Genomic DNA, 43,473 nt, shown 5'->3' with positions numbered 1-43,473 from the left:
CTGTAAATCTGCCGTCATCGACTTCGAAGGTTCGAATCCTTCCCCCACCACCATCACTTCCATGTCGTATTGAATTCACACTTCGCTCAGTGCCCCATATCCATCCCATGCGGGAAGGATGAGAAGCTTCGACTAAGGTTCGATTCGAGCGGAGCGAGAAAGCGTTGCCGCAGGCAACGACCCGAAGGGCGAGGCGCAACGCGCCGAGTAATCCTTCCCCCACCACCATCACTTCCTTGCAGTACCTCAGCAAAATCAAATTATCAAAACCGTCTTAGTTAGCTCTTTTATTTCTCCAGAACTGATTCTGTATTTCTGCCATATGTGCCCCGCCGGGAGCAGACCGCACAAATGAAAAACCCTGCCGCAGCAGGGTTTAGCTTTACTCGAAATAGAATTAGCGACGGGCGCGAACAATCTGGTATTTGCGCGTCAGGTACTCCACCGGCGCGCTCCAGATATGCACCAGACGGGAGAACGGGAACAGCACAAACAGCGTCATGCCCAGCACCAGGTGCACGCGGAAAATAAACGCCACGCCGTCCAGGTGCGAAGATGCTCCGCCGTGGAAGGTCACCACCGACTGCGCCCAGCCGACCAGCTTCATCATTTCGCTACCGTCCATATGCTGAGCGGAGAACGGAATAGTCAGCAGGCCCAGGGCGCACTGCACCATCAGCAGGGAGAGGATCAGAATATCCGCTCCGGTGGTGGTGGCGCGCACGCGCGGGCTCAGCAGACGACGTTTCAGCAGCAGCAGACCGCCCACCAGCGTCATCACGCCGCAGGCGCCGCCCGCAATCATCGCCATCTTCTGCTTCACGTCGACCGGCAGGAAGGATTCGTACATCCAGTGCGGCGTCAGCATACCGAGAAAGTGACCGGCAAAGATCCCCAGAATCCCGATATGAAACAGGTTCGAAGCCAGATTCATCCCTTTACGGTCCAGCATCTGGCTGGAGGCCGCACGCCAGGTATACTGCCCGTAGTCATAACGCAGCCAGCTTCCCACCAGGAACACCGTACCGGCGATATACGGATAGATGTCAAAGAAGAACATATTCAGGAAGTGCATTATTGCTGTCCTCCGTTAGAGATATTCAAATATTGCGGGGCAACGGCTCCGGCAAAACGACGCTGGTGAGCGGAGATCTCCGACTCGCCGCAGCCCTGATCGGCAAAGAATTTCACCTGTTCTTCTTCCCAGACGGCGTCCAGCGCCTGCGGCGTATCGTCGCGGGCTTCATCGGCGATTTTTTCCGCCACTTTCTGGCTATCGACCTGCGCGTTAGCCAGCTTGAGCAGCAGCTCAAACAGCGCCGCGTAGCCGCTCTCGCGCTGCTGCAGGCGAGCGCTGAGCAGGCCGAGAATCGGCGCGACGTCCTGCAATCCGCCGAGCGCTTCCGCTTCCGGCAGCTGCGCCAGATACTCCAGGTACAGCGGGAGATGATCCGGCAATTCGCGGCTATCCAGCTGCAGACCGTGGCGCTCATACTGCGCCATCAGGTCAACCATCGCCTGGCCGCGATCGCGGGATTCGCCGTGCACGTGCTCAAACAGCAGCAGCGAGGTCGCGCGGCCGCGATCGAACAGTTCGCTGTAGCGAGACTGCGCGTCCAGCACATCCTGAGCGGTCAGGTCACGCAGGAAAACGCTCAGCTTATGGGCATCCTCCGTCGCGAGCTTTTCCGAAGCGGCGATAGCGTCAAACAGCTCCTGCTGATGCTGCCATAAGGCAGCATCAGGGTACTCGAGAAGGCGCGACACAATGACGAGTTCAATCATGGGTGCGGCTCCGTTTTGCTGGTGACGTCGATAGCATCGATACGGCGGCTGTTAAACAGATTGAACTGGCTGTCAGAACCGTGGCAGCCGTCGCCGAAGGTAAAGCCGCAACCGTTTTTCTCCGGGAAGGCGTCGCGGGCCTGCTCGCGGTGGCTGCTCGGCACCACGAAACGGTCTTCGTAGTTAGCGATAGCCAGATAGCGATACATCTCCTGCGCCTGCGCCTCAGTGAGGCCTACCTCTTCCAGCGCCCGGGTATCCAGTACGCCGTCGACGGTTTCCGCGCGTTTGAAGTGGCGCATCGCCAGCATGCGTTTCAGCGCCAGCAGCACCGGCTGGGTATCGCCCGCGGTCAGCAGGTTGGCCAGATACTGAACCGGAATACGCAGGCTTTCCACGTCCGGCAGAATACCGTTGCTGCCCAGTTCCCCCGCGTCGGCGGCCGACTGAATCGGCGACAGAGGCGGCACATACCAGACCATCGGCAGGGTGCGATATTCCGGATGCAGCGGCAGCGCCAGCTTCCAGTCCATCGCCATTTTGTACACCGGCGACTGCTGGGCTGCGTCGATAACGCCCTGCGGCACGCCGTCTTTCAGCGCTTGCTCAATCACTTTCGGGTCGTTCGGGTTGAGGAACACGTCCAGCTGACGCTGATACAGGTCTTTCTCATTCTCCGTGCTGGCGGCATTTTCAATGGCGTCCGCGTCATACAGCAGCACGCCGAGGTAGCGAATACGCCCCACGCAGGTTTCCGAGCAAACGGTCGGCATCCCGGATTCGATACGCGGGTAGCAGAAGATGCACTTCTCCGATTTCCCGCTCTTCCAGTTGAAGTAGATTTTCTTGTACGGACAGCCGGTGATGCACATACGCCAGCCGCGGCACTTGTCCTGGTCGATCAGTACGATGCCGTCTTCTTCACGTTTGTAGATGGCGCCGCTCGGGCAGGTCGCCACGCACGCCGGGTTCAGGCAGTGCTCGCACAGACGCGGTAGATACATCATGAAGGTGTTTTCGAACTGGCCGTACATCGCCTTCTGCATGTTCTCAAAGTTCTGGTCTTTGGCGCGTTTCTCGAACTCGCCACCCAGAATTTCTTCCCAGTTTGGACCGCTGGTGATTTTATCCATCCGCTGGCCGGTGATCAGCGAGCGCGGGCGGGCGATCGGCTGGTGTTTGCTTTCCGGCGCGTTGTGCAGGTTCTGGTAGTCGTAGTCAAACGGCTCGTAGTAGTCGTCGATGCCCGGCAGATGCGGGTTAGCAAAGATTTTACCGAGCAGCATCGCGCGGTTGCCCATGCGCGGCTGTAGCTTGCCGTTGATCTTACGGATCCAGCCGCCCTTCCACTTCTCCTGATTCTCCCAGTCGTTCGGGAAACCGACGCCCGGTTTACTTTCAACGTTGTTGAACCACGCGTACTCCATACCCTCGCGGCTGGTCCAGACGTTTTTACAGGTGACCGAGCAGGTATGACAGCCGATGCACTTATCGAGATTCAGCACCATGCCGACTTGTGAACGAATTTTCATTTTACGCTCTCCTGTACCTGGTCGTTACCTTCGCCATCTAACCAGTTAATATTCTTCATCTTACGTACCACCACGAACTCATCGCGGTTAGACCCTACCGTGCCGTAGTAGTTAAAGCCGTAGGCCAGCTGGGCATAGCCGCCGATCATATGGGTCGGCTTCGGCGTAATACGGGTCACGGAGTTGTGGATCCCGCCGCGCTGCTCGGTGATCTCGGAACCCGGCAGGTTTACGATACGCTCCTGGGCGTGGTACATCATGGTCATCCCGGCCGGCACGCGCTGGCTGACCACCGCGCGGGCGGTCAGCGCGCCGTTGCTGTTGAACACCTCGATCCAGTCGTTATCCTCAATCCCCAGATCTTTGGCGTCCGCTTCGCTCATCCACACAATCGGCCCGCCGCGCGACAGCGTCAGCATCAGCAGGTTGTCGCTGTAGGTGGAGTGGATACCCCACTTCTGGTGCGGCGTCAGGAAGTTCAACGCCTTCTCCGGGTTACCGTTGGATTTCGCCCCCATCACCGTTTTCACCGAACGGGTATCAATTGGCGGACGATAGACCAGCAGGCTTTCGCCAAAATCGCGCATCCACTGGTGATCCTGATACAGCTGCTGGCGGCCGGAAAGCGTACGCCACGGGATCAGTTCGTGAACGTTGGTGTAGCCGGCGTTATAGGAAACGTGCTCATCTTCGAGTCCGGACCAGGTCGGGCTGGAGATAATTTTGCGCGGCTGGGCCTGAATATCGCGGAAGCGGATTTTTTCCTCTTCTTTATTCGTCGCCAGGTGCGTATGGTCGCGACCGGTAAATTCGCTGAGCGCCGCCCAGGCTTTCACCGCCACGTGGCCGTTGGTCTCCGGCGCCAGGGTCAGGATCATCTCTGCCGCATCAATTGCGGTGTTAAGCATCGGCTGGCCTTTCGCCGGGCCGTCCGCTTTGGTGTAGTTGAGCTTGCGCAGCAGATCCATTTCGCTCTGGGTATTCCAGGCGATGCCTTTCCCGCCGTTGCCGATTTTCTCCATCAGCGGGCCGATAGAAGTGAAGCGTTCGTATGTCGCCGGATAATCGCGCTCGACGGTCAGAATATGCGGCGCGGTTTTCCCAGGAATCAGGTCACATTCGCCTTTTTTCCAGTCCTTAACGTCCAGCGGCTGCGCCAGTTCGGCGGCGGAGTCGTGCTGGATAGGCAGCGTCACCACGTCGGTCTCTTTGCCGAGGTGCCCCACGCAGACTTCAGAGAATTTCTTCGCGATATCTTTGTAGATATCCCAGTCGCTTTTCGATTCCCAGGCCGGGTCGACGGCGGCTGATAGCGGATGAATAAACGGATGCATATCCGAGGTATTCATGTCGTCTTTTTCATACCAGGTGGCGGTCGGCAGCACGATGTCGGAATAGAGGCAGGTGCTCGACAGACGGAAATCGAGTGTCACCACCAGATCCAGCTTGCCGTCGAGACCGTTGTCTTTCCACTCCACTTCTTCCGGCTTCACGCCGCCCTGCTTACCGAGATCTTTGCCCTGAATACCGTTTTCCGTACCCAGCAGGTACTTCAGCATGTACTCGTGGCCCTTACCGGAGGAGCCCAGCAGGTTAGAACGCCAGATAAACAGGTTGCGCGGATGGTTTTTACCGTTTTCCGGCTGCTCTGCGGCAAAGCGAATGGAACCCTCTTTCAGGGATTTGACGGTGTAATCGACCGGCGTCATGCCCGCTTTCTTCGCCTCTTCCGCGATGCGCAGCGGGTTGGTGCCCAGCTGCGGCGCCGACGGCAGCCAGCCCATACGTTCAGCGCGCACGTTGAAGTCAATCAGGTGGCCGCTGTAGCGGGATTTATCCGCTAACGGCGACAGCAGCTCCTGCGCGGTCACGGTTTCGTAGCGCCACTGGCTGGAGTGGTTATAGAAGTACGACGTGCTGTTCATATGACGCGCCGGACGCTGCCAGTCGAGAGCAAACGCCAGCGGCTGCCATCCGGTCTGCGGACGCAGTTTTTCCTGGCCGACATAGTGCGCCCAGCCGCCGCCGCTCTGACCGACGCAGCCGCAGAAGATCAGCATATTGATAAGACCGCGATAGTTCATATCGAGGTGGAACCAGTGGTTCAGACCGGCGCCGACGATAATCATCGAACGGCCGTGGGTCTTATCGGCGTTATCGGCAAACTCCCGCGCGGTACGGATAATGTGCGCCCGGGAAACGCCGGTGATTTTCTCCGCCCACGCTGGGGTATACGCTTTGACGTCATCGTAGCTGCTGGCGCAGTTTTCATCGCCAAGACCGCGATCCAGACCGTAGTTCGCCATGGTCAGGTCGTAGACGGTGGTGACCAGCACGCTAGAGCCATCGGCCTTCTGCAGGCGTTTGACCGGCAGTTTGTGCAGCAGCACGTTTTCCAGCTCGACTTTATTAAAGTGCTCGGTGCCTTCGCCGCCAAAATACGGGAAGCCGACGTTGGCGATATCGTCGTGGCCGCCCAGCAGGCTCAGGCGCAGCTCAACGTCTTCGCCGGTTTTGCCGTCGCGCTGTTCCAGGTTCCACTTGCCTTTGTCGCCCCAGCGGAAGCCGATAGAGCCGTTCGGTACGGTGATTTCGCCCTTCTCATCAAAAGCGACGGTTTTCCATTCCGGGTTCGTTTCCTGACCTAATGCATCCACCAGGTCAGCCGCGCGCAGCATGCGGCCCGCCGCGTAATAGCCGTCGCGCTCTTCAAGCATCACCAGCATCGGCATGTCGGTGTAGCGGCGCACGTAATCGGTGAAATACTGGCTCGGTTTGTCGAGATGGAACTCGCGCAGCATGACGTGGCCCATCGCCAGCGCCATCGCCGCATCGGTACCCTGCTTCGGCGCCAGCCACAGATCGCAGAGCTTGGCGATTTCGGCGTAGTCAGGGGTGATGGCAACGGTTTTGGTACCTTTGTAGCGCACTTCGGTAAAGAAGTGGGCATCCGGGGTACGGGTCTGCGGAACGTTGGAACCCCAGGCGATAATATAGCTGGAGTTATACCAGTCGGCGGATTCCGGCACGTCGGTCTGCTCGCCCCAGGTCTGCGGTGACGCAGGCGGCAGGTCGCAGTACCAGTCGTAGAAGCTCAGGCAGGTGCCGCCGATCAGCGACAGATAGCGCGCGCCGGAGGCATAGGAGACCATTGACATCGCCGGAATAGGCGAGAAGCCGGCCACGCGGTCCGGGCCGTAGGTTTTGACGGTGTAGACGTTAGAGGCGGCAATCAGCTCGTTCACTTCCTGCCAGGACGAACGCACGAAACCGCCGCGGCCGCGCGCCTGCTTAAAGCTTTTCGCTTTGTCGGCGTCTTCAATAATAGAGGCCCAGGCATCCACCGGATCGCTGTGCTGAACTTTCGCTTCACGCCACATTTTCATCAGGCGTTTGCGCATCAGCGGATACTTCAGGCGGTTGGCGCTGTAAAGATACCAGGAGTAGCTGGCACCGCGCGGGCAGCCGCGCGGCTCGTGGTTTGGCATATCCGGACGGGTGCGCGGATAGTCTGTCTGCTGGGTTTCCCAGGTAACCAGGCCATTTTTGACATAAATCTTCCAGCTGCACGAACCGGTGCAGTTGACACCGTGGGTGGAGCGCACAACTTTATCGTGCTGCCAACGTTGACGGTATCCATCCTCCCAGTCCCGGTTGGTTTTTAGAAGCTGGCCGTGCCCATCGGCAAAGGTTTCACCCTTCTGTTTGAAGTAGCGAAACCGGTCCAGGAATTTACTCATCGGGTCTCTCCTGTGTGGAGCCTGACGGCTCTCTGATAAATCGACATTGCTGGATTTGCAGCGAAGGTAACGCTATGAAAGAGGGAGAGAATTGATAACGATCAAGACGATATGGCTTATAAAAACGGGTTAACACAGTAATTACCACCAAAGTAGTATTTATTTCTATTTTTTATTTTATTGATTAACAAAGATATTTTTCATAAAAGCCTGCAGAAAATAAGGATTAGCGATCCGCCATGGTATTAAGGGGTAGATACCCCTGAAGTCATTTTTTCTGTGACTTCAGGGGGCTTTTAAAATTACCCCATACCATTAGTATGTTGTAACTAAAAAATAAACGCTAAAAAGGGCGCAAATACCGTTGCGCCCTTTGCAGAAACTCAGAAAGAAATATTATTTCTGCTTGCGTCCGTAGACTGCCCAGGTAATCACCACGCAGGCGATATAGAACACCAGGAAGACCTTCATAGCGCCGGCCGGTGAGCCGGTTAAATCCAGCGAAATACCAAACGCTTTTGGAATAAAGAAGCCGCCAATCGCGCCAATCGCCGAAATAAAGCCCAGCGCCGCCGCCGTATCGGTCGCCGCTTCACGCATGGCCTGCGCTTCGCTGCCGCCCTGCGCCTTAACGCGATCCATGGTCATTTTGCGGAAGATAACCGAGATCATCTGGAAGGTAGACGCGCTGCCCAGACCGGCGGTCAGGAACAGCACCATAAATACCGCGAAGAAGGCAATAAAGTTGCCGCCCTCGCCGTGGGTCGGCAGCGTCAGGAACAGCAGGCCGCAGAAGATAGCCATAACCACGAAGTTCACCAGCGTCACGCGAGTCCCGCCGAGGCGGTCGGAGATCGCCCCGCCGGTCGAGCGCGCCAGGGCGCCGATAAACGGCCCGAAGAACGCGTAATGCAGAATCTGCACATCCGGAAACTGGGTCTTCGACAGCATGGCGAAGCCCGCCGAGAAGCCGATAAACGAGCCGAAGGTGGCAAGATAGAGCAGCGCCATAATCCACAGATGGGCGCGCTTCAGTACCGGTAGCTGCTCGCTCAGCGACGCCTTCGACGCCGACAGATCGTTCATAAAGAACCACGCCGCCAGGGTGAAGATAATCAGGAACGGCACCCAGATCCACGCCGCGTTTTCCAGATACAGCATGGAGCCGTCCGGCTGCTCGCTGCCGGTACCACCAAAGACGGCGAAGATCGACAGCGAAATCACCAGAGGGGCAACCAGCTGCATTACGCTGACGCCCATGTTCCCGAGGCCGCCGTTGATGCCCAGCGCGCCGCCCTGCTTCTGTTTCGGAAAGAAGAAGCTGATGTTAGCCATACTGGAAGCAAAGTTCGCCCCCGCAAAACCGCAGAGCAGAGAAATAATCACGAAAACGCTGAAGGGCGTAGAGGTATCCTGTACCGCGAAGCCTAACCAGACGCAGGGCACGATCATGATCCCGGTACTGAACGCGGTCCAGCGACGTCCGCCGAACAGCGGCACCATAAACGCGTAAGGCACGCGCAGCAGCGCGCCGGAGAGCGCCGGGAGCGCGGTCAGCATAAACAACTGGTCGGTGGTAAACTGAAAGCCGACTTTATTCAGGTTGACGGCAACGGCGCTGAACAACATCCAGACGCAGAATGCCAGCAAAAGACACGGGACGGAGATCCACAGATTGCGGCTGGCGACGCGATGACCGCGCTGCTGCCAGAATTCAGGATCTTCGGGACGCCAGTCGCTAATGACTGAACTGTTAGTCTTCTCCGGGATTGAAGAGTGACTCATAGACACCTCTAATAATTCATATTAACCCTGGCTACCTTATGGGTTACAGGCGGCGGTAAGTTGATATAAATCAAAGGAAAAGTTGGCGCTAATTTGGCTAAAAAAAACGCATCACCCGAAGTGAGTAGCTATTTCTGCGTAAAAAAGTGTGGTTTTTCACGCCAGTGCTGGCATTGTCCGAACGTCTGCCACCAGCCCATCACACCCTGACAATTAAGGGGTAATCCTTTGGGGGTATGGGTATACTCCAGGGGATGTCCGAGAATAAGCGCCACTCCCGGATGATTTGCCGGTCAGGAGCCTCATACCCCATGTTGAAACGTCTTTTTACGCCGCTAACGCTGGTTAATCAACTCGCGTTAATCGTTCTGTTAGCCACGGTCATCGGCGTCGCCGGAATGGCGATCTCTTCTCGCCTGGTGCACGGCGTTCAGGGCAGCGCGCATGCGATTAATAAAGCCGGCTCGCTGCGCATGCAGAGCTACCGCCTGCTGGCGGCAGTACCGCTGGGCGAGAGCGATCAAAAGCTGCTCGATGAAATGACGGCCACCGTTTTTAGCCCGGAACTGCAGTACGCCGCCCGCCATGACGATCAGCAGCGCCAGCTTCAGGCGTTACAGCACTACTGGCAGCTGGAGCTGGCGCCGGGAATGCGCAGGGCGCAAAATCAGGCCTCGGTCGCGACGGATGTCGCTGGCTTTGTCGATCGCATCGACCAACTGGTGACCGCTTTCGATCACACCACCGAGGAGCGGATTAAACACGTGGTCTGGATCCAGCGCATCATGGCCGTGGGGATGGCGCTGCTGCTGGTGTTTACCATCGTCTGGCTGCGCGCCCGCCTGCTACGCCCGTGGAAACAGCTGCTCGGCATGGCCCGAGCGGTGAGCCGACGCGATTTTACCCAGCGCGCGCAGATTAGCGGACGCAACGAGATGGCGACGCTCGGTATGGCGCTGAACAATATGTCTGAAGAGCTGGCGGAGAGCTATTCGGTGCTTGAACGCCGGGTGCAGGAAAAAACCGCCGGTCTGGAGCAGAAAAACGAGATCCTCGCCTTCCTGTGGCAGGCCAACCGCCGACTGCACTCGAACGCGCCGCTCTGCGAGCGCATTTCGCCCGTTCTTAACGGGTTACAGGGGCTAACCCTGCTGCGCGATATTGAAGTTCGCGTTTACGATATGGAAGATGAAGACAACCATCAGGAGTTTTCCTGCCACTCCGATATTCAGTGCGACGACAGAGGCTGCTATCTGTGTCCGCGCGATCTGCCGCCGCTGCCGGATACCGGCACCACCTTAAAATGGCGGCTGTCGGATGCCCATAATCAGTACGGTATTTTGCTGGCCACCCTGCCCGCCGGGCGGCATCTGAGCCACGATCAGCAGCAGCTGGTGGATACGCTGGTTGAACAACTCACCGGCACCCTCGCCCTCGATCGCCATCAGGAGCGCCAGCAGCAGCTTATCGTGATGGAGGAGCGCGCCACTATCGCCCGCGAGCTCCACGACTCCATCGCCCAGTCGCTCTCCTGTATGAAAATGCAGGTTAGCTGCCTGCAGATGCAGGGCGACGATCTGCCGGAAGCGAGCCGCCAGCTGCTGGGGCAAATCCGTAATGAACTCAATACCTCCTGGGCCCAGCTGCGCGAACTGCTGACGACCTTCCGGCTACAGCTCACCGAACCGGGGCTGCGCCCGGCGCTGGAGGCCAGCTGCCGGGAATACAGCGCCCACTTCGGTTTTACGGTACGCCTGGATTATCAGCTGCCGCCGCGTTTTGTTCCATCGCATCAGGCCATTCATCTGCTGCAAATCGCCCGGGAAGCGCTCAGCAACGCGCTGAAACACGCCAATGCCACCGACGTCAGCGTTACCGTGGCGTTGCGGGACAATCAGGTCCGGCTGACGGTGGCCGATAACGGTCGCGGCGTGCCGGATCACGCGGAGCGCAGCAACCACTACGGCCTGATTATCATGCGCGATCGCGCGCAGAGTCTGCGCGGGGACTGTCAGGTTCGGCGTCGAGAAACCGGCGGTACCGAAGTGGTGGTCACTTTTATCCCTGAAAAATCGTTTTCAATCCAATAAGGAGAACTTCATGAGTCAACAGGAACGGGCAACCATCCTTCTCATCGACGATCACCCGATGCTGCGCACCGGCGTCAAACAGCTGATCAGCATGGCCCCGGACATCCAGGTTATCGGCGAAGCCAGCAACGGCGAGCAAGGGATTGCGATGGCGGAATCATTAGATCCCGATTTGATTCTGCTGGATCTCAATATGCCGGGCATGAACGGTCTGGAAACCCTCGACAAGCTGCGCGAAAAGTCGCTTTCCGGCCGCGTGGTGGTATTTAGCGTTTCCAATCATGAAGAAGATGTGGTTACCGCCCTGAAACGCGGCGCCGACGGCTATCTGCTGAAGGATATGGAACCGGAAGATCTGCTGAAGGCGCTGCAGCAGGCCGCGGCAGGCGAAATGGTGCTCAGCGAAGCGTTAACCCCGGTGCTGGCTGCCAGCCTGCGCGCTAATCGCGCCACCTCGGACCGCGACATCAGCCAGCTGACCCCGCGCGAGCGCGATATTCTCAAGCTGATTGCCCAGGGCCTGCCGAACAAAATGATCGCCCGCCGTCTGGACATCACCGAAAGTACCGTCAAAGTCCACGTCAAGCATATGCTCAAGAAAATGAAGCTGAAATCGCGCGTGGAAGCGGCGGTTTGGGTCCATCAGGAGCGCGTATTCTAGGGCAGATGTTGCCACGAAACGCCCTCGGCCGGTACCCGTACCAACGGCTCAGTCAGCGCCAGTGCGATCTCATTGGATGAGACGCGCTGACCCGTTTTATCCTCCACCACCAGCGAAAGATGCCAGCGGTTGCTCGCCCCGGCTTCGCTGCTCCAGCGCGGCATAATCACGGTCCAGCCGTCCGTACTGTTCGCCTCAATTGGCGATGTCAGGCTTAGCGCCTGGGTGTCCCCCTGCCAGCTCAGCGACTTAATGCCGTGCAGGCTGCGAATCTGCAGTTTCAGCTGCACCGTCTCCCCCGGCTGAAGATCCCAGGGCGGCGTCGCCAGATAAACCGACAGCGTTTTACGCTGGCGATATTCAACGACCGGCAGGTTATCCCGTTCCGGGCTGTCGTAGCGGCTGCCGCGAAGCGATCGGCTAACGGCGACTTCATCGGCCGCCAGCTGCTGCTTCAGCGGGACGCCGAAGCGATAGTTCAGCTTCAGCCCAACATCATTTTGGCTGACGCCGCTCTCGCCCTGCTTATGCTTAGCCGTGACCGTGACCAGCGGAACGGGAGTGTAATTCAGCCCCACCGACACCGCGACCGGGTTATGGTAGCCGGTACCCGAATGGAACAGATCGACGCTATCGCCAAAATACTGCTCCACGCTGACGCTGGTATTAATGTGCTGATAAAACGGCAGCCGCGCCTGGGCGGTCACATCGTAGCCGCTCGCCATACGCTGCTGCTGGGTCAGGCTACTCCCCTGCTGCCAGCCGCCGAGCGGCTGGTAGTAGTTCGCCGACAGGCGCAGCGACTCGCCCCAGGCTTCGGCCCCAACGCTGCCGCGCGCCATCCGATCGTCCAGAGCTTTATCGTAGAAAGAGTTGTAGCCCAGCAGCCAGGAGCCCATCCGCCAGCGCTGGCCGAGACCAATATTGCCGACCAGACCCGTATCCCGCTGGGTGACCGAGTACTGATTCCAGGTAAGGTAGTCGCCGTTATCCTGCAGAGGGACAAACCAGCTCCCTTTGCTGCCGGTAAAATTGCCCTCTTTATCCACCAGCAGATCGACGTTGGCGTTGCCCCACGGCGAAAGCCAGTTCTCCAGCTGGTGGCTGACCTCGTTCCCCAGTTTACCGATGGCAAATACTCGCGCCTGTTCGCTGGTTGTCAGCCCGTTATCGCTCATACTGGCTTCGCCAAATTTCTTCGCCATCTCGGCAAAGTGCTTTGCGTCGTCGTCGACCTGCGGCGCCAGGCCGAGGTCGGGTAAGCTCTCAGGCGCGCCGGAGAACGCCTGATTGTCCTGCAGCGCGCGGGCGGGCGCGCCTGCCAGCAGCAGAAGAAGCGGTAAATACGGGGTTATGCGGAACGACAAGGAGCTCAAATCGGTTACGTCTACTCACGAAGTGGTGGCGGCAAAACCTAAGTTTATCGTTTTTTGCCCGCCCTCGCAGCCTCTGGCGCGATTCCAGGAATATGCTGAATCTCAGGCCTGAACCCGCTTCGCCGCCAGCAGCGCCTTAAGCTCCGGGAGACAGGAACCGCAGCTGGTGCCGCATTTGAGTTTCGCCCCCAGCGCGGCAGGCGTACGGCAGCCGCTGGCAATCGCTTCGCCTATCGCCCGTTCGCCCACGCTAAAGCAGCTGCAGATAATGCGCCCGCGCGGCATCTCATCGCCGCCTTTTCTGCCGCTCAATAGTGCATGGCGCCGGGCGGCGTTCTGCGGCGGGGTGCGAAACGCGGCGTGAATCCACTCGGCATCAATAGCCGGCTCGCTGGCGTCGCTCCACCAGCCGAGCATCAGCTCTCCCCCCTGCCACGCCAGCAGGTTCCAGACGTTGCCGCCTTCGGCTACCTGCATCTGCCATCCCTGCCGCTGACACCAGCCCACAAGCCAGTCGCGGGAGCGGGTATCCCCCGCCAGCGAAAGATGGATAACGCCCTGCGCCGCCCGCCGCCGCCAGTGCAGCGAGGCGGGGAGCGGAACCGGCTGGCGAGCAAAAAGCTCGCCTTTCCACGCCGGCAGCCAGGCGGCTATCGCTACCGCCGCCTGTTTACTTTCCGGCTGCCCGGAGTGCGGGTCGGTGACCGCCCTCAGCAGGTTATTCACCCGTCCCTGGCGAGCATACTGATCATTCCAGTGCATCGGCACAAACAGCGATCCGGGACGCTGGCCAGCGCTGATTGTCACTTTTGCTACCATCACCCCATTCGGTGAGCGGACCCGCGCCAGTTCACCTTCCAGCAGCTGATAGCGCGTCGCGTCCGCTGGCGCGACTTCCACCACCGGTTCGCTAATATGCTGCATCAGACGCGGCACCGCGCCAGTGCGGGTCATGGTGTGCCACTGATCGCGGATCCGCCCGCTGTTGAGGATCAGCGGATAGAACGCATCGGTGACCGCCCGAGTGGGCTGTGGTGTCACCGGGACCATGCGCAGTTTGCCGCTGCGGTGCCACCCCTTGAGCAAACCCCAGCTTGCATGGCTGCGGCTCACCGGCCAGCGCACCGGTTCCAGCGCATCCCACGCTTCGCGGCTGAGATCCGCCAGTCCGCCGATGTCAAACGCCCGCTGGCCATCGTTTTCATATCCTGAAAGCGCGGCGTGTTCGCTGAACACCTCGTGCGGATGCTGCCAGGCAAAGGCGGAGCCGAAGCCCAGCGCCTGGGCCACGCGGGCGACGATCCACCAGTCGGCTCTGGCCTCCCCCGGCGGCGGCATGAAAGCGCGCTGGCGTGAGATCCGCCGTTCGGAGTTGGTTACCGTGCCGCTCTTCTCTCCCCACGCCAGCGCGGGAAAGCGGATATGGGCAAAGCGTCCGGTATCGGTAGCGGCGGCGACGTCGGAAACGATGACCAGCGGACAGGCCGCCAGCGCTTCGCTTACCGCATGGCTGTCCGGCAGCGACACCACCGGATTGGTGCCCATAATCCACACCGCTTTCACCTCGCCGCGGCCAATGGCGGCGAACAGATCCACCGCCGTCAGCCCCGGCGTTTGCGCCAGACGTTCGGTCCCCCAGAAGCGCGCCAGACGCCGTAAATCATCGGTTTCAAAATTCATATGCGCCGCCAGCATGGTCGCCAGCCCGCCCACCTCGCGCCCGCCCATGGCGTTAGGTTGTCCGGTCAGCGAAAAAGGCCCGCAGCCCGGGCGGCCAAATTTCCCGCTCGCCAGGTGAACGTTGATGATAGCGTTGCATTTATCGCTGCCGCTGGCGGATTGGTTAATCCCCATGGTATAGAGCGTGATGGCGCGCGGAGCGGCGATAAACTCGCTGTAGAACTCGGCGACCTGCTGTCGCGGCAGGCCGCAGAACTGCGCTACTTTGTTGATGTTCCAGTTCCGGGCGATAGCCAGCGCCTGCGGCGCATCGCTGAAATCACCGCTGATGGCGCCGCTGGCGGCAATGGCGTTCAGCAGGCCGACAAACAGCCCGCCGTCGCTGCCGGGAGCCAGCGCCAGATGCCGGTCCGCGATATCGCAGGTGGCGGTCCGACGCGGATCAATGACCACCACCCGCATCTGCGGATTGTCGCGCTTCGCCTGCGCCAGCCGCTGATAGAGTACCGGATGCGCCCAGGCGGCGTTCGACCCGACCAGCACCACCAGATCGCTGTTTTCCACGTCCTCATAGCTGCACGGCACCACATCAGCGCCCAGCGCCCGTTTGTAGCCGGTAACCGCTGAAGACATGCACAGCCGCGAATTGGTATCGATATTTGCCGCGCCGATAAACCCCTTCATCAGCTTATTCGCCGCGTAGTAGTCTTCGGTCAGCAGCTGGCCGGAGGCATAAAACGCCACCGCCTGCGGCCCGTGACGGTCGATGACCTCCCGCAGGCGCGAACCCGCCGCCGCCAGCGCCTGGGTCCAGGTTGCGCGCTCGCCGTCGACTTCCGGGAAGAGCAATCTTCCCGCCAGGCCGACGGTTTCGCCCAGCGCCGCCCCCTTCACGCACAGGCGTCCAACGTTTGCCGGGTGCTGCTCATCCCCGCGTACGGTAACCTGGCCATCGGCATTCAGGCTGGCGATAACGCCGCAGCCGACTCCGCAATAGGGACACGTGGTCCTGGTTTCCGTCATCAGGAGGCCTCCGCGCGCGCCAGCAGCTGCTGGTTGCCAACCCACACTTTACCGTTCTCCACTTTGACCGGCCAGGCGCGTACCGCCAGTTCGCCGCCGTCGCACTGGCGGCCATCGCGCAGGCGGATGCGCTGCTTATACAGAGGCGAAATCACGATCGGTTCGCCGCCCGCATCGCCAAGCAGGCCGCGCGACAAAACGTTGGCCTCGCTGCCCGGTTCAAGGTTATCGAGGGCATACACCTGGTCGCCGAAGCGGAACAGCGCAATCTGCCGCTCGCCGAGCCGCGCGCCAATCCCCGCCTGCTGTGGAATGGCGTCGAGATCGCAAATGGCCTGCCACGGGCGGGACGGCAGCGCCGGTTCGGCCTGCGCCGCGAACGGGGCCAGCTGCGGCTGGCCGCGCAGGGTTTGCCGCTGTACGCTTTCGTCCGGCTCATCGCTGTTCACGTAGGAGCGGAACAGCGCCAGCCGCTGCGGATCGTTAAGGGTGGTTTGCCATTCGCACTGGTAGCTCTCGACCACCCGCGCCATCTCCTGCTCCAGCTCTTCGCCGATGCCGAGGCTGTCTTCGAGGATCACGTCGCGCAGATAGTCGACCCCGCCTTCAAGGTTGTCCATCCAGGTACTGGTGCGCTGCAGGCGATCCGCGGTACGAATGTAGAACATCAGCAGCCGATCAATACTGCGAATAAGGGTGGCCTCATCAAGATCGCTGGCGAACAGGTCGGCATGGCGCGGCTTCATGCCGCCGTTGCCGCAAACGTACAGGTTCCAGCCCTTCTCCGTGGCGATAACCCCAATATCTTTCCCTTGGGCTTCCGCGCATTCGCGGGTACAGCCGGAGACGGCCATTTTAATTTTGTGCGGCGCGCGCAGCCCCTTGTAGCGATGTTCGAGGGTGACCGCCAGGCCGGTGGAATCCTGGACGCCGTAGCGGCACCAGGTCGAACCGACGCAGGATTTCACCGTCCGCAGGGATTTGCCGTAGGCGTGGCCGGTTTCAAATCCCGCCTCGGCCAGCTCGCGCCAGATTGCCGGGAGCTGCTCCAGGCGCGCGCCGAACAGGTCGATACGCTGGCCGCCGGTCACTTTACTGTATAGCTGATAGCGTTTGGCGATCTGGCCGATCGCAATCAGCCCGTCCGGCGTCACCTCTCCCGCCGCCATGCGCGGCACCACCGAATAGGTGCCGTCTTTCTGAATATTGGCGAAGTAGCGATCGTTGGTGTCCTGAAGCGGCAGATGCGCCGGCTTCAGCAGATATTCATTCCAGCAGGAGGCCAGCACCGAGGCCACCAGAGGTTTACAGACTTCACAGCCGTGGCCGTGTCCATAGCGGGCAATCAGCTGTTCGAAGGTGCGGATATGGTTGACGCGTACCAGGTGATAGATCTCCTGCCGCGACCACGGAAAGTGCTCGCAGATATCCTTTTTAACTTCGACGCCCTGCCCGGCAAGCTGGTACTCCATCACCTGTTTCACCAGCGCGCTACAGCCGCCGCAGCCGGTCGCCGCTTTAGTGCAGCTTTTTATCGCCGCCATATCGCCCGCGCCGCCGCTCACCGCCTGGCAGATATCGCCTTTGCTGACGTTGTGACAGGAGCAAATCTGCGCGCTGTCCGGCAGCGCCGCTACCCCGAGCGCTTTTGGCGCGCTGCCCTCACGCGCCGGAAGGATCAGGCTTTCCGGGTGTTTGGGTAAAGCCATCCCGTTAAGCATCATCTGTAGCAGCGTGGCATAGTCGCTGGCATCCCCGACCAGCACCCCGCCGAGCAGTTTTTTGCCCTCCGCGCTGACCACGATTTTTTTGTAGATCTGCTGCGGCCCATCAGTCCACTGATAGCTCTGACAGCCCGGCGTGCGCCCCTGGGCGTCGCCGAACGAGGCGACATCGACGCCCAGCAGCTTTAGCTTAGTGCTCATATCCGCGCCGCTAAAGCAGCCCGCCTCGCCCGCAAGGGTGGCCGCCGCGGCGCGCGCCATCTGATAGCCGGGCGCCACCAGACCATAAATTTTGTTTTCCCACAGGGCGCATTCGCCGATCGCCAGTACGTCCGGGTCGGAGGTACGGCACTGGTTGTCGATGCATATGCCGCCACGTTCGCCTACGTTCAGTCCGCCGCTGCGCGCCAGCGCGTCCTGGGGGCGAATACCGGCGGAGAACACCAGCATATCGGTCGCCAGCGAGCTGCCGTCGGCGAAGTTCAGCTGCAGCCCCTGCTCATTGCGCACAATTTCCGTCGTCGCCTTGCTGGTATGCACCCCGACGCCCAGTTGGCTGATTTTTTCCCGCAGCATCGCCGCGCCGCCGTTGTCCAGCTGCACCGCCATCAGGTTCGGCGCAAACTCGACAACGTGAGTTTCCAGCCCCAGCTGCTTCAGCGCGTTGGCCGCTTCCAGCCCGAGCAGGCCGCCGCCGATAACCACACCCCGTCGGGCGGTTGCGGCGCGGGCGGCAATCTGGTCGAGGTCGTCTAGCGTACGATAAACAAAACAGCCCTCGAGATTATGACCCGGCACCGGCGGAACAAACGGGTAAGACCCCGTCGCCAGCACCAGCTTATCCCAGTGGGTTTCGTGGCCGAAGGCATCGCGCACCACCCGCGCTTCGCGGTCGATGCTAGCGACCGATTCGCTCAGGCGCAGCTCAATACCGTGCTGAGCGAAAAAATCGCCCTCAACCAGCGACAGCGATTCCGCGCTGCGTCCGGCGAAATATTCCGTCAGATGAACCCGGTCGTAAGCGGCATAGCGCTCCTCGCAGAACACCACAATCCGGTACTGTTGATGAAGGTGACGGTCGACGCATTGCTCAAGAAAATGGTGGCCGACCATACCGTGTCCGACCAGCACTAATACAGGTTTTGTCATCGTAGTTTGTCCCGCAGCGCGCGGCTGCATCGTTGAAGAGGGATCGAAGAGCCACTCTGCCGGCGCCGGCGCATGCGCCCCCAGCAGAGCGGTGAGGGGCGCGGCGCTGCTGCAATCGCCCAGCAGCAGTACGCCGCGCAGCTTGCCGTCGCGCAGCAGCAGGCGACGGTAGTGGCGGTCCAGCGGATCCCAGCTGGTATATACGTCATCCTGTTCGGCGGCCCGCAGCTCGCCGGCGCTGAAGAGCTCAATGCCGGTGACCTTCAGGCGGGTGCCGCTGTCCTGCCAGCTGAAATCCTCGCCAGGGGTCGCGCACAGGCGGTCCGCCAGCACCTCCGCCTGGCGCAGACACGGTGCCACCAGCCCCCAGGTCTGACCGTCGATTTCACAGCACTCGCCGATGGCGCTGACGCCCGGCTGCGCGGTTGCCAGCTGGCGGTCAACGAGGATTCCGCGGGCGCAGGCCAGCCCGCTGCGCTCGGCCAGCCGTTTGTTCGGCTGCACGCCGGTCGCCAGCACCACCCGCGAGGCGGCAAACGCGCGGCCGTCCTCCAGCCGCACCTGATGTTCATCAATAGCGGCGATACGGCTCTCCATCACGCAGCGAATCCCGCGCTCGGCAAGCAGCATTTGCAGCTGCTCGCCGGCAAAAGCATCGATTTGCTGCTCCATCAGCCCGCTTCCGCGATGGAGCAAAGTGACACTGTCACAATGACGCCGCAGCGCCGCGGCGGCCTCTACGCCGAGTACGCCGCCGCCAATGACCACCGCCGGGCCGTCGATGGCCAGGATGCCCTCAACGTCCGCCAGGGTGCGGAAAGCAAAAACGTGCGGCTGGGTGATACCCGGCAGCGGCGGCAGAAACGGCAGCGAGCCGGTGGCGAACACCAGCTCATCCCAGCCCAGTTCGCCTGCGGTGGTTTGCAGCGTACGGGCCGCAATATCCACCGCCGTAACCGTTTCACCGGCGCGTACCGTCACGTTATGCCGCGGATACCACGACGCGGGCAGCAGCAGCGTCTCGCTTGCCGCTTTTTCGGCGCCAAGCACCGGCGACAGATGAATGCGGTTATAGGCCTGGCACGGCTCATCGCCGATGAGGGTGATGCTAAACCGCTGCGCATCGCGCTCCACCAGCGCCTGCGCCAGGCGCGTGGCCGCCATACCGTTGCCAATAATCACCAGTTGCCGCCTCATCGCCGCCCCCTATGCCGCTTTCGGCTGTTTTTCATAGAGGAAGTGCAGGATCTGCTGGCGCAGATGGTGATAGCGGCTATCGTCCGCCAGCTGCACGCGATGGCGCGGTCGCGGCAGATTGACGTCGAGGATCTCCCCGACCGTCGCCGCCGGACCGTTGGTCATCATCAGCACCCGGTCGGAAAGCAGCACCGCTTCATCAACGTCATGGGTAATCATGACGATGGTAGTATTCAGCGACTGCTGGATCTGCATCACCGCGTCCTGTAAATGCGCCCTCGTCAGGGCATCAAGGGCGCCAAAGGGTTCATCCAGCAGCAGCACTTTCGGTTTCATCGCCAGCGCCCGGGCAATGCCAACGCGCTGCTTCATGCCGCCGGAGATTTCTCCCGGGCGCTTGTGCAGGGCGTGTCCCATCTGTACCCGCTCGAGGTTGTGCTCAATCCACTCTTTGCGCTCGCCTTTGCTCATGCTGCGGCGAAAGACCTGATCCACCGCCAGCGCCACGTTGTCAAAGCAGGTCAGCCACGGCAGCAGGGAGTGGTTCTGAAACACCACCGCGCGTTCCGGCCCCGGCCCGGCGATTTCACGGTTGTCGCACAGCAGGCCGCCTTCCGTCGGCAGGGCTATCCCGGCTATCAGATTCAGCAGGGTTGATTTACCGCAGCCGGAGTGGCCGATCAGGCTGATGGTTTCCCCTTCGTAGATGTCGAAGGAGACGTTCTGCAATGCCAGGAATTCGCCGCTGGCGGTGTTAAAACGCTGGCTGACGCCCTGGACCTGAATTAATGGTTTCATCTGCGACTCCCTATTTTTCCTGCCAGCTAAAACGACGGGCGAGCAGCATCAGCCCCTGTTCCAGCAGCAGCCCGACCACGCCGATAATGACGATGGCGATGATGATGTTTTCGACGTTGAGGTTGTTCCACTCGTTCCAGATCCAGAAGCCGATCCCTAAGCCGCCGGTGAGCATTTCGGCGGCGACAATCACCAGCCAGGCGATACCGATGGAGAGACGAACCCCGGTCAGCACCGCGGGCAATACCGCCGGAAAGAGGATCTTGCGCATCACCGTCCACTCCGACAGCTGCAGCACCCGGGCGACGTTGAGGTAATCTTCCGGAATGCGCCGCACGCCCTCGGCGGTGTTAATGACCATCGGCCAGATCGAGCAGATAAAAATGGTCCAGCTGGAGGCGGGTTCCGCTTTCTGGAACAGCAGCAGGCCGATGGGCAGCCAGGCCAGCGGGCTGACCGGGCGCAGCAGCGCGATCAGCGGGTTAAACATGCGGGCGAAAAACAGCGAGCGGCCAATCAGGAAGCCGAGCGGAATTCCCGCCAGCGCGGCAAGGCCAAATCCCACCGCCACCCGCTGCAGCGACGCCAGCACGTTCCAGCCGATGCCCATATCGTTCGGCCCGTCCTGATAAAACGGGTCGGCGAAAAGGGTTAGCGCGGAATCCAGCGTGCTGAGCGGCGTCGGAAAGCCTTTGCTGTTCATCGCCGCCAGCTGCCAGCCCAGCAGCAGCAATCCAAGCCCGAGCAGCGGCGGCAGAAGACGTTGGGTGACATCCCGCAGCCAGCGGCTGAGCGGAGGCGTGGTTTTGCGCACCTGCAGCGGCGGCAGGGTAATGACTTCGCCGGGCGCGCTGTCGGCGCCGGCCTGCGGTTGCGGTTTATATGCGTGTTTCATCTCATGCCCCCTTACGTTGAATCGCGAAACTGCGGGCGTAGCCTTCCGGATCGGCCCCATTCCAGACCTTGCCATCGATCAGCGTGCTGCTGCGCATCGCCTGCGTCGGCGCGCTGATGCCGCCGACCGCCTGCGCGGCCTCTTTCCAGACGTCAATCCGGTTAATGCGCTGGGCCACCGCCAGATAATCCGGCGCCGACTTCAGCAATCCCCAACGGCGGAACTGGGTCAAAAACCACATGCCGTCCGAGAGCCACGGAAAACTCACTTCTCCCCGTTCGTAGAAGCGCATCGGGTGCACGTCCTGCCAGCGGCGGCCGATACCGTTGTCGTATTCGCCGAGCATGCGCCCGCTGAGGTACTGCTCTTTGGTGTTCAGCCACGCGCGTCTGGCGAGAAGGCGCGCCGTTTCGCGGGTGTTCTCGGCGGATGCGTCAATCCAGCGCTGGGCCTCCATCAGCGCCGCCACCAGCGCGCGCGCGGTGTTGGGATGACGCTCAACCCATTCGCTGCGGGTGCCGAGAATTTTTTCCGGATGCTCCGGCCAGATATCCTGCGAAGTGGCGGCGGTGAAGCCGATACGATCGTTAATCGCGCGCGCGTTCCACGGTTCGCCAACGCAAAAGCCGCTCATATTGCCGATGCGCATGTTCATTACCATCTGCGGCGGCGGCACAACGACGGTGCGAATATCGTCAAAGGGATGAATTCCACCGCTCGCCAGCCAGTAGTAGAGCCACATCGCGTGGGTGCCGGTTGGAAAGGTGTGGGCGAAGGTGTAGCTACCCGGCGCCTGCTGGCCGATCAGTTTTTTCAGCCCGCCCAGGTCGGTGACGCCCTTCTCCTGCAGCTCGCTGGAGAGCGTTATCGCCTGACCGTTGCGGTTAAGGGTCATCAGATTGGCCATCGCCTGCGGTTTACTGGCGATCCCCAGCTCAAGGCCGTAGAGCATGCCGTACAGAATGTGCGCGGCGTCCAGCTCCCCGGCAACCAGCTTGTCGCGCACCGCCGCCCAGCTGGCCTCCTTGCTCGGGACGAGGGTGATGCCGTACTTTTTATCGAATCCCTTCAGGGAAGCGATAGCTAAGGGAGCGCAGTCGGTTAGCGGAATAAACCCCACCCGCACGGTGGTCTGTTCCGGCTTATCCGACCCAGCCGCCCACGCCGCCTGCATTATGCCGGGGAGCAGCATCGCGCCGCCCAGCGCCGCCCCCGCCTGTAATAAACGCCGCCGTGAAATTGAAAACGTATCGCCCATACCCGCTCCAGAAACGCGCAAAAAAAAGCGCCCGGCGGTGCTTACGCACCGCTGGACGCCTTTATCCTTAGACATACGTGCCGCCGTTGGCCCGCTGCCCTAAACCTTTATTCACTCGTTTTATTTAATGCAAAGCCAATGCCAGATTTGCGGAGGCCCGGTTCACGCGGGTTGGCTCACTTGCCGGGGGCGTTTGAGGCAAAAACTGCACCGTCGACTGGCAATATATGCCCGTTGATTGTGCATCTACTCCTTTGGAGGTACTTGCCATAGCGACTTCACCGTCAGCAGCGCGCGGGCTATCTCAACCATGCGCTGATTTTTGTCCATCGCCATTTTACGCAGCGCCTGCCATGCCTGCTCCTCCTGCATTCCCTGGTGGGTCATCAGCACGCTTTTGGCTTTTTCAATCAGCTTGCGCTCTTCAAGCGCATCTTTTAAGGACGCGAGCTGGGCGGAGAGCTGCTGTAGCTCATGGGCCTGCTGGCGCACCAGCGGCAACAGCTGCTTATCCAGCCGCAGGGCTATACCGTCCTCCTGCCAGTCGGCGGGCGGCACTTGGACCTCCCGATCGTCTCCCTCCAGCAGCGCATCGGCCGCGTTAAGCAGGTCTGCGATCAGCCGCTCTTCCACGCCGCGCAGCTGCTCAAGACGCTGGGTCTGAACGCAAAACCAGCGCAGCGCCGTTTCTCCCTCGTCCGGCGGCGGCTGGCGGGTGCAGGCGACCCGCCGCAGCTGTTCAATTTCCAGGCCGGCCTGGCACTGCTCAACAAACAGAACGGTTTGCGGCGAACTGGCTAAAGCCTGAAAAGTGTCAAAACAGGGCTGCTGGCCGTCAATGCGGTCCACCAGCTGCTGGCGCAGCTCATCGCTGAACTGTCCGCGAGCAAAGCCCAGCGCGCCCAGCGCGCGCTCCTGTCCGACCAGCTCTTTCCCCTGCATAAAGCTGTAAAGCGCGACCATCCGCCCGGCGATTTGCGGATCGTCGATACTGTCGTTGAGCTGCGGAACGATATTCAACAGGTGGCGGATAATGCGGCTAAACTGCCCGGTGGCCTCTTCTGCGGCAATCTCCAGGCCGCGCACGCGTTTACGCAACGCGACAAGCTGCGTCAGATACCACACCGCGCAGGCAATTCGCCAGCAGAGCGCGCTGCTGGCGGCATCGCGGGCAGGTTCCAGCGCCGCATAAAACCGCGTGAGCTGCTCATCAACCAGCGCCGCGCCCGCCCGGCACTCCGCCGCGTATAGTCTGCCGCCCGAGCATAGCCAGATATTTGACGCGCCGCGCTCGCACTGCAGCATATGCACCAGCGCGCTTATCTGGCCTGCCAGCGTCCCCTGCTGCGCCAGCTGGTGCAGCTGCCGCTTCTGTAAGCGACGCGCGCGCGCAAACCAGTCGACCACCTCAGGCGTATTACCCGCCACATTATTCATACCCTTCCCCCGGGTTAACGCTTTATACTTCAGCCAAGCAATAACCGTGCCTTATAGAAGGAGTCCTTATGCAACGTATTGTAATTATCGCTAACGGTGCCGCCTACGGCAGCGAATCCCTGTTCAATAGCCTGCGTCTGGCTATCGCCCTGCGCGAGCAGCAGTCTGACCTCGAACTGAAATTATTTTTAATGTCTGATGCGGTGACCGCCGGCCTGCGCGGACAGAAGCCAGCGGAAGGCTACAACATTCAGCAGATGCTGGAGATCCTCACCGCGCAAAACGTGCCGGTGAAGCTGTGTAAAACCTGCGCTGACGGCCGGGGGATCGGCGCGCTGCCGCTGATTGATGGCGTGGAGATTGGCACCCTCGTCGAGCTGGCGCAGTGGACGCTGGCGGCGGATAAAGTCCTGACCTTCTAAAAACCCGCCATTCAACGGGATTAAATATTAAGCTGGCGGCGTTTGTTAACCGAAAACAATGTCAGCTGAATGCTTTCAGGCACAACGTCATTTTTGTTTAATCTTTATTCCTTTTTTTGATCAAAATCAGCATCTGCCCCCCTCCCCTTTGGTGTTATGCACAGAGCAAAGTGTGAACAATATCACGCGGGTTAATGGGCTGGCAGGATGCTGTAGACAGAAACGGGGTCGAGATTAAATGGCAATGGTAAAAGCAAGTTTAACGTTGTTTGGCGGTGATACGTTGGTGGTGCGTTGTTCCGAACGCTGCCACATTCACCTGATGAGCGCCAAAGTGCCTGGCGATAGTCATGCGGATATTCTGAGTGTGCAGGACAGAGATAGCGCGTATCTGACCGTGCCTTACAGCGGCACCTGGAACGTTCTCATCGACAGCCACAGCCAGTCGCTGGAGCACTCCATCAGCTACGTTCCCGCCTGATAGCAAACGCCCGGGGAAACCCGGGCGATATACTCTTAAGCCAGCCCGGGCTGGCTGCTTTCCCCCAGCAGATGACGCACCTTGCCGACTAAATCGTCGAGGCAGGCATCGTACATCCCGAGTTTCCGCAGCTCCTGATCGAGCGAGAACAGATACTGAGCGTTGGTGCCAAGCGGGCCGCTGGCGCGGGCTATCAGCGGCGCAATCACCTGCGCGCTGGTATCCGCCTCAAACAGCGGATGACGCGGGTCCATAATAAAAACTAATGCATTGACGGTGCGGCCATCGTCCAGATCCAGCTTACACCAGGTCGGCAGGTAGCAGCCGGTGATCATCTCCCGCTTCCACAGCAGGGTCAGCTCTTCTTCGAGAGTGTCATCAGGCAGGCGGTAGGCAACCCCGGTGGTGCGCCCGCCCTCTTTCAACGCCAGCATTCGACCCGGCTGAGTGGCGCTACCGCGCCCGGCGGTGAGCCGCAGGCAAAACGCGCGGTGCCAGCCCGGTAGCGTACCGGTACAGGACTCGCGATACTCCAGCGCCGGATTCCACATCAGCGAACCGTAGCCAAAGATCCACACCGAGCCATCGTCCGGACGACAGGCCAGGGTCGCCGCCAAAGAGGCTGCCCGCTGCTCTGCCGACCAAAGAAGCGATTCCTCAATAGCGCCAAACGCCGTTTTACAATCCGCATTCAGTAAGAAATCACGCGTTAACACTTTCTACTACCTCCGCCGCTGCCCGCTTCCCGGCGATTATCTGGTGCCATCCGTGAAGTATTGCCGAATTATTATCCAGCTTTATTTGACAATAAGCAATGAACGAGCCGCGGGCAAGGGCTCAGGCAGCACATGAGGTAGCAAAAGCGATTACTTCTTCTTATGCCACTTATCATCATTGCCTTTTTGGTACTCATTTTTCACCGCCGCCCAGGCGACTTTGTGCGCCGTCTCTTCACGGCTGGCGTCATCGCGTCGGTCTTCTTTATGCTTATACTGGTCCCAGGCGCTGTTAAAGGCCTCTTTGTAAATCTCCTGGGCATGCGCAGGCAGAACGTGCTGAACGCTGTCGGGTAATTCACTTTTGTTGCTATAGGGCATGGCGACCTCCAGATTTAGGGTGAATAGTCAGTCTGTCAGGCGTTTTACCGGCTGGCAAGGCGATGGATAAATGAGAAAGATGTTTTAGTAATTATCTGAATAATAAATACAAAACGATAGTAACCGCAGTTTATGGCAATCTACCACTTTTCCATGGTCAGAGTGGTAAATTTAAGTAAAAAAACAAAGTAGTTCGATCAATGTCTGTTATTTTATTAACTTACAGTATCTATAATTATAACACCTGCACACCTGGAGATAATTCATGACCGATGCACATGAGGCGGTGAAAACCCGCCACAAGGAGACCACCCTCGCCTTTCCGGTTCTGGCGCTGGCGGTGCTGTTTTTCTGGGGAAGCAGCCAGTCACTGCCAGTGGTCGTTGCCATTAATATCCTGGCGCTTGTCGGGATTCTGAGCAGCGCGTTCAGCGTTGTTCGCCACGCCGACGTTCTGGCGCACCGCCTTGGCGAACCCTATGGTTCGTTAATTTTAAGCCTTTCAGTGGTTATTCTCGAAGTCAGCCTGATTTCCGCATTAATGGCCACCGGCGACGCCGCGCCGACCCTGATGCGAGATACGCTTTATTCAATCATCATGATTGTTACCGGCGGGCTGGTAGGTTTTTCTTTATTGTTGGGCGGGCGCAAATTCGCCACCCAGTATATGAATCTGTTCGGCCTTAAACAGTACCTCATTGCCCTCTTTCCGCTGGCGATCATCGTCCTGGTCTTTCCCATGGCGCTGCCCGGGGCTAATTTCACTACCGGCCAGGCGCTGCTGGTTGCGCTGATCTCCGCCGCCATGTACGGCGTGTTCCTGCTGATTCAAACGAAAACGCACCAGAGCCTGTTTGTTTACGAACACGAGGATGACGGCGACGACGATGACCCGCATCACGGCAAACCGTCGGCCCATAGCAGCAAGTGGCACACCGCCTGGCTGCTGGTACACCTGGTTGCGGTTATCGCCGTGACTAAAATGAACGCCAATCCGCTGGAGACGCTGCTGACCAGCATGAATGCCCCCGTCGCCTTTACCGGCTTCCTGGTCGCGCTGCTGATCCTCTCTCCGGAAGGCCTTGGCGCGCTGAAAGCGGTCCTGAACAATCAGGTCCAGCGGGCGATGAACCTGTTCTTCGGCTCCGTGCTGGCCACCATTTCCCTGACGGTGCCGGTGGTGACGCTTATCGCCTTCCTCACCGGCAACGAACTGCGCTTTGGCCTTGGCGCGCCGGAAATGGTGGTGATGGTCGCCTCGCTGCTGCTGTGCCAGATATCGTTCTCTACCGGGCGTACCAACGTGCTGAACGGCGCGGCGCACCTGGCACTGTTCGCCGCCTACCTGATGACCATTTTTGCCTGAACCTCCCCCGGCGGCGTCCGCCTGTCGGGGAGATAAAAAAGCCTGCCGGTTTTGCAACGGGCAGGCTTTTGTCATTTCAGCGACGGTTACTTGCTGGTATCGAGCTCATCGAAGCCTTTAACCAGATCGTCGATGGCTTTCATCTGCTTGAGGAACGGCTCCAGTTTATCCAGCGGCAGCGCGGACGGACCGTCGCATTTCGCGTGCTCCGGATCCGGATGCGCTTCAATAAACAGGCCGGCGATACCCACCGCCATCCCGGCGCGCGCCAGTTCGGCAACCTGCGCGCGGCGTCCGCCGGAAGCGGCGCCAAACGGGTCGCGGCACTGCAGAGCGTGAGTAACGTCGAAGATAACCGGTGAGTTATTGGAGGCTTTCTTCATCACGCCAAAGCCCAGCATGTCGACGACCAGGTTATCGTAGCCGAAGTTCGCGCCGCGATCGCAAAGGATCACTTTGTCGTTGCCGCCTTCGATAAACTTATCGACGATATTGCCCATCTGGCCCGGGCTCACGAACTGCGGTTTTTTCACGTTGATCACCGCGCCGGTTTTCGCCATCGCTTCAACCAGATCGGTCTGACGGGCGAGGAACGCAGGCAGCTGAATAACGTCCACCACGTCAGCGACCGGCTGAGCCTGGCTGGCTTCGTGAACGTCGGTGATGATTTTCACGCCGAACGTTTGTTTCAGCTCCTGGAAAATCTTCATCCCTTCTTCCAGCCCCGGCCCACGATAGGAGTGGATGGAAGAACGGTTAGCTTTATCAAAAGAGGCTTTAAACACATAAGGAATGCCCAGCTTCTGCGTGACGGTCACGTAGTGTTCGCAGATACGCATCGCCAGATCGCGGGATTCCAGCACGTTCATGCCACCAAACAGCACGAATGGCAGGTCGTTTGCTACGTTGATATCACCAATGCTAACCACTTTTTGTTTCATAAGTTCGCCTTATCAGGGTGTAACCGGAATGGTTTCAGACTAATGCAATGTAATTTGTTTGTGCGAAATGGTGTTGATCTGCGCGCGGATCATCTCGCTGATAGGATCCTCCGGGCACTGTTCAACGAAGTAACTGAGGTCCTGCAGCGCCACGTGATCGCAATCCAGCTGGGCGTATATCAGTCCCCGGTCGCGAATTTCGTACGGGTCTTCCGGATTGAACTGCAGCAGCGCTTCGCTGGTCCGTAACGCCAGCTCCATCTGCCGCTCTTCCATCAGCGCCGATTTGAGCGTGTCGAGCAGCTTGCGGATCACTTCCGCGTTGTCGGCTTCATCGAGGTCTTCGTTAAACAGCTCGGCGACCGGACTAATATTGCCCTTCAGCCACACTTCCAGCGTATGCTCGTTAAGCGTTTCGCCGTTAAATGGATTAATGAGCCACATCTCTTCGCTCTCTTCAGGGTCGGCGCGCAGCAGCATCTGGGTCGGAAAAATCACCGGCACCACCGGCAGCGCCAGACGCTGAGCAATCCACAGCAGGATTGCGCCTAGCGATACCGCGCTACCCTGACGATTGTTCAGGACTTTATCAAGCCAGAGCACGTCGGACAGGCGGTAAACGCCGCGCGAATCGCTAAAGCCCCAGTCATGATAGAAAAGCTCCAGCAGACGTTCTATCTGGCGCTCCTGGTCCCACGAAGCGGCAATCTCCTCACGCGCCAGGCCCAGCAGCCGCTCCAGCTCATCCTGCACATAGTGCGTCGGAAAATCGTCGCGGATTAATTCAGAAATGAGGACCATGCCGTCGCATAACGGCGCTTTATTAAATTCGAAATCAGCTAACGACCTCATGCCTTACCCCAGTAACGGTGTTCTTGTGATGGCGAGTTGAATAATGATAAACAACACCACCAGGGCCAGCAGAAAGGCGACAAACCGACTCTGCTGACTGCGCTGGCGACGACGGCCCAGCGCGATAAATCCCAATGCGATATAAATGATAACGCCAAACAGCTTCTCAGTCAGCCATGTACCCTCTTCGGTAAACGGCAGATAGTGCGTTATTGCCATTAATCCGGCGCCGCTGAGAAACAGCAGCGTATCGCTACAGTGCGGCGCGATACGAACCCAGCGCTGGTCAAGCAGACGGTTACCGCTCCAGCTCCACCAGTAGCGCAGCACGAACAGGCTCACCGAAACCACCACGCAGGCGATATGCAGATACAGTACCGCGTTAAACAGATTCATACGCCTCCCTGATATTGCCCGAGCGTCAGACGCTCGTTGTCTCCGTAGTCGCGACAGGTGGCAATATTGCCATAACCCGCCGCGCGAAAGATTGCGCGCACCGCTTCCCCCTGCGTCCAGCCGTGTTCCAGCAGCATCACGCCGCCGGCAGCCAGATAGCGGCGGCCTTCGCGGATGATATGCGCCAGATCGGCCAGACCGCCATCGGCGGCGACCAGCGCCGTTTTCGGCTCAAAGCGCACATCGCCCTGCGCAAGATGCGGGTCGGTTTCATCGATATAGGGCGGATTGCTGACGATGATGTCGAACTGCTGCCCGGCGAGCGCGCTAAACCAGTGGCTTTGCAGTATCCTGACGTTAGGGATAGCGAGATGTTCAGCGTTACGCGCCGCCAGCGCCACCGCGTCGGGCATTACGTCAACGGCGGTGACGTGGCAATCGGGGCGTTCGCTGGCCAGCGCCAGAGCGATGGCGCCGGTGCCGGTGCCGAGATCGAGAATGCGGCACGGCTTGTCGGATAACCGCGCCAGCGTCTGTTCAACCAGGCATTCGGTATCCGGACGCGGGATCAGCGTGGCGGGAGAAACGAACAGCGGCAGCGACCAGAATTCGCGCTGGCCCACCAGATGAGCCACCGGCTCGCCCCGGGCGCGACGGCTGAGCAGCGTTTCCAGCTCGGCGGCCTGCGCCGCCGTCAGCGCCGTTTCGCCAAAGGCGAGAATATAGGTCCGCGCCCTGCCGGTCACGTGACCCAGCAGGATTTCGGCATCCCGGCGCGGGCTTTCACTTTGGCTCAGGCGGACGATGGCCTGCGTCAGCCACTGCTGAAAAGTCATCATTCCTGCTCGGAAAGGGCGGCCAGCTGATCGGCCTGATATTCCTGAACGATCGGCTCAATCAGCATATCCAGCTTGCCTTCCATCGCTTCGTCCAGACGGTAAAGCGTCAGGTTGATGCGGTGATCGGTCACGCGGCCCTGCGGAAAGTTATAGGTGCGGTTACGATCGCTGCGATCGCCGCTGCCCAGCAGGTTACGGCGCTCTGAGGCTTCCGCCTGCTGGCGCCTTGAAACTTCCGCGGCGCGAATACGCGCGCCAAGCACCGACAGCGCTTTGGCTTTGTTTTTGTGCTGAGAACGTTCGTCCTGACACTCGACGACGATGCCGGTCGGCAGGTGGGTAATACGGATCGCCGAGTCGGTGGTGTTAACGTGCTGACCGCCCGCGCCGGAGGAGCGGAAGGTATCGATGCGCAGATCGCTCGGGTTGATATCCGGCATTTCGGCTTCCGGCAGCTCCGGCATGACCGCCACGGTGCAGGCGGAGGTATGGATACGCCCCTGGGATTCGGTAGCCGGCACGCGCTGTACGCGATGGCCGCCGGATTCGAACTTCAGTCGCCCATAGACGCCGTCGCCGCTGATTTTGGCAATCACTTCTTTAAAGCCGCCGTGCTCGCCTTCGTTGGCGCTCATGATTTCCACGCGCCAGCGGCGTGATTCCGCGTAACGGCTGTACATACGGAACAGATCGCCCGCGAACAGCGCCGCTTCATCGCCGCCGGTACCGGCGCGAACTTCAACAAACGCGTTACGCTCGTCGTCCGGGTCTTTTGGCAGCAGCAGAACCTGCAGCTGCTGCTCCATCTGCTCACCCTTTTCTTTCGCTTCACGCAGCTCTTCCTGCGCCATTTCGCGCATTTCCGGGTCGTCGAGCATCATCTGCGCGGCTTCGATATCATCCTGCAGCTGACGCCAGTCGGTGTAGCAGCGGGCGACGTCGCTCAGCTGTGCGTATTCGCGCGACAATGCGCGAAATTTATCCTGATCGGCGATGGTTGCGGCATCGCCGAGTAGCGCCTGAACTTCCTCATGGCGTTCGTAAAGGGCTTCCAGTTTGGCAACAATAGAAGGCTTCATAGGCGTGAATTCACCCTGTCCTAAAAAAGAGAGAAAGGTGCGCTATTCCAGCCCGAGGCTGTTGCGCAGAATATGCAGGCGTTCATCATCCCCGTCACGGGCGGCCTGCTGAAGAGATTTGGTTGGCGAGTGGATCAGGCGGTTAGTCAGCTTACGTGCCAGATCCTGCATGATTTCCTGCGCATCGCCGCCCTGATTGAGCGCAGCCAGCGCTTTTGCCGTCAGCTCCTCGCGGACCTGTTCGGCCTGGGAGCGATATTCGCGGATAGTCTCGCTGGCGCTCTGAGCGCGCAGCCAGGCCATAAATTCGCTGGCTTCCTGCTCGACAATGGTTTCCGCCTGCACCGCCGCGGCTTTACGCTGCGCCAGATTGTGCTGAATGATGTTTTGCAGATCGTCCACGCTGTAGAGATAGGCGTTCGCCAGCTTGCCAACCTCCGGTTCGACATCGCGCGGAACGGCGATATCCACCAGCAGCATCGGCTGATTGCGGCGCGCCTTCAGCGCGCGCTCCACCATCCCTTTGCCAATAATCGGCAGCGGGCTGGCGGTAGAACTAATAATGATATCCGCTTCTTTTAGCCGTTCGTCGATGTCGCTCAGGGCGATCACCTCCGCGCCGACTTCATCGGCCAGCGCCTGAGCGCGCTCGCGGGTGCGGTTAGCAATCACCATCTTGCGCACCTTATGCTCGCGCAGATGGCGGGCCACCAGCTCGATAGTCTCACCGGCGCCAACCAGCAGCACGGTCACGCTGGAAAGTGATTCGAAGATTTGTCGCGCCAGGGTACAGGCGGCAAACGCCACGGAGACCGCGCTGGCGCCGATATCGGTTTCGGTACGCACGCGTTTGGCCACCGAGAACGACTTCTGGAACATGCGCTCCAGCTCGCTAACGTTCAGGTGACCACGGCTGGAGTCGGCAAAGGCTTTTTTCACCTGCCCGAGGATCTGCGGCTCGCCCAGCACCAGCGAATCCAGGCCGCTGGCGACGCGCATCAGATGGCTAACCGCCTCGTTGTCCTGATGCCAGTAGAGGCTTTTGCGCAGGTCGTCTTCATTTAAACCGTGGTAGTCGCATAGCCAGCGGATAAGCACTTCCTGAAGGTTATCCTGCTCTTCGACGCTGAGATAGAGTTCCGTGCGGTTACAGGTCGACAGCACCACCCCGCCCTGCACCATTGGCTGGGCCAGCAAGCTCTCCAGCGCCTGATCGAGCGTATCCGGCGAAAACGTTACGCGTTCTCGCAGCGCTACAGGAGCTGTTTTGTGGTTAATGCCAAGAGCTAAAAGCGTCATTGTGAGGGAGTAGTACCAGCGTTGCTAAGGTTAGTCTGCAGGCATCATACAGGATGCGCGTAATCAATAAAAGAGAGGCTCCCCTTTTGGAGTAATAGCTAATCTGTAATAGCCATTAACGGTAATTTTTTGATTTCAGACAACTTGAACGTAGACGCTACCGTCCGGCAACGCTAGCATTAATGGTTATAATTGTAACCCGCTACACAAATCGGCCGCCTGTTTCTCCCATTCGCCGCATTTCACTGTAGACATCAAGGATTTGTCATCATTATGAATCGACTGTTCCGCCTGTTGCCGCTGGCAAGCCTCGTTCTGACCGCCTGTGCGATTAATGCTCCGAAAGGGCCGGGTAAAAGCCCGGATTCTCCACAGTGGCGTCAGCACCAGCAAGATGTCCGCAATCTTAATCAGTTCCAGACGCGCGGCGCTTTTGCTTATCTTTCTGATGAGCAAAAAGTCTATGCCCGCTTCTTCTGGCAGCAAACCGGCCAGGACCGCTACCGCCTGCTGCTGACTAACCCCCTCGGCAGCACCGAGCTGTCGTTAACCGCCCAGCCGGGCAGCGTGCAGCTGATTGACAATAAAGGCCAGACCTACACGGCGACCGACGCCGAAGAGATGATTGGCCGCCTGACCGGCATGCCGATTCCGCTCAACAGCCTGCGCCAGTGGATTATTGGCCTGCCGGGCGAGGCCACCGACTACTCGCTTGACGACCAGTACCGCCTGCGCGAGCTGAACTACACGCAAAACGGCAAAACCTGGCACGTCACCTACGGTGGCTACACCTCGGACACCAAACCTTCGCTACCGGCCAATATGGAGCTTAACGACGGCAGTCAGCGCATCAAGCTGAAAATGGATAACTGGATTGTGAAATGATGACCCGCTGGCCTTCTCCCGCAAAGCTGAATCTGTTTTTGTATATTACCGGGCAGCGCGCCGACGGTTACCACACCCTGCAGACGCTGTTTCAGTTTCTGGATTATGGCGACACGCTGATGATTGAACCGCGCGACGATGGCCAGCTGCGTCTGCTGACGCCGGTTGACGGCGTGCCGGATGAAGAGAACCTGATTATTCGCGCGGCCAGGCTTTTAATGCAGGCCGCAGCCCAGGCCGGGAAGCTTCCTGCGGGCAGCGGCGCCGATATCAGCATCGACAAGGTTCTTCCGATGGGCGGCGGCCTCGGCGGCGGTTCGTCCAACGCCGCGACCGTACTGGTGGCGCTGAATCACTTATGGGGCTGCCATCTCTCGGAAGATGAGCTGGCGGCGTTGGGTCTGCAGCTGGGCGCCGACGTGCCGGTGTTCGTGCGCGGCCATGCGGCCTTTGCCGAAGGCGTCGGGGAAATTCTCACCCCGGCCGAACCGGAGGAAAAATGGTATCTGGTGGCCCATCCGGGAGTGAGCATTCCCACGCCGATCATTTTTCGCGATCCGGAACTCCCGCGCAATACCCCGTCAAGGTCAATTAATACGTTATTAAAATGTAAATTCGGCAATGATTGCGAGGTTATCGCAAGAAAACGTTTTCGTGAGGTTGATGCAGCGCTTTCCTGGCTGTTAGAATATGCGCCGTCGCGCCTGACTGGCACCGGTGCATGTGTGTTTGCTGAATTTGACACTGAATCCGCCGCTCGTCAGGTGCTTGAAAAAGCCCCGGCATGGCTGCATGGCTTCGTAGCGCGAGGTGTTAATATCTCTCCGCTCAAGCAGGCGCTGCGCTAAGTTCTGCTCATTATAGCAAATTTGGTGAAAACGCCGGGGAAACTGAGTTACGGTGACAACGTCACCCTGTTCCAGACGTTGCATCGGGCTCTTTAAATACACCGCCTGGATGAAATCGTGCCCACCCGCACCGTTTTTGGCCCATTTCATCCACCACTGGACGCATGCCTGAGGTTCTTCTCGTGCCTGATATGAAGCTTTTTGCTGGTAACGCCACCCCGGAACTAGCACAACGTATTGCCAACCGCCTGTACACTTCTCTTGGCGACGCCGCTGTAGGTCGTTTTAGCGACGGCGAAGTCAGCGTACAAATCAATGAAAACGTACGCGGTGGTGATATTTTCATCATCCAGTCCACTTGTGCTCCCACCAACGACAACCTGATGGAACTGGTTGTTATGGTTGATGCTCTGCGTCGTGCTTCGGCAGGTCGTATCACCGCTGTTATCCCCTACTTCGGTTATGCTCGCCAGGACCGTCGTGTTCGTTCTGCTCGTGTGCCTATCACCGCGAAAGTGGTTGCTGACTTCCTGTCCAGCGTCGGCGTTGACCGCGTTCTGACCGTTGACCTGCACGCAGAACAAATTCAGGGCTTCTTTGACGTTCCGGTGGATAACGTATTCGGCAGCCCGATCCTGCTGGAAGATATGCTGCAGCTGAACCTGGATAACCCTATCGTGGTTTCTCCGGACATCGGCGGCGTGGTTCGCGCTCGCGCTATCGCCAAGCTGCTGAACGATACCGATATGGCTATCATCGACAAACGCCGTCCGCGCGCTAACGTTTCTCAGGTGATGCACATCATCGGTGACGTCGCCGGCCGTGACTGCGTAATGGTTGACGATATGATCGATACCGGCGGTACCCTGTGTAAAGCTGCGGAAGCGCTGAAAGAGCGCGGCGCGAAACGCGTATTCGCCTACGCCACGCACCCGATTTTCTCCGGCAACGCCATCCAGAACATCAAAAACTCTGTGATTGACGAATTCGTCGTCTGCGATACCATTCCGCTGACGCCGGAAATCAAAGCGCTGGAAAAGGTACGTACTCTGACGCTGTCTGGTATGCTGGCCGAAGCGATTCGTCGTATCAGCAACGAAGAATCTATCTCTGCTATGTTCGAACATTAATCGAGCCCGGCTCAAAAACCCGCTGCGGCGGGTTTTTTTGTCTCTGAACCTTTTATTCTCCACAAAATCATTCGGCATGCGTCAAGGCGGCAAGTGAATGAATCTCCGGCAGCGTACAGGCAGTACGAGACCGGGATAAATGAACGCAGCCAACACAGAGGCATCCCGAAGGATGACGTGGAAATGACCGATGCCTCCTTCACCTGCCATTTAGTTGACAGATGATGCGCTCATGGATGAAACATTATTGTGAACAGATTATTTTCCTCACATGTGATGCCTTTCCGCGCCCTCATCGACGCTTGTTGGAAAGAAAAATATACCGCTTCGCGGTTTACTCGTGATGTGATTGCCGGAATTACCGTCGGGATTATCGCTATCCCGCTGGCGATGGCGCTGGCAATTGGCAGCGGGGTGGCGCCGCAGTACGGTCTCTATACCTCCGCGGTGGCGGGGATCGTGATTGCGTTAACCGGCGGCTCGCGCTTCAGCGTGTCCGGTCCAACCGCCGCTTTTGTGGTGATTCTCTACCCGGTCTCGCAGCAGTTCGGGCTCGCCGGGCTGCTGGTCGCCACCTTGATGTCGGGGATCTTCCTGATTCTTTTCGGCCTGGCGCGCTTTGGCCGCCTGATTGAGTATATTCCGCTATCGGTCACCCTCGGCTTCACCTCCGGGATCGGTATCACCATCGGTACCATGCAAATTAAAGATTTTCTCGGTCTGCAGATGGCCCACGTGCCTGAACATTATCTGCAGAAAGTCGGCGCGCTGGCGATGGCGCTGCCGACCATTAACCCCGGCGATGCCGCCATCGGCGTTGTCACGCTAGGCACGCTGATTATCTGGCCGCGTCTGGGGATTCGTCTGCCGGGCCACCTGCCGGCCCTGCTGGCGGGCTGCGCGGTGATGGGCGTGGTCAACCTGCTTGGCGGGCACGTCGCCACCATCGGCTCTCAGTTCCACTATATTCTCGCCGACGGCAGCCAGGGCAACGGTATTCCGCAGCTGCTGCCGCAGCTGGTGCTGCCGTGGGATATGCCCGGTTCAGACTTCACCCTCAGCTGGTCCTCACTGCAGGCGCTGCTGCCGGCGGCGTTTTCCATGGCCATGCTCGGGGCGATTGAGTCCCTGCTGTGCGCCGTGGTGCTGGACGGCATGACCGGCACCAAACACAAGGCCAATAGCGAGCTGATTGGCCAGGGGCTCGGCAATATCGTCGCGCCGTTCTTCGGCGGCATTACCGCCACCGCCGCTATCGCCCGCTCGGCGGCCAACGTTCGCGCCGGGGCGACCTCGCCGGTTTCCGCCGTGATCCACGCGCTGCTGGTGATCATGGCGCTGCTGGTGCTTGCCCCTCTGCTCTCCTGGCTGCCGCTTTCCGCGATGGCGGCGCTGCTGCTGATGGTGGCATGGAATATGAGCGAAGCGCACAAGGTCGTTAACCTGCTGCGCTATGCGCCAAAAGACGACATTATCGTCATGCTGATGTGTATGTCGCTGACCGTCCTGTTTGATATGGTCATCGCTATTAGCGTCGGTATTGTGCTGGCTTCCCTGCTGTTTATGCGCCGGATCGCGCGGATGACCCGCCTCGCACCGGTCAACGTCGAGGTTCCCGATGACGTACTGGTGCTGCGCGTCATTGGTCCGCTGTTTTTCGCCGCCGCGGAAGGGTTGTTTACCGATCTGGAAACGCGGATTGCTGGCAAGCGTATCGTCGTGCTGAAGTGGGATGCGGTGCCGGTGCTGGATGCCGGCGGGCTGGATGCCTTCCAGCGCTTCGTGAATAAGCTGCCGGAAGGCTGTGAGCTACGCGTGTCGAACCTGGAATTTCAGCCCCTGCGTACCCTGGCGCGGGCAGGCGTTAAGCCGATTCCGGGCCGCCTGAGCTTCTACCCGGACCGCAGCGCCGCGCTGGCGGATATTTAATTACCCGGCGGCAGGCCCCGGCGCCTGCCGCATCATTACGCCAATCGCCTGCTGAAGCCAGCCAAGCACCTCCGGCGTCATCCACGTTCCCTTCATCAAATGCGGCTCCCGCTCCATGGCATAACGAAACTTCTGCTGCGTGTGCGGATCCTTTCCCGCGTAAGACTGGAATAGCGCCAGCCAGCGCTGCGCCAGCTGCTGACCTTCCGCGGAGGCAGGCTCCCGCTTCTCACGACAGGCCCGATGCAGCTCGGCCACCAGCGCCGGCCACTCCATCAGGCGATCGAAATAGTGCTGCCGTGTAAAAGCCAGCTCCTCGGCGTTCAGATAGCGCGCCCAGATGGCCAGCTTGCTTTCGGCAAAAGCACGGGTAATGAAATCAATCATCTCCGGCGTCACCCCGGTTTGCTCGCGCATCTGCGGTTCGGCGGCGTGCATCTCATTCAGGCGAGTCAGAAACTCCGGCCTGCCGGCGGTATCCTGCTCCAGCTGCGCCATCCAGCGGGTGGCCAGCGCAATCGCCCGAGGCTCATCGGCCGGACAGCGTTCGCCCATAAGCTGCTGCGCTTCACCCACCAGCTCCAGCCATATCTGGTTACGCTGCGCATCCTGCTCTGCGAACGGCAGCACCTGTAATTCCTGTTGACTAAACCAGCGATCGTACATTTTCATCAGCTCCAGCGTTTGTAGCCAGGACTCCAGGTCGGGCTCGTCTCCGCTGTCCAGCTCTTCACGCAGCAGCGCCAGGCGCTGGCGCAGCGTGGAGAGGGTTTGCAGCTGCCGGTCGAGGGTGGCGATCTGCTTGACCAACAGGTCGGACAGCGAGAAGGCGTCCCGGTCGAGATAGTCCTTGATAGTGGCGAGTTCCAGCCCGGCCTGCGCCAGCGCTTTGATCATATGCAGTCGCTGAACGGCCGCCAGATTATAGAGCCGGTAACCCGCCGCGCTTCTGGCCGAAGGCGCCAGCAGTCCCGTTTGTTCATAGTGATGTAGCGTGCGGACGGTTATGCCGGCGCGCTTCGCCAGTTCACCCACCTGAATTAACATGACTGCTCCTTTCGTTTACCAGTGGCGCCACTCTGCTGCCTGACGTGACGTCAGGGTCAAGCGTTCTGTACAGGAATTGTATTAGGCAGGCGGTGCCGAAGAAAGACGAAGAGAGAAAGGAGGATTTGAGACACCAACAGGCGGGCAGCCTGAACGGGCGGCATGAAAACGCACCAGCCGTTCACAACGGCTGGCGGTCTGGAATTCACTCAGCTGTGGCGATGCTGATCGCGGCGGCAGCGTTTATCGTAGTGGCGAACCCACCAGTATCTGTCGCTAACCTGTTCATGACCGCCGATACGGGCGCCAGCCAGCCACAGTACCGCGCCGACAAAGATACTCAAGATCGCGCCGTGTGCGAAAAACTGCGGCAGGTCAAGCTGCGGAAGCTGGTTTAAAATAGAATAACCAACGCCGACAACCATGACGACCAACCCCAACCCCATCAGCACATTACCGAGTAACGAAGCGTTTCTGCGTTTCATATGTCACCTCCGGAACCTTGGGTTGCATGGGAATATCCCCAAATCTTATAGGTGTAGTATAGACAATGGCCAATATAGCGATTGCGTGGACGATCACAGAAGCGAACATCTTGCCAACAAAAGTTTACAAATAACCCACTGAACAACATCAAATTCTAATTATTCAAACCCGTGATTATCTGTGGCAGGTGCGTTTCGCTGGCAGAATTTTGTCAACCGCGCGCGCAGACAGTACACTACGCGCCAGAGAACGATCCAAGCAGGATAAAAAAGTGAGCATAAAATTAATTGTCGGCCTGGCGAACCCCGGCGCTGAATACGCGGCGACCCGACATAATGCCGGCGCCTGGTACGTGGATTTACTGGCTGAACGCCACCGCGCGCCGCTGCGCGAAGAGAGCAAATTCTTCGGCTACACCTCGCGGATTAACCTTGCCGGCGAAGATGTCCGCCTGCTGGTGCCGACCACCTTTATGAACCTGAGCGGCAAAGCCGTCGGCGCGATGGCGACCTTCTTTCGTATTAACCCGGACGAAATCCTGGTCGCCCACGATGAGCTCGACTTACCGCCAGGCGTGGCTAAGTTCAAGCTGGGCGGTGGCCACGGCGGCCATAATGGCCTGAAAGACATCATCAGCAAGCTGGGCAATAACCCGAACTTTCACCGCTTACGCGTGGGAATCGGCCATCCGGGCGATAAAAATAAAGTTGTCGGTTTTGTGCTGGGCAAGCCGCCCGCCAGCGAACAGAAGCTGATTGATGAGGCCGTTGACGAAGCGGTACGCTGCACCGAGGTGTGGCTGAAGGATGGCCTGACCAAGGCGACCAACCGTTTACACGCTTTTAAAGCGCAATAACCGGTCGGCGTGCGGAATTTTTGTCACGCACCGTGTATAATAGGCGAAGCTATTTACTTTTCTGCAATCTGTTCGCTGTAACAGGTTGATTATCCAAAGATTAAGGTGATTTAAATCATGGGATTCAAATGCGGTATCGTCGGTTTGCCCAACGTCGGCAAATCCACCCTGTTCAATGCGCTCACTAAAGCGGGTATTGAAGCGGCCAACTTCCCCTTCTGTACCATTGAGCCGAACACCGGTGTCGTGCCGATGCCCGATCCGCGTCTGGACAAACTGGCTGAAATCGTCAAACCACAGCGTATTCTGCCAACCACGATGGAATTCGTTGATATCGCAGGCCTCGTTAAAGGCGCGTCGAAAGGTGAAGGCCTGGGCAACCAGTTCCTGACCAACATCCGCGAAACCGAAGCTATCGGTCACGTAGTGCGCTGCTTCGAAAACGACAACATCATCCACGTTAACAATAAAGTGGACCCGGCTGACGATATTGAAGTGATCAACACCGAGCTGGCGCTCTCCGACCTGGACACCTGCGAGCGCGCCATCCATCGCGTGCAGAAGAAAGCCAAAGGCGGCGATAAAGACGCGAAAGCCGAGCTGGCGGCGCTGGAAAAATGCCTGCCGCACCTTGAGAATGCCGGCATGCTGCGTTCGCTGAAAAACCTGACCGAAGAAGACAAAGCGGCGATTAAATACCTGAGCTTCCTGACCCTGAAGCCGACCATGTATATCGCCAACGTCAACGAAGACGGCTTTGAGAACAACCCTTATCTCGATAAAGTTCGCGAAATTGCCGCCGCCGAAGGTTCTGTGGTGGTCGCCGTTTGCGCCGCCGTTGAGTCCGATATCGCCGAGCTGGACGATGCCGACCGCGATGAGTTTATGGCCGAGCTGGGTCTCGAAGAGCCGGGCCTGAACCGCGTTATCCGCGCCGGCTACGAGCTGCTGAACCTGCAGACCTACTTTACCGCAGGGGTGAAGGAAGTGCGCGCCTGGACTATCCCCGTCGGCGCCACTGCCCCGCAGGCCGCGGGTAAAATCCACACCGACTTTGAAAAAGGCTTTATCCGCGCGCAGACCATCGCCTATGAAGACTTTATTACCTATAAAGGCGAACAGGGTGCCAAAGAAGCCGGGAAAATGCGCGCTGAAGGTAAAGACTACATCGTGAAAGATGGCGATGTGATGAACTTCCTGTTCAACGTCTAAATAAAATTTGTTGTCTCATGAGGTTTCATTGAACCTCATGAACATCGAAAAAAACCACAAAATCCACGCAATTGCGTGGATTTTTCATTTCAGCAAGCGCGTAAGCAAGTCGCAGATGGAGTTAGCCCGACACAGGCTCGCCAGTTAGATAAGATCCGCAAGGTCAACGACGTCTCCAACACCTTTAAGCTGATCGCTAAAGAGTGGTTGCAGATGAAAGACTGGGCCGAAATTACCAAAACGCGCCGACTGGATATGCTTGAACGTGTGGTTTTCCCCGCAATAGGTAAGCTCCCAATCAGAGAGATCACTCCACACCATATCCTTAGAATTCTTCAAGAAACTGCTAAACGAGGAGCACCGACAGTTGCCGCTGAAGCTCGCCGCACCGTTTCATCAGTTTTTGAGTTAGCAGTTGCAACGCTTAGAGCTGATAGCGATCCTGTACGGCCTGTGCGCAAGGCCCTTCCGGCCAATAAGACACAGCACAAACAAGCACTGAATCCTCAGCAAATCGGAAAGTTATTAAACTGTTTTGATAATAGTCGTGGCTCGTACCAGGTTAACTATTGTATGTGGCTTATGTGGTGAACATTGACGCGTCCTGCAGAAGCCACCGAAGCAGAATGGACAGAATTCGATCTTGATAACGCCCTGTGGACAATTCCGGCAGCGCGAATGAAAGCCCGAGAGAACACGTTATTCCCCTACCCTCCCAAGCTATCAAAATGCTCAGAACACTACAGGGATTAACCGGGCATCGGCAGCACCTTTTCCCGGGCAGGGATAATCCGTTAGGTCCAATGACATCGCACTCGCTGCGCCAGCTACGTAAAAGCCTCGGCTGGAGTGGTACATATAGCCCACATGCAACCCGAACCACTGGAAGTACCCGTTTAAACGAGATGGGCTATCGACCTGATGCTATTGAGGCCCAACTTGCGCACGCTGATACCAACAATGTTCGTCGCACATACAACCATGTAACTTATCTTGATGAGCGAAAGGTTATGATGCAGGACTGGGCAAATAAACTTGAAGAATGGGTAGGAAGCGCGCGCAGCACTATTGATGTTTCGTAAACCATGATGTATTGGTCTGTTAATGCTGATTATTAACGATAATTTCCCATCAGATTATAAAAACTATATTTCAGCCTACACTTTTGTAACTGTCTGATTATACGACCATTGTTACTCTCCTCACCCAGCGTTATAATTTCTTAGCACCCATTAGCGCAGGATGTTCCCATGAGCCGATACCGTATCTCTGGCAGTGAAGGACAATATGAGAAAAACTCCGATGAGCAAGTTCTGGCAAATAAGCTGGGGATTGCTGATTCTGGTGAGATGGACGAAGCGGAGCTTGTGCTGTTAGAGAAGCTCTATCACTGCATTTTTGAAGAGCAGTTTCCAGCAGGGCAGATCACCATTGCTTTGCTGAAAAGCTGGCATCGCCGCTGGCTGGGAAACATCTATGAGTGGGCCGGGCAAGAAAGGACTGTCAATATCAGCAAAGGGGGCTTTATGTTCGCGCCCTCTGCACAGTTGCCAAAACTAATACACGATTTCGACGCTAAATACCTTGCCCGATATACACCATGCACTAACATGAGCGAAGAACAGATCATAGAGGCTATTGCTATAACCCATGTAGAGCTGATACTCATCCATCCATTCCGGGAAGGCAATGGACGTTTATCACGACTTTTAGCTGATGTGATGGCGGTTCAGGGGGGACACAGGCCGCTGGATTATCAAAGCTGGGAGCAAAACAAAGCCGAATATATTTCGGCTATCCACGCAGGTATGTCAATGGACTACGGCCCGATGTGTTATTGGGTCGGTACTGCGTTAAGACGTGATTAAACAGCAAGACGAAGATGGGCGAACTTTTTGCGCGTCGCTTCAAGCGAAGCTTCGATCTTCTCAGAAGACTGCCCCGTCTCAACGGCGGTTGACGTTGCTACCGAGCGAACAATGTCAGCGCGAGACGGTTTAACGTAATACACCTGCGTTTTCTTGTCATTGCTCATCGCGATTCCTCAGCTATCGAATGTGTAATCTGTACTCATTATATCAAGGTTTCGACACGACTTCACATCATCTGTAGCCCGACGTCATTGATCTCCTCCCTGAAAACAGTGCCAGACTAAACTGAAGTCTCCGGTCTTTCTTC

The 43,473-nt window shown here is 58.6% G+C and carries 35 protein-coding genes, 1 other RNA gene and 1 pseudogene; 14 read left to right on the top strand and 23 right to left on the bottom strand.

The features are described 5' to 3' along the window. The first annotated feature begins 97 nt into the window (after positions 1-97). A non-coding RNA gene (locus ABLU67_RS13945) (RtT sRNA) lies at positions 98-228 on the top strand. Between the two features lie 169 nt (positions 229-397). Here the strand turns inward: ABLU67_RS13945 and narI are convergent. The 5 genes from narI to ABLU67_RS13920 all read right to left on the bottom strand — a co-directional run bounded on the left by narI (position 398) and on the right by ABLU67_RS13920 (position 8,842). After that, entirely contained in the window at positions 398-1,075 is a 678-nt protein-coding gene (gene narI / locus ABLU67_RS13940) for a respiratory nitrate reductase subunit gamma (RefSeq protein ID WP_014229742.1), read from the bottom strand. Continuing rightward, entirely contained in the window at positions 1,075-1,785 is a 711-nt protein-coding gene (gene narJ / locus ABLU67_RS13935; protein WP_348852342.1) for a nitrate reductase molybdenum cofactor assembly chaperone, read from the bottom strand. The genes narI and narJ overlap by 1 nt, the downstream gene beginning before the upstream one ends. Further along, positions 1,782-3,317, bottom strand: coding sequence for a nitrate reductase subunit beta (narH, locus tag ABLU67_RS13930; protein WP_014838755.1), 1,536 nt, complete (start codon positions 3,315-3,317; stop codon positions 1,782-1,784). The genes narJ and narH overlap by 4 nt, the downstream gene beginning before the upstream one ends. Then, entirely contained in the window at positions 3,314-7,057 is a 3,744-nt protein-coding gene (locus ABLU67_RS13925; protein WP_014229745.1) for a nitrate reductase subunit alpha, read from the bottom strand. The genes narH and ABLU67_RS13925 overlap by 4 nt, the downstream gene beginning before the upstream one ends. Positions 7,058-7,453: 396 nt before the next feature. Beyond that, positions 7,454-8,842, bottom strand: coding sequence for a NarK family nitrate/nitrite MFS transporter (locus tag ABLU67_RS13920; protein ID WP_004851854.1), 1,389 nt, complete (start codon positions 8,840-8,842; stop codon positions 7,454-7,456). A gap of 311 nt (positions 8,843-9,153) precedes the next feature. Between ABLU67_RS13920 and narX the strand changes: the two genes are divergently transcribed. Both narX and narL read left to right on the top strand, forming a co-directional pair. Further along, the gene (narX, locus tag ABLU67_RS13915) at positions 9,154-10,932 is read left to right on the top strand and encodes a nitrate/nitrite two-component system sensor histidine kinase NarX (RefSeq protein WP_014229747.1); all 1,779 of its coding nucleotides are present in this window, start codon (positions 9,154-9,156) and stop codon (positions 10,930-10,932) included. Positions 10,933-10,942: 10 nt separating this feature from the next. Next, positions 10,943-11,593: a two-component system response regulator NarL gene (gene narL, locus ABLU67_RS13910; RefSeq protein ID WP_004103129.1), complete on the top strand. Its 651-nt coding sequence runs from the start codon at positions 10,943-10,945 to the stop codon at positions 11,591-11,593. Here narL and ABLU67_RS13905 read toward each other — a convergent pair. The 7 genes from ABLU67_RS13905 to nasR all read right to left on the bottom strand — a co-directional run bounded on the left by ABLU67_RS13905 (position 11,590) and on the right by nasR (position 24,130). Beyond that, on the bottom strand, positions 11,590-12,969 hold the full coding sequence (locus tag ABLU67_RS13905) for a YchO/YchP family invasin (protein WP_033837193.1): 1,380 nt from the start codon (positions 12,967-12,969) through the stop codon (positions 11,590-11,592). The two genes, narL and ABLU67_RS13905, sit on opposite strands and share 4 nt — an antisense overlap. 102 nt (positions 12,970-13,071) lie before the next feature. Next, positions 13,072-15,672, bottom strand: a complete 2,601-nt coding sequence (locus ABLU67_RS13900) for a nitrate reductase (protein ID WP_196096547.1) — start codon at positions 15,670-15,672, stop codon at positions 13,072-13,074. Continuing rightward, positions 15,672-19,742: a nitrite reductase large subunit NirB gene (nirB, locus tag ABLU67_RS13895; RefSeq protein ID WP_348852341.1), complete on the bottom strand. Its 4,071-nt coding sequence runs from the start codon at positions 19,740-19,742 to the stop codon at positions 15,672-15,674. The genes ABLU67_RS13900 and nirB overlap by 1 nt, the downstream gene beginning before the upstream one ends. A gap of 9 nt (positions 19,743-19,751) precedes the next feature. Beyond that, positions 19,752-20,540 carry an ABC transporter ATP-binding protein gene (locus tag ABLU67_RS13890; protein WP_014838761.1) on the bottom strand — a complete coding sequence of 263 codons (789 nt, stop codon included), beginning with the start codon at positions 20,538-20,540 and terminating at the stop codon, positions 19,752-19,754. A gap of 10 nt (positions 20,541-20,550) precedes the next feature. Continuing rightward, positions 20,551-21,435, bottom strand: coding sequence for a nitrate ABC transporter permease (gene ntrB / locus ABLU67_RS13885; protein WP_014229752.1), 885 nt, complete (start codon positions 21,433-21,435; stop codon positions 20,551-20,553). A 1-nt stretch (position 21,436) separates the two neighbouring features. Beyond that, complete coding sequence (locus tag ABLU67_RS13880) at positions 21,437-22,693, bottom strand: CmpA/NrtA family ABC transporter substrate-binding protein (RefSeq protein ID WP_224293411.1); 1,257 nt, start codon at positions 22,691-22,693, stop codon at positions 21,437-21,439. Between the two features lie 246 nt (positions 22,694-22,939). Then, the gene (gene nasR / locus ABLU67_RS13875) at positions 22,940-24,130 is read right to left on the bottom strand and encodes a nitrate regulatory protein NasR (protein ID WP_049101263.1); all 1,191 of its coding nucleotides are present in this window, start codon (positions 24,128-24,130) and stop codon (positions 22,940-22,942) included. A 68-nt stretch (positions 24,131-24,198) separates the two neighbouring features. Here nasR and ABLU67_RS13870 point away from each other — a divergent pair, with 68 nt between their 5' ends. Together ABLU67_RS13870 and ABLU67_RS13865 are read left to right on the top strand one after the other, a co-directional pair. Then, positions 24,199-24,552 carry a DsrE/DsrF/TusD sulfur relay family protein gene (locus ABLU67_RS13870; RefSeq protein ID WP_014229754.1) on the top strand — a complete coding sequence of 118 codons (354 nt, stop codon included), beginning with the start codon at positions 24,199-24,201 and terminating at the stop codon, positions 24,550-24,552. 238 nt (positions 24,553-24,790) lie between these two features. Next, the gene (locus ABLU67_RS13865; RefSeq protein WP_002910387.1) at positions 24,791-25,033 is read left to right on the top strand and encodes a DUF1883 domain-containing protein; all 243 of its coding nucleotides are present in this window, start codon (positions 24,791-24,793) and stop codon (positions 25,031-25,033) included. Positions 25,034-25,068: 35 nt separating this feature from the next. Here the strand turns inward: ABLU67_RS13865 and ABLU67_RS13860 are convergent, their stop codons facing one another. Both ABLU67_RS13860 and chaB read right to left on the bottom strand, forming a co-directional pair. Then, entirely contained in the window at positions 25,069-25,749 is a 681-nt protein-coding gene (locus tag ABLU67_RS13860) for a gamma-glutamylcyclotransferase (RefSeq protein WP_004851874.1), read from the bottom strand. 150 nt (positions 25,750-25,899) lie between these two features. After that, a complete protein-coding gene (gene chaB, locus ABLU67_RS13855) occupies positions 25,900-26,130 on the bottom strand; it encodes a putative cation transport regulator ChaB (RefSeq protein ID WP_032749922.1) in 231 nt (76 codons plus the stop codon). A gap of 265 nt (positions 26,131-26,395) precedes the next feature. Here chaB and chaA point away from each other — a divergent pair, with 265 nt between their 5' ends. Continuing rightward, positions 26,396-27,496: a sodium-potassium/proton antiporter ChaA gene (chaA, locus tag ABLU67_RS13850; RefSeq protein WP_004121802.1), complete on the top strand. Its 1,101-nt coding sequence runs from the start codon at positions 26,396-26,398 to the stop codon at positions 27,494-27,496. An 86-nt stretch (positions 27,497-27,582) separates the two neighbouring features. Here the strand turns inward: chaA and kdsA are convergent, their stop codons facing one another. From kdsA to hemA, 6 genes are read right to left on the bottom strand one after another with little or no spacing between them, the layout of a single operon-like run. After that, entirely contained in the window at positions 27,583-28,437 is an 855-nt protein-coding gene (kdsA, locus tag ABLU67_RS13845) for a 3-deoxy-8-phosphooctulonate synthase (RefSeq protein ID WP_004851877.1), read from the bottom strand. Positions 28,438-28,476: 39 nt separating this feature from the next. Next, entirely contained in the window at positions 28,477-29,289 is an 813-nt protein-coding gene (gene sirB1, locus ABLU67_RS13840; protein WP_004851879.1) for an invasion regulator SirB1, read from the bottom strand. A 3-nt stretch (positions 29,290-29,292) separates the two neighbouring features. Further along, on the bottom strand, positions 29,293-29,685 hold the full coding sequence (gene sirB2 / locus ABLU67_RS13835; protein WP_004851880.1) for an invasion regulator SirB2: 393 nt from the start codon (positions 29,683-29,685) through the stop codon (positions 29,293-29,295). Continuing rightward, a complete protein-coding gene (gene prmC / locus ABLU67_RS13830) occupies positions 29,682-30,521 on the bottom strand; it encodes a peptide chain release factor N(5)-glutamine methyltransferase (RefSeq protein WP_032694081.1) in 840 nt (279 codons plus the stop codon). Before prmC ends, sirB2 begins: the two co-directional genes overlap by 4 nt. Next, a complete protein-coding gene (prfA, locus tag ABLU67_RS13825) occupies positions 30,521-31,603 on the bottom strand; it encodes a peptide chain release factor 1 (protein WP_004851884.1) in 1,083 nt (360 codons plus the stop codon). Before prfA ends, prmC begins: the two co-directional genes overlap by 1 nt. A 42-nt stretch (positions 31,604-31,645) precedes the next feature. Further along, the gene (gene hemA, locus ABLU67_RS13820; protein ID WP_004851885.1) at positions 31,646-32,902 is read right to left on the bottom strand and encodes a glutamyl-tRNA reductase; all 1,257 of its coding nucleotides are present in this window, start codon (positions 32,900-32,902) and stop codon (positions 31,646-31,648) included. A gap of 273 nt (positions 32,903-33,175) precedes the next feature. Here hemA and lolB point away from each other — a divergent pair, with 273 nt between their 5' ends. The 4 genes from lolB (at position 33,176) to dauA (ending at position 37,694) form a co-directional block, all read left to right on the top strand. Beyond that, positions 33,176-33,787 (top strand): lipoprotein insertase outer membrane protein LolB, encoded by a 612-nt coding sequence (lolB, locus tag ABLU67_RS13815; protein WP_004851888.1) that lies wholly within the window; start codon positions 33,176-33,178, stop codon positions 33,785-33,787. Beyond that, positions 33,787-34,635, top strand: coding sequence for a 4-(cytidine 5'-diphospho)-2-C-methyl-D-erythritol kinase (gene ispE, locus ABLU67_RS13810; RefSeq protein ID WP_224294064.1), 849 nt, complete (start codon positions 33,787-33,789; stop codon positions 34,633-34,635). The genes lolB and ispE overlap by 1 nt, the downstream gene beginning before the upstream one ends. A 182-nt stretch (positions 34,636-34,817) precedes the next feature. Beyond that, positions 34,818-35,765 (top strand): ribose-phosphate diphosphokinase, encoded by a 948-nt coding sequence (gene prs, locus ABLU67_RS13805; protein WP_004103157.1) that lies wholly within the window; start codon positions 34,818-34,820, stop codon positions 35,763-35,765. A gap of 249 nt (positions 35,766-36,014) precedes the next feature. Beyond that, positions 36,015-37,694 (top strand): C4-dicarboxylic acid transporter DauA, encoded by a 1,680-nt coding sequence (gene dauA, locus ABLU67_RS13800; RefSeq protein WP_014229756.1) that lies wholly within the window; start codon positions 36,015-36,017, stop codon positions 37,692-37,694. Here dauA and ABLU67_RS13795 read toward each other — a convergent pair whose 3' ends face one another. Both ABLU67_RS13795 and ychH read right to left on the bottom strand, forming a co-directional pair. After that, on the bottom strand, positions 37,695-38,741 hold the full coding sequence (locus tag ABLU67_RS13795) for a MerR family transcriptional regulator (RefSeq protein WP_064392644.1): 1,047 nt from the start codon (positions 38,739-38,741) through the stop codon (positions 37,695-37,697). It lies immediately after the preceding gene. A 209-nt stretch (positions 38,742-38,950) separates the two neighbouring features. Next, on the bottom strand, positions 38,951-39,226 hold the full coding sequence (gene ychH / locus ABLU67_RS13790) for a stress-induced protein YchH (protein ID WP_004103160.1): 276 nt from the start codon (positions 39,224-39,226) through the stop codon (positions 38,951-38,953). A gap of 272 nt (positions 39,227-39,498) precedes the next feature. Here ychH and pth point away from each other — a divergent pair, with 272 nt between their 5' ends. The 4 genes and pseudogenes from pth (at position 39,499) to ABLU67_RS13770 (ending at position 43,163) form a co-directional block, all read left to right on the top strand. After that, complete coding sequence (gene pth, locus ABLU67_RS13785) at positions 39,499-40,083, top strand: aminoacyl-tRNA hydrolase (RefSeq protein WP_032749932.1); 585 nt, start codon at positions 39,499-39,501, stop codon at positions 40,081-40,083. Positions 40,084-40,200: 117 nt separating this feature from the next. Next, a complete protein-coding gene (gene ychF / locus ABLU67_RS13780; protein ID WP_048262513.1) occupies positions 40,201-41,295 on the top strand; it encodes a redox-regulated ATPase YchF in 1,095 nt (364 codons plus the stop codon). 75 nt (positions 41,296-41,370) lie between these two features. Next, positions 41,371-42,377 (top strand): annotated as a pseudogene (locus tag ABLU67_RS13775) (tyrosine-type recombinase/integrase). A 168-nt stretch (positions 42,378-42,545) separates the two neighbouring features. Further along, complete coding sequence (locus tag ABLU67_RS13770) at positions 42,546-43,163, top strand: Fic family protein (protein ID WP_064358142.1); 618 nt, start codon at positions 42,546-42,548, stop codon at positions 43,161-43,163. On the opposite strand, the gene ABLU67_RS13765 is transcribed toward ABLU67_RS13770, so the two are convergent. Further along, on the bottom strand, positions 43,160-43,330 hold the full coding sequence (locus tag ABLU67_RS13765; RefSeq protein WP_004900141.1) for a hypothetical protein: 171 nt from the start codon (positions 43,328-43,330) through the stop codon (positions 43,160-43,162). The two genes, ABLU67_RS13770 and ABLU67_RS13765, sit on opposite strands and share 4 nt — an antisense overlap. Positions 43,331-43,473: the final 143 nt, after the last annotated feature.

Origin of the sequence: Klebsiella sp. GN_Kp190 (assembly GCF_040061795.1) — a bacterium.
Classification (GTDB): Bacteria; Pseudomonadota; Gammaproteobacteria; order Enterobacterales; family Enterobacteriaceae; genus Klebsiella; species Klebsiella michiganensis.
This window is presented reverse-complemented; position numbering and strand designations above follow the sequence as displayed.

Bases quoted from the DNA above. Each gene is read 5' to 3' on its own strand.
- ntrB (WP_014229752.1), bottom strand. From the start codon at position 21,435: ATGAAACACGCATATAAACCGCAACCGCAGGCCGGCGCCGACAGCGCG.
- ABLU67_RS13925 (WP_014229745.1), bottom strand. From the start codon at position 7,057: ATGAGTAAATTCCTGGACCGGTTTCGCTACTTCAAACAGAAGGGTGAA.
- kdsA (WP_004851877.1), bottom strand. From the start codon at position 28,437: ATGAAACAAAAAGTGGTTAGCATTGGTGATATCAACGTAGCAAACGAC.
- ABLU67_RS13890 (WP_014838761.1), bottom strand. From the start codon at position 20,540: ATGAAACCATTAATTCAGGTCCAGGGCGTCAGCCAGCGTTTTAACACC.
- hemA (WP_004851885.1), bottom strand. From the start codon at position 32,902: ATGACGCTTTTAGCTCTTGGCATTAACCACAAAACAGCTCCTGTAGCG.
- narJ (WP_348852342.1), bottom strand. From the start codon at position 1,785: ATGATTGAACTCGTCATTGTGTCGCGCCTTCTCGAGTACCCTGATGCT.
- ABLU67_RS13880 (WP_224293411.1), bottom strand. From the start codon at position 22,693: ATGGGCGATACGTTTTCAATTTCACGGCGGCGTTTATTACAGGCGGGG.
- ABLU67_RS13795 (WP_064392644.1), bottom strand. From the start codon at position 38,741: ATGTTAATTCAGGTGGGTGAACTGGCGAAGCGCGCCGGCATAACCGTC.
- sirB1 (WP_004851879.1), bottom strand. From the start codon at position 29,289: ATGAGGTCGTTAGCTGATTTCGAATTTAATAAAGCGCCGTTATGCGAC.
- ABLU67_RS13865 (WP_002910387.1), top strand. From the start codon at position 24,791: ATGGCAATGGTAAAAGCAAGTTTAACGTTGTTTGGCGGTGATACGTTG.
- narI (WP_014229742.1), bottom strand. From the start codon at position 1,075: ATGCACTTCCTGAATATGTTCTTCTTTGACATCTATCCGTATATCGCC.
- chaA (WP_004121802.1), top strand. From the start codon at position 26,396: ATGACCGATGCACATGAGGCGGTGAAAACCCGCCACAAGGAGACCACC.
- chaB (WP_032749922.1), bottom strand. From the start codon at position 26,130: ATGCCCTATAGCAACAAAAGTGAATTACCCGACAGCGTTCAGCACGTT.
- lolB (WP_004851888.1), top strand. From the start codon at position 33,176: ATGAATCGACTGTTCCGCCTGTTGCCGCTGGCAAGCCTCGTTCTGACC.
- nasR (WP_049101263.1), bottom strand. From the start codon at position 24,130: ATGAATAATGTGGCGGGTAATACGCCTGAGGTGGTCGACTGGTTTGCG.
- ABLU67_RS13920 (WP_004851854.1), bottom strand. From the start codon at position 8,842: ATGAGTCACTCTTCAATCCCGGAGAAGACTAACAGTTCAGTCATTAGC.
- ABLU67_RS13770 (WP_064358142.1), top strand. From the start codon at position 42,546: ATGAGCCGATACCGTATCTCTGGCAGTGAAGGACAATATGAGAAAAAC.
- ychF (WP_048262513.1), top strand. From the start codon at position 40,201: ATGGGATTCAAATGCGGTATCGTCGGTTTGCCCAACGTCGGCAAATCC.
- prfA (WP_004851884.1), bottom strand. From the start codon at position 31,603: ATGAAGCCTTCTATTGTTGCCAAACTGGAAGCCCTTTACGAACGCCAT.
- ABLU67_RS13870 (WP_014229754.1), top strand. From the start codon at position 24,199: ATGCAACGTATTGTAATTATCGCTAACGGTGCCGCCTACGGCAGCGAA.
- ABLU67_RS13900 (WP_196096547.1), bottom strand. From the start codon at position 15,672: ATGACGGAAACCAGGACCACGTGTCCCTATTGCGGAGTCGGCTGCGGC.
- narX (WP_014229747.1), top strand. From the start codon at position 9,154: ATGTTGAAACGTCTTTTTACGCCGCTAACGCTGGTTAATCAACTCGCG.
- sirB2 (WP_004851880.1), bottom strand. From the start codon at position 29,685: ATGAATCTGTTTAACGCGGTACTGTATCTGCATATCGCCTGCGTGGTG.
- nirB (WP_348852341.1), bottom strand. From the start codon at position 19,742: ATGAGGCGGCAACTGGTGATTATTGGCAACGGTATGGCGGCCACGCGC.
- narH (WP_014838755.1), bottom strand. From the start codon at position 3,317: ATGAAAATTCGTTCACAAGTCGGCATGGTGCTGAATCTCGATAAGTGC.
- ychH (WP_004103160.1), bottom strand. From the start codon at position 39,226: ATGAAACGCAGAAACGCTTCGTTACTCGGTAATGTGCTGATGGGGTTG.
- narL (WP_004103129.1), top strand. From the start codon at position 10,943: ATGAGTCAACAGGAACGGGCAACCATCCTTCTCATCGACGATCACCCG.
- prmC (WP_032694081.1), bottom strand. From the start codon at position 30,521: ATGACTTTTCAGCAGTGGCTGACGCAGGCCATCGTCCGCCTGAGCCAA.
- ABLU67_RS13765 (WP_004900141.1), bottom strand. From the start codon at position 43,330: ATGAGCAATGACAAGAAAACGCAGGTGTATTACGTTAAACCGTCTCGC.
- ispE (WP_224294064.1), top strand. From the start codon at position 33,787: ATGACCCGCTGGCCTTCTCCCGCAAAGCTGAATCTGTTTTTGTATATT.